General features: G+C 67.5%; 49 protein-coding genes and 1 tRNA gene (2 of these 50 only partly in view). 7 read left to right on the forward strand and 43 right to left on the reverse strand.

Going from position 1 to position 57,671, the window contains the following annotated elements:
• From E0E18_RS03735 to gatC, 4 genes are all read right to left on the reverse strand, one after another.
• A protein-coding gene (locus tag E0E18_RS03735; protein ID WP_130839374.1) for an MFS transporter crosses the window boundary here: on the reverse strand, positions 1–268 show its start. The gene continues 1,223 nt to the left of window position 1, outside the view; only the first 268 of its 1,491 coding nucleotides appear in the window; its start codon is at positions 266–268; its stop codon lies beyond the left edge, outside the window.
• A 114-nt stretch (positions 269–382) separates the two neighbouring features.
• Complete coding sequence (locus E0E18_RS03740) at positions 383–1,054, reverse strand: NUDIX domain-containing protein (RefSeq protein ID WP_066585730.1); 672 nt, start codon at positions 1,052–1,054, stop codon at positions 383–385.
• 64 nt (positions 1,055–1,118) lie between these two features.
• Positions 1,119–2,615 carry an Asp-tRNA(Asn)/Glu-tRNA(Gln) amidotransferase subunit GatA gene (gene gatA, locus E0E18_RS03745; protein WP_066585732.1) on the reverse strand — a complete coding sequence of 499 codons (1,497 nt, stop codon included), beginning with the start codon at positions 2,613–2,615 and terminating at the stop codon, positions 1,119–1,121.
• A gap of 52 nt (positions 2,616–2,667) precedes the next feature.
• Positions 2,668–2,973, reverse strand: a complete 306-nt coding sequence (gene gatC, locus E0E18_RS03750) for an Asp-tRNA(Asn)/Glu-tRNA(Gln) amidotransferase subunit GatC (RefSeq protein WP_066585735.1) — start codon at positions 2,971–2,973, stop codon at positions 2,668–2,670.
• 163 nt (positions 2,974–3,136) lie between these two features.
• On the opposite strand from gatC, the gene E0E18_RS03755 reads away from it, so the two are divergent.
• A complete protein-coding gene (locus tag E0E18_RS03755) occupies positions 3,137–3,814 on the forward strand; it encodes an ACT domain-containing protein (RefSeq protein WP_066583083.1) in 678 nt (225 codons plus the stop codon).
• Between the two features lie 42 nt (positions 3,815–3,856).
• On the opposite strand, the gene ilvA is transcribed toward E0E18_RS03755, so the two are convergent.
• From ilvA to E0E18_RS14315, 3 genes are all read right to left on the reverse strand, one after another.
• Positions 3,857–5,395: a threonine ammonia-lyase, biosynthetic gene (gene ilvA / locus E0E18_RS03760; RefSeq protein ID WP_130839375.1), complete on the reverse strand. Its 1,539-nt coding sequence runs from the start codon at positions 5,393–5,395 to the stop codon at positions 3,857–3,859.
• 67 nt (positions 5,396–5,462) lie between these two features.
• Positions 5,463–6,149 (reverse strand): 3'-5' exonuclease, encoded by a 687-nt coding sequence (locus E0E18_RS03765; protein WP_066583089.1) that lies wholly within the window; start codon positions 6,147–6,149, stop codon positions 5,463–5,465.
• Positions 6,150–6,209: 60 nt separating this feature from the next.
• On the reverse strand, positions 6,210–6,338 hold the full coding sequence (locus E0E18_RS14315; RefSeq protein WP_261796798.1) for a hypothetical protein: 129 nt from the start codon (positions 6,336–6,338) through the stop codon (positions 6,210–6,212).
• 278 nt (positions 6,339–6,616) lie between these two features.
• On the opposite strand from E0E18_RS14315, the gene ligA reads away from it, so the two are divergent.
• The gene (gene ligA, locus E0E18_RS03770) at positions 6,617–8,752 is read left to right on the forward strand and encodes an NAD-dependent DNA ligase LigA (protein ID WP_130839376.1); all 2,136 of its coding nucleotides are present in this window, start codon (positions 6,617–6,619) and stop codon (positions 8,750–8,752) included.
• 37 nt (positions 8,753–8,789) lie between these two features.
• Positions 8,790–9,116, forward strand: a complete 327-nt coding sequence (locus E0E18_RS03775; RefSeq protein WP_066583093.1) for an antibiotic biosynthesis monooxygenase family protein — start codon at positions 8,790–8,792, stop codon at positions 9,114–9,116.
• 69 nt (positions 9,117–9,185) lie between these two features.
• Here E0E18_RS03775 and E0E18_RS03780 read toward each other — a convergent pair whose 3' ends face one another.
• The 27 genes from E0E18_RS03780 to rho all read right to left on the reverse strand — a co-directional run bounded on the left by E0E18_RS03780 (position 9,186) and on the right by rho (position 36,988).
• On the reverse strand, positions 9,186–10,157 hold the full coding sequence (locus tag E0E18_RS03780) for a hypothetical protein (RefSeq protein ID WP_130839377.1): 972 nt from the start codon (positions 10,155–10,157) through the stop codon (positions 9,186–9,188).
• On the reverse strand, positions 10,154–11,296 hold the full coding sequence (gene mnmA / locus E0E18_RS03785) for a tRNA 2-thiouridine(34) synthase MnmA (RefSeq protein ID WP_066585742.1): 1,143 nt from the start codon (positions 11,294–11,296) through the stop codon (positions 10,154–10,156). Before mnmA ends, E0E18_RS03780 begins: the two co-directional genes overlap by 4 nt.
• A 133-nt stretch (positions 11,297–11,429) precedes the next feature.
• Positions 11,430–12,611, reverse strand: coding sequence for a cysteine desulfurase family protein (locus tag E0E18_RS03790; RefSeq protein WP_130839378.1), 1,182 nt, complete (start codon positions 12,609–12,611; stop codon positions 11,430–11,432).
• Entirely contained in the window at positions 12,608–14,212 is a 1,605-nt protein-coding gene (locus E0E18_RS03795) for a cation:proton antiporter (RefSeq protein WP_066583103.1), read from the reverse strand. Before E0E18_RS03795 ends, E0E18_RS03790 begins: the two co-directional genes overlap by 4 nt.
• A gap of 189 nt (positions 14,213–14,401) precedes the next feature.
• Positions 14,402–15,355: an electron transfer flavoprotein subunit alpha/FixB family protein gene (locus E0E18_RS03800; RefSeq protein WP_130839379.1), complete on the reverse strand. Its 954-nt coding sequence runs from the start codon at positions 15,353–15,355 to the stop codon at positions 14,402–14,404.
• A 45-nt stretch (positions 15,356–15,400) separates the two neighbouring features.
• Complete coding sequence (locus E0E18_RS03805) at positions 15,401–16,189, reverse strand: electron transfer flavoprotein subunit beta/FixA family protein (RefSeq protein ID WP_066583108.1); 789 nt, start codon at positions 16,187–16,189, stop codon at positions 15,401–15,403.
• A gap of 217 nt (positions 16,190–16,406) precedes the next feature.
• Positions 16,407–17,660: a class I SAM-dependent methyltransferase gene (locus tag E0E18_RS03810; RefSeq protein ID WP_066583110.1), complete on the reverse strand. Its 1,254-nt coding sequence runs from the start codon at positions 17,658–17,660 to the stop codon at positions 16,407–16,409.
• Entirely contained in the window at positions 17,657–18,601 is a 945-nt protein-coding gene (locus E0E18_RS03815; protein WP_419866034.1) for an NUDIX hydrolase, read from the reverse strand. Before E0E18_RS03815 ends, E0E18_RS03810 begins: the two co-directional genes overlap by 4 nt.
• A gap of 14 nt (positions 18,602–18,615) precedes the next feature.
• On the reverse strand, positions 18,616–19,497 hold the full coding sequence (locus E0E18_RS03820) for an ABC transporter ATP-binding protein (RefSeq protein WP_110481245.1): 882 nt from the start codon (positions 19,495–19,497) through the stop codon (positions 18,616–18,618).
• 29 nt (positions 19,498–19,526) lie between these two features.
• Complete coding sequence (locus tag E0E18_RS03825) at positions 19,527–20,450, reverse strand: tetratricopeptide repeat protein (protein ID WP_130839380.1); 924 nt, start codon at positions 20,448–20,450, stop codon at positions 19,527–19,529.
• An 84-nt stretch (positions 20,451–20,534) separates the two neighbouring features.
• Positions 20,535–20,825: a hypothetical protein gene (locus E0E18_RS03830; RefSeq protein WP_066583113.1), complete on the reverse strand. Its 291-nt coding sequence runs from the start codon at positions 20,823–20,825 to the stop codon at positions 20,535–20,537.
• Positions 20,826–20,840: 15 nt separating this feature from the next.
• Positions 20,841–21,533: an endonuclease NucS gene (nucS, locus tag E0E18_RS03835; RefSeq protein WP_130839381.1), complete on the reverse strand. Its 693-nt coding sequence runs from the start codon at positions 21,531–21,533 to the stop codon at positions 20,841–20,843.
• Between the two features lie 109 nt (positions 21,534–21,642).
• Positions 21,643–22,104, reverse strand: a complete 462-nt coding sequence (locus E0E18_RS03840) for a DUF2550 domain-containing protein (RefSeq protein WP_078057022.1) — start codon at positions 22,102–22,104, stop codon at positions 21,643–21,645.
• 303 nt (positions 22,105–22,407) lie between these two features.
• A complete protein-coding gene (locus E0E18_RS03845) occupies positions 22,408–22,785 on the reverse strand; it encodes a F0F1 ATP synthase subunit epsilon (RefSeq protein WP_066583118.1) in 378 nt (125 codons plus the stop codon).
• Between the two features lie 12 nt (positions 22,786–22,797).
• Entirely contained in the window at positions 22,798–24,246 is a 1,449-nt protein-coding gene (gene atpD, locus E0E18_RS03850; RefSeq protein WP_066583122.1) for a F0F1 ATP synthase subunit beta, read from the reverse strand.
• A gap of 3 nt (positions 24,247–24,249) precedes the next feature.
• Entirely contained in the window at positions 24,250–25,227 is a 978-nt protein-coding gene (locus tag E0E18_RS03855) for a F0F1 ATP synthase subunit gamma (RefSeq protein ID WP_066583124.1), read from the reverse strand.
• A 52-nt stretch (positions 25,228–25,279) separates the two neighbouring features.
• Entirely contained in the window at positions 25,280–26,914 is a 1,635-nt protein-coding gene (atpA, locus tag E0E18_RS03860; protein ID WP_066583127.1) for a F0F1 ATP synthase subunit alpha, read from the reverse strand.
• A gap of 63 nt (positions 26,915–26,977) precedes the next feature.
• Positions 26,978–27,796 carry a F0F1 ATP synthase subunit delta gene (locus tag E0E18_RS03865; protein ID WP_130839382.1) on the reverse strand — a complete coding sequence of 273 codons (819 nt, stop codon included), beginning with the start codon at positions 27,794–27,796 and terminating at the stop codon, positions 26,978–26,980.
• A gap of 5 nt (positions 27,797–27,801) precedes the next feature.
• Entirely contained in the window at positions 27,802–28,371 is a 570-nt protein-coding gene (locus E0E18_RS03870) for a F0F1 ATP synthase subunit B (RefSeq protein ID WP_066583134.1), read from the reverse strand.
• A gap of 90 nt (positions 28,372–28,461) precedes the next feature.
• A complete protein-coding gene (locus E0E18_RS03875) occupies positions 28,462–28,704 on the reverse strand; it encodes an ATP synthase F0 subunit C (protein WP_066583137.1) in 243 nt (80 codons plus the stop codon).
• A 102-nt stretch (positions 28,705–28,806) separates the two neighbouring features.
• Positions 28,807–29,631: a F0F1 ATP synthase subunit A gene (atpB, locus tag E0E18_RS03880; RefSeq protein WP_130841188.1), complete on the reverse strand. Its 825-nt coding sequence runs from the start codon at positions 29,629–29,631 to the stop codon at positions 28,807–28,809.
• Positions 29,632–30,090: 459 nt separating this feature from the next.
• Positions 30,091–30,513, reverse strand: coding sequence for a Cg1360 family ATP-synthase-associated protein (locus tag E0E18_RS03885; protein WP_066585758.1), 423 nt, complete (start codon positions 30,511–30,513; stop codon positions 30,091–30,093).
• Positions 30,514–30,647: 134 nt separating this feature from the next.
• Complete coding sequence (locus tag E0E18_RS03890; RefSeq protein WP_272914256.1) at positions 30,648–31,967, reverse strand: MraY family glycosyltransferase; 1,320 nt, start codon at positions 31,965–31,967, stop codon at positions 30,648–30,650.
• A 63-nt stretch (positions 31,968–32,030) separates the two neighbouring features.
• Positions 32,031–32,711, reverse strand: coding sequence for an L-threonylcarbamoyladenylate synthase (locus E0E18_RS03895; protein WP_130839383.1), 681 nt, complete (start codon positions 32,709–32,711; stop codon positions 32,031–32,033).
• A gap of 50 nt (positions 32,712–32,761) precedes the next feature.
• Positions 32,762–33,877 (reverse strand): N5-glutamine methyltransferase family protein, encoded by a 1,116-nt coding sequence (locus E0E18_RS03900; protein ID WP_161972240.1) that lies wholly within the window; start codon positions 33,875–33,877, stop codon positions 32,762–32,764.
• Positions 33,878–33,885: 8 nt separating this feature from the next.
• Positions 33,886–34,980 carry a peptide chain release factor 1 gene (gene prfA, locus E0E18_RS03905; protein ID WP_066583143.1) on the reverse strand — a complete coding sequence of 365 codons (1,095 nt, stop codon included), beginning with the start codon at positions 34,978–34,980 and terminating at the stop codon, positions 33,886–33,888.
• The gene (gene rho / locus E0E18_RS03910) at positions 34,973–36,988 is read right to left on the reverse strand and encodes a transcription termination factor Rho (RefSeq protein ID WP_419866035.1); all 2,016 of its coding nucleotides are present in this window, start codon (positions 36,986–36,988) and stop codon (positions 34,973–34,975) included. Before rho ends, prfA begins: the two co-directional genes overlap by 8 nt.
• 404 nt (positions 36,989–37,392) lie before the next feature.
• On the opposite strand from rho, the gene E0E18_RS03915 reads away from it, so the two are divergent.
• Positions 37,393–39,147 (forward strand): long-chain fatty-acid--CoA ligase, encoded by a 1,755-nt coding sequence (locus E0E18_RS03915; RefSeq protein WP_237559621.1) that lies wholly within the window; start codon positions 37,393–37,395, stop codon positions 39,145–39,147.
• 36 nt (positions 39,148–39,183) lie between these two features.
• Here the strand turns inward: E0E18_RS03915 and thrB are convergent, their stop codons facing one another.
• From thrB to argS, 4 genes are all read right to left on the reverse strand, one after another.
• The gene (gene thrB, locus E0E18_RS03920) at positions 39,184–40,137 is read right to left on the reverse strand and encodes a homoserine kinase (protein ID WP_404827194.1); all 954 of its coding nucleotides are present in this window, start codon (positions 40,135–40,137) and stop codon (positions 39,184–39,186) included.
• Positions 40,137–41,459 carry a homoserine dehydrogenase gene (locus E0E18_RS03925; protein ID WP_130839385.1) on the reverse strand — a complete coding sequence of 441 codons (1,323 nt, stop codon included), beginning with the start codon at positions 41,457–41,459 and terminating at the stop codon, positions 40,137–40,139. The genes thrB and E0E18_RS03925 overlap by 1 nt, the downstream gene beginning before the upstream one ends.
• 134 nt (positions 41,460–41,593) lie before the next feature.
• Positions 41,594–43,015: a diaminopimelate decarboxylase gene (gene lysA / locus E0E18_RS03930; RefSeq protein WP_419866036.1), complete on the reverse strand. Its 1,422-nt coding sequence runs from the start codon at positions 43,013–43,015 to the stop codon at positions 41,594–41,596.
• Positions 43,012–44,688 carry an arginine--tRNA ligase gene (gene argS / locus E0E18_RS03935; protein ID WP_130839387.1) on the reverse strand — a complete coding sequence of 559 codons (1,677 nt, stop codon included), beginning with the start codon at positions 44,686–44,688 and terminating at the stop codon, positions 43,012–43,014. The genes lysA and argS overlap by 4 nt, the downstream gene beginning before the upstream one ends.
• Before the next feature lie 157 nt (positions 44,689–44,845).
• Here argS and E0E18_RS03940 point away from each other — a divergent pair.
• Positions 44,846–44,918, forward strand: a tRNA-Arg gene (locus E0E18_RS03940).
• 149 nt (positions 44,919–45,067) lie between these two features.
• Here E0E18_RS03940 and E0E18_RS03945 read toward each other — a convergent pair.
• Genes E0E18_RS03945 through E0E18_RS03960 form a run of 4 tightly spaced genes read right to left on the reverse strand, consistent with a single transcriptional unit; the run spans position 45,068 to position 53,579 of the window.
• Positions 45,068–47,794 carry an AAA family ATPase gene (locus tag E0E18_RS03945; protein WP_130839388.1) on the reverse strand — a complete coding sequence of 909 codons (2,727 nt, stop codon included), beginning with the start codon at positions 47,792–47,794 and terminating at the stop codon, positions 45,068–45,070.
• Positions 47,788–49,125, reverse strand: coding sequence for a metallophosphoesterase family protein (locus E0E18_RS03950; protein WP_110481238.1), 1,338 nt, complete (start codon positions 49,123–49,125; stop codon positions 47,788–47,790). The genes E0E18_RS03945 and E0E18_RS03950 overlap by 7 nt, the downstream gene beginning before the upstream one ends.
• Before the next feature lies 1 nt (position 49,126).
• The gene (locus E0E18_RS03955; RefSeq protein ID WP_161972241.1) at positions 49,127–50,176 is read right to left on the reverse strand and encodes an SWIM zinc finger family protein; all 1,050 of its coding nucleotides are present in this window, start codon (positions 50,174–50,176) and stop codon (positions 49,127–49,129) included.
• Positions 50,160–53,579: a DEAD/DEAH box helicase gene (locus E0E18_RS03960; protein WP_110481236.1), complete on the reverse strand. Its 3,420-nt coding sequence runs from the start codon at positions 53,577–53,579 to the stop codon at positions 50,160–50,162. Before E0E18_RS03960 ends, E0E18_RS03955 begins: the two co-directional genes overlap by 17 nt.
• A gap of 485 nt (positions 53,580–54,064) precedes the next feature.
• Between E0E18_RS03960 and E0E18_RS03970 the strand changes: the two genes are divergently transcribed.
• Both E0E18_RS03970 and E0E18_RS03975 read left to right on the forward strand, forming a co-directional pair.
• The gene (locus tag E0E18_RS03970) at positions 54,065–55,513 is read left to right on the forward strand and encodes an amino acid permease (protein ID WP_130839390.1); all 1,449 of its coding nucleotides are present in this window, start codon (positions 54,065–54,067) and stop codon (positions 55,511–55,513) included.
• A 122-nt stretch (positions 55,514–55,635) separates the two neighbouring features.
• Positions 55,636–57,090: a glyceraldehyde-3-phosphate dehydrogenase gene (locus tag E0E18_RS03975; RefSeq protein ID WP_066583167.1), complete on the forward strand. Its 1,455-nt coding sequence runs from the start codon at positions 55,636–55,638 to the stop codon at positions 57,088–57,090.
• Positions 57,091–57,189: 99 nt separating this feature from the next.
• Here the strand turns inward: E0E18_RS03975 and E0E18_RS03980 are convergent, their stop codons facing one another.
• Positions 57,190–57,671 carry the 3' portion of a hypothetical protein gene (locus tag E0E18_RS03980; protein WP_066583169.1) on the reverse strand. The gene runs 325 nt beyond the window's last position, so the window shows 482 of its 807 coding nt (coding positions 326–807); its start codon lies beyond the right edge, outside the window; it ends in the stop codon at positions 57,190–57,192.

Genomic DNA, 57,671 nt, shown 5'->3' on the forward strand with positions numbered 1-57,671 from the left:
TCTTCGGGCCGAACCTGTCACCGAGACGGCCGGTGACCAGCAGGGGGACCGCGAAGGTCAGCAGGTAGACCGAGGTGACCCAGATGACCTGGTTGTAGTCGGCCTCCAGATGCTCCTGGAAGTCCGGTGTCGCCACCGCCACGATCGTCTGGTCGAGCAGGATCATGAAGAAACCCGTGCACAACGCCAGAAGCGCCTTCCACGCCGCAGGTTCCGGCAGGGGAAGTTGCGGATACCGGGTGTCGGTCACATGTTCGGCGTCAGTCACAGAGGGACAGTCTGCCACACTCCCCGCCCCCTGCGGCAGATCCCTGTCAGGATGATTCCGGTCCGGTACCGGGGTCCGTCACCGCGGGGTCCGTCACCGCGGGGACCGGAGGCGTCACTTCCCGATGCGGGCACGCAGACCGGGCAGCGCCTCCCTGAAAGGCGGAAGCAGCCGTAGTTCGGAGACCTCGTCGATCGGGCACCATGCCAGGTCCGTGCTCTCCGCCGTGGGGGTCAGGGTCAACGCCCGGCGGGCGGTCCCGGTGACCGTGGTGTAGGTCCACTCGGTCACAGAACTGTCCGGGACCTCCCAGCACAGTTCCCCGTCAATGGTGGCAACCAGCCGGTTCCCGGTGTCCGGGTGAGTCACGGGATGATCCCTCAGAGCGTCGTAGAGCCCCGCACCGCCGCTCACGGCAGTGGTGACCGGGGCAGCCAGTGCGAGCTCGTCGCCGGTCAGGGGAACACGCCGCAGCACATGGTCGAGCGCGACCCGGGCAGTCACGACCGACCCGGTGACCTGCACATCCGCAGGGTCCACCCCCGTCTCCTCCATGGTCTCCCGCAGCGCTGCCTCAGTGACCGTCTCACCTACGTCCACCGCACCACCGGGAATCCCCCAGGTCCCGCCGAAGTTCGTCCACATGGCCCGGTGCTGGACGAGCAGCAGGGTCACCCCGTCTTCGACGGTCGTGAGGAAGAGCCCGGCAGCACCGAGAGTTCCCCACCTGCGGATCCCGTCCACACCCACGGCCCAACCGTCACCGTGGATCACCTGTTCAGCCATGACTGCCAGGGTACCCGCGGAAGCCGGCACAGGAAGCCGGCACGCACACGGGTCCGGCAGACCTTCAGGCCCGGCCGGCCTCGTAGGCGGCACCGACCCGGTACAGCCGGTCATCCCCGTGTGCCGGGCCCATGATCTGCAGACCCACCGGCAGTCCGGTGTCGGAGGCCAGCGGTCCCGGCACGGACATCCCGCACACACCCGCCAGGTTCAGCGGCAGGGTGCACAGGTCGAACAGGTACATGGCCAGCGGATCGTCGGCCTTCTCACCGAGCGCGAACGCCGTGGTCGGGGTGACCGGGGAGACGAGCACGTCAACCCGGGAGAAAGCCTTCGCGAAGTCCTGCGCGATGAGGTTACGTACCCGCTGGGCCTTGATGTAGTAGGCGTCGTAGTAGCCCACCGACAGTGCGTAGGTTCCCAGGATGATACGGCGCTTCACCTCCGGGCCGAACCCCTCCGCGCGGGTGATCGCCATGACCTCGTCAGCGGAGTGGTGACCGTCGTCCCCGCGACGCTGCCCGTAGCGCATGCCGTCGAAACGGGCGAGGTTGGAGCTGACCTCACAGGGCAGGATGAGGTAGTAGGCGTTCAGTGCGTAGTCGAAGCTCGGGCAGTCCACCTCGACGACCGTGGCACCCTGGCGCTCCAGTTGCGCCAGCGAAGCACGGTAGCTCTCCTCCACGCCGGCCTGCAGCCCGCGGACCTCCTCCAGCTGCTTCACCACGCCCACGGTCACGCCGGTGAGGTCACCCGAGGCACCCTGTCGGGCCGCCTCGACGACCGGTGCGACCGGCCGCTGTGAACTCGTCGCATCGAAGCGGTCGTGTCCGGCGATGACCTCGTGCAGCAGTGCGGTGTCCAGTACGGTGCGCCCCGTCGGCCCTCCCTGGTCCAGGGAGGAGGCGCAGGCGACCAGACCGTACCTGGAGACCGTGCCGTAGGTCGGCTTCACACCGACCGTGGCCGTCAGAGCCGCCGGCTGACGGATGGAACCGCCGGTGTCGGTGCCGATGCCCAACGGTGCCATGCCTGAGGCCAGAGCGGCAGCGGAACCGCCGCCGGAGCCTCCCGCGGTGCGTGTCAGGTCCCACGGATTGTGGGTGGGACCGTACGCGGAGTTCTCGGTGGACGACCCCATCGCGAACTCGTCCATGTTGGTCTTGCCGAGGATCGGGATCCCCGCCGCACGGAGCTTCTTCGTCACCGTGGCGTCATAGGGGCTCATGTAACCCTCGAGAATCTTCGAGGCGCAGGTGGTCGGGGCGTCCGTGGTGACGAAGACGTCCTTGAGCGCCAGCGGCACACCTGCCAGGGGGGACGCCACGGTCCCCGAGGCGATGTCCCTGTCCACCTGTTCCGCCGCGGCGACCGCGGCGTCCTCCCCCACGTGGAGGAAGGCGTGCACGTCAGCGTCGACGGCCCGGATCCGGTCGAGGTGGGCACGGGTCACCTCCACCGAACTGACCTCCCTGTCCCGGATCTTCTCCGCCAGCTCGGCGGCGGTCCAGGTGGTGAGGTCGGAATCGTCGTGGGAGCCGACGAGTGCTGTATCGGTCATGTCTTCTGTCTCCTGTCGGTCCTCGGTGGTCACGTCTGGTCCCCGCCCGGCACTACTCACCGAGGATCCGGGGAACCTGGAACCTGCCCCGTGCCTGCTTCGGAGCCTGGTCGAGCGCCTGGGCCGCGGTGAGCAGGGTCTCCGGAACGTCCTCACGCATCACGGAGACGTCACCGTCGACGTTCTGGGTGGGGTGGCTCAACGGTGCGACCCCGTCGGTGTCCACCTCCTCGACGGCCGCGACAGTGGCGACGATCCCGTCGATCTGCTCTGCGAAATGGGTGAGCTCCTCCTCCGTCAGTGCGAGACGGGAGAGCCTGGCGAGGTGCGCGACCTCGTCACGGGAGATCTCTGACACGGGGGATCCCTTTCTGGTGAGTGTTCCTGTACCCGAGTCACTGTAGTCGGACAGCACCCGCGGCAGGACACGGGGCACCGGGGATTCACCGACCGGGGCGGGCAGAGGTTCGCTACAATCGGCCTGTTGAACCCGTCCCCTACTCTCCACCCCGAGGTCTGCCTTGTCCTACCTGATGCGCGTACGGCTGCCCGACGTCCCCGGAACCCTGGGCAGGATCGCCGCGACCCTCGGGAGCGTCGACGGTGACATCCGGACCGTCGATGTCGTCGAACACGACCCCGACGGCACGGTCGTCGACGACATCGTCGTCGACCTTCCCCCCGGACGCCTCGCCGATGCGCTCATCAGCGCCGCGCAGGAGGTCGACGGCGTCTACGTCGACTCGATCCGTCCCTTCTCCGGCACCGTCGACCGCAGGGGGCAGATCAGTCTGCTCGCCGGGGTCGCACGACGGCGGGCCCACCGGTCGGAGAGTCTGGCGTCCCTGCTCGACAAACTTCCGAAGACCATGTCGGTGCAGTGGGTCGTCGTCCTCGAATCGGTCACCGACGCCACGGGTCAGGTCGCGGTGCGCCGGGTCGCGGCGTCCTCCTCCGCCCCCGGGGACGACGGACGCACCCTGGAGGCGACGCCGGTGACCCAGGCCCGCGCGCTGACCGACCGGGACACCTGGGTCCCGGAATCCTGGACGGTCATGGACTCGGCACTCGCCGCCACCCCCCTCGACGGGACGGACCTGATCATGGTGATCGGACGGCCCGGGGGCCCCGACTTCCTGCTCTCGGAGATCGACCACCTCGGAGAGCTGGGCTTCATCCTCGGCGCACTGCTGGCGTAGGCACCCGCCCACCGCTCACGCCTCCCGGAACGGGAACCTGCATCACTGTCCCGAGCCGGGAGCGAGGAAGAGCCGGTAGGACGGATCGTCGGTGATCTCGGTGAAGGGGAAGGCCAGCTCAGCGAGATGCTCCCCGAACTCCGTGCCCCCGGCGTCCTCGAAGGCCGCCAGCACCCGGCCGTAGTCCATCCCCTGGCTACGGTAGTGGAACGCAGTGATGTTCCAGCGGGTGCCCAGCACCTCGAGGAACCGGGTCAGCGCGCCGGGGTGCTCCGGAAACTCGAAAGAGAACACCCGTTCGTCCACCGGTGACGGGGGGACGCCGCCGACCATGTAACGGACGTGCTCCTTGGCGGTCTCGTCGTCGGACAGGTCCACGACCCCGTATCCGGCCGCCCGGAGAGCGTCAGCGATGGATTTCCTCTCCTCACCACCGCCCTTGAGCTGGACGCCGACGAAGATCCGGGCACGGTGGTCCTCCGACTGCCCGCCGCTGCGCTCGTCGACCCGGTAGTTGAACTCCGTGACCATCCTGCCGTCGAGAACCTGGCAGAACCGAAGGAACGCGCCCTGTTCCTCGGGGATGGACACGGCGAAGATGCCCTCTCCCCCCTCACCGAGCTCAGCACGCTCGGAGATGTAACGCAGGGTGTGGAAATTGAGGTTCGCCCCCGAGAGGATGTTGACCAGGGTCTCCCCGCGGACGTCGTGGGCGGCGACATATTTCTTCAGTCCCGCCAGAGAGGTGGCCCCGGCAGGTTCCGCCACCGCCCGGTTGTCGTCGAAGAGGTCCTTGATCGCCGCACTGATTTCGTCGGAACTCACCGTGATCACGTCGTCGAGGTGGTCACGGCACAACCGGAAAGTCTCGGCGCCGACGGTCTTCACGGCCACACCTTCCGCGAAAAGGCTGACATGGTCCAGGGTGACCGGGCCACCGGCGGCGAGTGCCGCCGTCAGGCACGCGGACTCCTCCGGTTCAACCCCGATCACGGAGATCTCCGGGTCCAGCTCCTTGAGGAGGACGGCGACCCCGGCCGCCAGTCCTCCCCCACCCACCGGGACGAAGACCCGGTCCACCGGACCGGACTGGAAGATCTCCAGCCCGATGGTTCCCTGCCCGGCGATGACCGCCTCATCGTCGAACGGCGGCACATACTCGAGCCCCTCCGACCTGGACAGTTCCACGGCCCGGGACTGGGCAGCGTCGAAATTCTCCCCGTGGAGGATGACCTCTCCCCCGAAACCGCGCACCGCATCGACCTTGATCGAGGGGGTTGTCACCGGCATGACGATGACCGAACGCATCCCGAGTTCCCGCCCGGACAGGGCGACTCCCTGCGCATGGTTTCCTGCCGAGGCCGTGATGACGCCGGGGCACCCGACCAGCTGGGACATGCGGTTGAAAGCTCCCCGCAGTTTGAAGCTGTGGACGGGCTGGAGGTCCTCCCGTTTGACGAGGACACGGTTGCCGATCCGCTCCGACAGGCCGCCCATCGTCTCGACCGGAGTGTGTTTCGCGACCCGGTAGACGGGGGCGGCGACGATGTCGCGGAGGTATTCAGCGGAGTTCTTTGCCATGGTCAACCATGCTACTCAGCGGTGGTGGACCCTCCCCGGACCAGGTGCGGTCACATCTGCGGTGCGGTCACATCTGCAGGGGCCACGAGGTGTTCACCGTGGCTGCACGGTCAGACTGGCCACGGGACTCGAAATGCTCCCTCAGACGGGTCTTGTCCTCGTAGTTCCAGGTGGCCTGCTTCAGCATGAGTTCATCGCAGGTCATGTCCGCGAGTTCGGGGTAGGCGCGGGCGATCTTCCAGGCCACGCGGGCGGCGGCGACGGCGTCCGCGGTGGCTTCGTGGGCATTGTCGAGGGTGACCCCGTAGTGTTCGCACACCTGGTTGAGGCGGCGCCCGCCCCGCCGGTAACGGTCCATGGCCTTGTCGACGACCAGGGGGTCGAAGACCGGCCCGTCGACCGTGAACGTGGGGTCGAGTGTGCGCAGCACCGTGAGATCGTAGGTGGCGTTGTAGACGATGAGGGTCGCGCCCTCCTCCCACCCACGTCGGATACGCGCAATGGTCTCCGCGAGGACCTCGTCATGCGGCCGACCGTGCTCCCGGGCATATGCGGTGGTGATCCCGTGGACTGCCGTGGCACCCTCGGGGATCTCGACACCCGGGTCGGCGAGGATCTCCAGGTCATCGCGGTGTGACCCGTTGATGGTGATCAGTGCACTTGTCACGATCCGTGCGGTGAGCGGGTCAGGACCGGTGGTCTCCAGGTCGAAACTCAGCATATGGGAGGGATCGAAACGGGTGGCGGTCGTCATGGTGGACAACTCTAGCGGGACCACGGACGCCGATTCCGCGACGGTCGCCCGGGGGCGCGGTCAGTGGTCGGCGTCCGCTGCTCCGGTGGAGGCGGTGGTGACGACGAGGCCTTCATCGTCACCGAAGAGGTGATGGGTCGAACCGGCGGACTGGGCGAGGATCTCTTCACGGCTGATCAGGTTGAACATTGTTCTCTCCTGTGTGGTTGCGGGACGTGGGCGCCGCTCCCGTGGGATATGCTGCGCGACAGACTGACAGTAAGTTTCCCGACAGTAACTGGTCGAGCGGAGCAGGGACCCCTCCCCCCGGCGACAGTTGCACCAGTCCGATATCTGTCGACGTCACCGACATCTTCTCTGTCCCTGGATGTTGTTTCCACCGCAGAGAACACCACCCCCGCCCACTGTGACGGTGTCCACCCCAGCCCCGGCCCGTGTGATCTCAGACTCATATCCGTTCAGAAACAATGTGCCGCGGCGGGCCCGCCCGGACCGTCCGCCTCACCGCTAGACTGATCCGGGTGAGCGAGCACCGACAGCCAACCCCCGGGACATCCCCACGCGAATCCTCGGACCCCGCCGAACGGTGGTCCACCCTGGCCGCGGAGATCCGGCACCACCGTGACCTCTACTACTACCGGGAGCCGGTGATCACCGACGCCGAGTTCGACAACCTCATGCGCGAGCTCCAGGATCTCGAGGCACGCCACCCCGAGGCCGTCACCGGCCCCAGCCCGACCCAGGAGGTGGCCCAGCCACCGGTCAACTCACCGTTCCGCAATGTCGCGCACCGTGAGCGGATGCTCAGCCTCGACAACGTGTTCGACATCGCCGAGCTCCGCGAATGGCTGGAACGCACCCCGGCCGACACCTACCTCACAGAGCTGAAGATCGACGGCGCATCCATCGACCTGCTGTACATTGACGGCCGCCTGGACACCGCCCTCACCAGGGGTGACGGCGTCACAGGCGAGGACATCACCCATAACGCCCGCACCATCGGTGACATCCCGGACCAGCTCACCGGCACCGAGGATTTCCCGGTGCCCGCAGTGGTCGAGATCCGGGGGGAGGTCTTCATCACCGTCGAAGACTTCGCGACGATGAACGCCGACCGGCAGGCAGAGGGAAAGAAGATGTTCGCCAACCCCCGCAACGCCGCCGCCGGGGCGATGAGACAGAAGAACCCCGAAGAGACCGCCAGAAGACCCCTGCGCCTGATCTGCCACGGTATCGGTGCCAGGGAGGGATTCGACCCGGAGACCCAGCACGAGGCGTACCGGGCGATCGCCGCTTGGGGTCTTCCGGTCAGCCCCTACACCCGGCAGGTCCACTCCCCCGACGAGGTGGTCGACCGGGTCCGGTACTGGGGCGACCACCGGCATGACGCCGCCCATGAGATGGACGGGCTCGTGGTCAAGGTCGACTCCCTCCGGGAACAGGAACGGCTGGGTGCCACCAGCCGTGCACCCCGGTGGGCCATCGCCTACAAATATCCGCCCGAGGAGGCCATGACGACCGTGGAGTCCATCCGTGTCGGGATAGGACGTACCGGACGTGCCACCCCGTTCGCGGTGATGACACCGACCTACGTGGCCGGTTCCACGGTCTCGATGGCGACCCTCCACAACCCCACCGAAGCCCACCGTAAGGGTGTCAGGCTCGGCGACCGGGCGATGATCAGGAAGGCCGGGGAGGTGATCCCCGAGGTCCTGGGTCCTGTCGAGGAGGCACGGGACGGCTCCGAGCGCGAGTTCGTCTTCTCCTCACTGTGCCCCGAATGCGGCACCCCCCTCGCCCCCACCCGGGACGGGGACGCCGACTGGCGCTGCCCTGACACCCGGCACTGCCCGGGTCAGCTGCAGAACAGGGTGAACTACCTGGCCGGACGCGGTGCCTTCGACATCGACGCCCTCGGAGAGCGGGCCGCGCACGATCTCGTCGCCTCCGGCGTCCTCCCCGACGAAGGACGCCTGTTCTCCCTCACTCCGGAAGACCTGATGGGCACCGGCGCGTACACGACAAAGTCGGGGAAGCTCAACCGCGCAGGCGAACTGCTGCTGGAGAATCTCGAACAGGTCAGGCAGGTCGACCTGTGGAGGGTGATCACGGCGCTGTCGATCCGGCACGTCGGCCCGACCGCCGCGAAAGCCCTGGCTGCGACCCTCGGTTCCGTCCCCGCCATCGCTCAGGCCTCCGTCGGGGAGATGGCGGAGATCGACGGGGTCGGTCCGGTGATCGCCCAGTCAGTGAAGGACTGGTTCAGCGTCGACTGGCACCGGGAGATCGTGGACGCCTGGGCCGAGGCCGGGGTCCGCATGGAACAGCATGTCGACAAGTCCGACCTGCCCGAGCAGACCCTCGCCGGTGTCACCGTCGTCGTCACCGGATCGCTGACCGGGTACGACCGCACCTCGGCGAAGGAGGCGGTCGAGTCCCGGGGAGGGAAGGCTGCCGGATCAGTGTCGAAGAAGACCGACTTCCTCGTCGCCGGAGAGAAGGCCGGGTCCAAGCTGACGAAGGCGGAGGAGCTCGGAGTGCCGGTACTGGACGAGGCCGGCTTCGAGAAACTGCTGGAAGGGGGGCCTGAGGCGGTACGGTGACCGCACGGCACCAGGGTCCGGCGGTAGTATCGCGGCCATGTCCGTCGTGAAGATCAACGCCATCACCGTCCCCGCCGGAGCGGGCCCTGAACTCGAGAAGCGGTTCGCCCACCGTGCCCACACCGTCGAGAACTCTCCCGGATTCGAGGGCTTCCGGCTGCTCCGGCCCACCGCGGGCGAGGACCGCTACTTCGTCGTGACCACATGGGCCGACGAGGAGTCCTTCCAGGCCTGGTCGCAGGGACCTGCGAAGGCCGCGCACAGCGGGCCGCACTCGGGTGAGGGGAAGAAGCCGGTCGCCACCGGTGCCGAACTCCTGGAGTTCGAGGTCGTGGACCTCGACACGCTCGCCGCCGAGCGGTAGATACCACTCCGGACCACAGGTCCCGAATGTCGGTTCCGTTCGGTGCCGTTCGGTGCCGTTCGGTGCCGTTCAGTTCCGGTGGAGCAGAGCCGCAGCGCCCCGTACCGTGCGGGCCAGCTCTGCGGCTGCACCCGGGGTCATCACGTCCGTGCCCACAGCCACCAGGTCCACCTGCGGACGGGGTTGTGCCGTGTCGAAGGTCCACCTGCGCCAGGTCCCGATCACCTCGCGGGCGATGTCCGCGTCACTTCTTCCGGTCTGACCGGATCCCGGCGCGCAGATCCGCCATGCCACGGGAGTTCCCGCGTCAATGAGCCGGGCCACGTCGTCGTCCAGGTCGTCGACGACGACCGTCACCGCGCCGGTGGCCGCGAGCTCCGGGTAGGTGCACCCGGCGTCCAGCACCACCTGGCGGCCGGCGGACTCTGCGGAGCCCACGACCTGTCCGATGAACCGGTGTTCCACGTTCGCCGCGACGCCCCGGTCCACCGTCATGGTCTCGAATTCTGTGGCCCCCACCAGGGTTCCCGTGACCTCGGGGAACCGCCGTTCGTGGACGTGGACGACTGTCGCGCCCACGGCGTCGCAGAACTCGCGGATCCCCTCGCCGAGCGCCAGCGAGACGTCACGGAACGCGGGTCTGTCGAAACACAGCGGATGTCCGTGGTACTCCACGGTGGCCCCGAACGTCCAGGGACCGGTGACATGCACCATGATCCTGTCCACCCCTGCGAGCATCTCGGCGGCGACGTCGGCGAGCTCGTGGCGTCGTCCCAGGAATGACCGCATGTCCAGGGTGCGGCCGGGGGCGATCTCCCATCCCCTGGCGTGCGAGCGCAGGTACGGGCCGCCGACGGTGACTCCCATCGCGGCCGTCTCCATCACCAGACCTCTCTCCACCGTTGAGCGTGGCAGGCTCAGTGGAGGCAGGGTCCCCACATCCTCGTCGACATCCCTGGTGCGCCGTGACGCCGCGGCCACGGCCTCCCTCAGACCGTTGTCGGTGGTGCGCACATCCTCCCACCAGCCGAAAAGGCTCATGCCGCCCCGGCCCCGGTGTGCGCCACCTCGACCTCACCGGCCCACGGTGCAGTCGCCCGGATCGTCCCCGACCCGATGAGGATGTCACCTTCCGGATCGGGCAGGTACACCACCGCCGCCTGGCCCCGGGCCACTCCGCGCAGCGGTTCGTGCAGCTCCAGCTCCACCCGGGAGTCCGGACCGTCCGCTGCACCTCCGTGGAGCGTCGCCGTCGCGGGAACCACTCCCCCGTGGGCACGGACCTGGACGTCACACCTGAATGTCGTCCCGTGCCTGCGGGGGTCGAGCCTCTTGAGCCGGTCCGCGGTGATGTGCCCGACGCGGAGATCCTCACGACGCCCCACGGTGACGGTTCCGGTGGCGGCGTCAATGTCGGTGACGTACCGTGGCTGACCGTCCGTGGCGGGTCCGGGAAGACCGAGCCCCTTACGCTGGCCGATCGTGAACCCGTACACGCCGTCGTGCTCGGCGAGGGTCTCCCCTCCGACCGACTTCACCATGCCCGGGCGCATTCCGATCCGGCGTCCCAGGAAGGCCTGGGTGTTGCCGTCGGGGATGAAGCAGATGTCATGACTGTCCGGCTTCTTCGCCACTCCGAGGCCGAGCGCCGCCGCCTCTTCCCGGATCCGGGGCTTCCAGGTGTCCCCCACCGGAAACATGCAGTGCGCCAGCTGCTCGTCGTCGAGGACGCCGAGAACGTAGGACTGGTCCTTGTTGTCGTCGACCCCGCGGCGCATCACACCGTTGCTGAGCCTGGCGTAGTGTCCCGTGACCACCGCATCGAATCCGAGGGCGATGGAGCGGTCGAGCAGTGCCTCGAACTTGATCTTCTCGTTGCACCGCAGACAGGGGTTCGGGGTTTCGCCGATCTCGTAGGACTCCACGAAGTTGTCGATGACGTCGGCCTTGAACCGGTCGGAGAAGTCCCACACGTAGAAGGGGATGCCGAGGGCGTCGCAGACGCGGCGCGCATCGGCGGAGTCCTCCAGGGAACAGCAGCCCCTGGAACCTGCCCGCACCGCCTCGGGAGACTGCGACAACGCCAGATGGACGCCGATGACCTCATGACCCTCGGCCAGGGCGCGCGCCGCCGCCACCGACGAATCGACTCCCCCGCTCATCGCCGCAACAACCCGCATGGACGCCGTCATCCTCTCCCACGGGATTTCCCGTGCCATTTTTCCCGATCACCGGTCCCACCCTGCCCGGGGCCGGCCGTGCACAGCCCTTCAGCCTACACGCACGGCGTCAGGACGCCATCTCGCCTGCAGCTCAGTAGGCCATCCCCGCCGCCCGTGCCTGCTCCACCACAGCCGGCAGGAGTGCGCAGACTCTCTCGACGTCGGCGTCGGTCGTCGCCGGACCGGTGGTCAACCGCAGCGCACCCCGGGCCGTCCTGACCTCCACGCCCATCGCGGTGAGGACATGGGACGCCCGGTTGACCCCTGCCGAACAGGCTGACCCTGTGGACGCGTCAATGCCGGCGGAGTCCAGCAGCATGATCAGACTGTCGCCTTCGGCACCGGGGAAACTGACGTGCACATGGGAGGCCAGTGCACCCGGACCGTCCGCGGAGGGGTCGGTGTGGACCACCGCGCCGGGGATCCGGTGCACCACCTCCAGCAGTCGTCGCTGGTAGCCGGCCAGTCTGTTCTGCTCCGCCTCCATCTCCGCGACTGCGGCGGCCAGTGCCGCGGCCGCCGCCGCAGCACCCTGGGGGTTGACGGTCCCGGACCGGAGCTTGCGTTCCTGACCTCCCCCGCGCACGGGCGTGTCGATCACGGCGTCCCGGCGGGCGAGAAGCAGTCCCACCGACTTCGGACCGCCGAACTTGTGGGCACTCGCCGCAAGGGTGGAGACGCCCGTGCCGTGGAAGTCGACCGGCACGTGTCCGACGGCCTGCACGGCGTCCACGTGCACCGGAACCCCTGCGGCGACGGCAGGGCCGACGACCGCGGGAAGGTCGGTGACGTTGCCGGTCTCGTTGTTGACCCACATCGCCGTCACCAGTGCATCCCGGGACGGGTCCGGGTCGGTCACCGGCAGAGGCCGGCCCGTGGCGTCCACCGGTATGACTACATGCTCGAACAGGGCCCCGCCGGGCACCGGGAGACCGCCGGTCAACCACGCCACCGACTCCCCCACCGCCGGATGCTCCACCGGTGAGGAACGGATTCTCCTGGCTCCTCTGGTCCGCAGGGCGCCGAAGGCCAGTCCCTGCACCGCGATATTGTCCGCCTCGGTTCCTGACCCGGTGAAAAGCACCTCGGCGCGGTCCGCACCGAGGAGTGAGGCGACCTGCTCCCTGGCGTCCTCGACGACTCTGCCGGCCTCCCTTCCGGAGGTGTACTGTCCGGCCGGATTGAGCAGGGCGGACGTCGCGGCCAGTGCCTCGGAGGCCTCCGGGCGCAACGGGGCTGACGCCGCATGGTCAAGGTACACGCGGCGGTTCATCGGTTCTCCTGGTGCGGCAGCGCCAGCAGGCGTCGGTCAAGTTCATGCATCTTCTCGGCGACCACAGTCGGGTCGACCCCTTTCCTGTAACGGCTGGCTGCGAGACTCCGCTGTGCGGCATTGAGAGACTCGCGTCTGATCTCGAGAGCCCGGCGGGCAGCCGCCTGCCGTCTTTCCCTGCGGATCCTGGCATGTTCGTCGGCGTCCTCGACGCCGTCGTCCCCGTCGTCGAGGGCGGAGGTGGACCGGATCACCTGGAGCCGCTCGGTGATCCGGGCAGCGGCCTCCGGTGAGATGCCCCCGGCGACCAGTTCGCGCTTGACCACGGCGAGCGCCGCACGGTGCGCCTCGTCGAGCGCCTCCTCCGTGGCGATGTCCTCCAGATCCCGGAGCCCGTAGTGCCGCCGCAGGTGCGAGGTGAGCCACGGCAGGGTGAGCCCGGGAATGACCATCGTGCACAGAAGGACGACGAAGGCGACGATCGTGAACTCGTCACGCATCGGGAAATCCACGGGACTCAACGACAGGACGAGTGCGAACGTGACGAGCCCACGCATACCCGCCCATGTCATCAGCAGGACGTCGGTCCATCTCACCGGCGCACGGTAGGTGCCCTTCCGCTTCCGGTTCCGCAGGTACAGCGAACTCATCCATACCGCCCGGACAGCGACGAGGACCAGGGAGATCACCAGTCCCCAGATCACCGGGCGCAGGTGCTGGACCTCCTCGTCGAAGATCGACTCCCTCACATTCATCCCCATCAGGCCGAAAGCCAGGCCGGTGACGAGAAGTTCGGTGACCTCCCAGAAGGAGGACCCCGCCAGGCGGGCGTCGGCGGCCGTCGCATCCAGGCGGGAGCTGAACTCCACTGCGGCGACCACGACAGCGATGACACCGGAGACATGGATCTCCTCGCAGACCAGGTACACGATGAACGGCAGGACCCAGGTGAAGGCGTTGCCGGCCACAGGTGAGTCCAGCCATCCGACGAACCGGGCGGCGACCCTGCCCACCAGCCAGCCCAGGGCCACGGCGACGACCGCACTGTAGACGATGGTGCCGCCGGCCTCGAACCAGTGGATGTTGTCGTGGAACTCCGCCGCCGTCACCGCGGCGCTGAATATGACCAGGGACACGGCGTCGTTGAACAGTCCCTCGGACTGCAGCGTCCCGATGATCCGGCGGGGGATTCCCGCAGGCTCGGCCACGGCTTCGACCGCCACCGGGTCCGGCGGGGCGACGGCGGAGGCCAGGGCCAGGGCACCGACGATGGTCATGCCCGGGATCATCCACATCGCCACACCGGTCACCGCGGCCACGGTGACGATCACGAGCGTCACGGACAGGCTGAGGATCGAACGCCACTGGTCCCTGAACATGCCCCAGGAGGTCCGTCTGGCCAGTGCCCACAGCAGTGGCGGCAGGGCTAGCGGGAGGATCAGGTGGGGGTCGACGTCCACCGTGGGCATACCCGGGATGAACATCGCCGCCGTCGTGACCAGGAGAAGGAGCACCGGCCATGGCAGGCCCGCACGGTCACCGACACCCATGGTGATCACGGTGGCGAGCATGAGGGCGAGTACGACGATGAGTGTTGTCACAGGCCGGATCCTTGTTCAGCAGTCGGTGGGCGGGTCAGGGCAGGCGAGTCAGGGCAGGGAGAAACGGCGACAGGGCCCGTACCCTTCCGGGTACGGACCCTGTCGGTCCGGAGGTCTCGGACGGAATTCACCGTCCAGTCTAGTCCGCGCCACCTGTGCGGTTGTCACCGCACAGGCACCCGGACCGGTTCACTTCCGCTTGGCGAGCTCTTCGGTGGCCTGCGGGGCGACCTTGAACAGGTCACCCACGACGCCGAAGTCCGCGATCTCGAAGATCCCGGCCTCCTCGTCCTTGTTGACTGCGACGATGGTCTTGGAGGTCTGCATACCGGCCTTGTGCTGGATGGCACCGGAGATACCGAGCGCGATGTACAGGTTCGGTGAGACCGTCTTGCCGGTCTGCCCGACCTGGAACTTTCCGGGGTAGTAGTCGGCGTCGACGGCGGCGCGGGACGCACCCACCGCAGCTCCGAGAACGTCGGCCAGTGGCTCGACGACGTCGTGGAAGCCTTCGGCACCGGCGACACCGCGGCCACCGGAGACGACGATCTTCGCCTCGGTGAGTTCCGGACGGTCGGCCTTCTCTGCGGGGGCGAAGGAGGTGATCTTCACCGCGGTCGGACCGGGGGCCGGAAGTTCGACAGCCTGGACGGTGCCCGCGGCCGCCTGGTCGGCAGGGTCCACCGCGCCGGGGCGGAGGGTGAACACGGGTGAGGTCCCGCCTGCGGTGGATTCGACGATGTAGTCGCCGCCGAAGATAGAGCCGGTGGCGGTACGGTCCGCCCTGATGTCGATGACGTCGTAGAGGACGCCGGAGGCGACCCGGGCTCCGACGCGGCCGGCGACCTCGTTTCCGTTGGCACCGGCGGCGACGACGACGGGAACCTGCAGCGCTGCGGCGAGCCCGGCCAGGGCGTCCACCTGCGGGGTGACGACGTATTCCGCGGCGAAGTCCGCTTCTGCGGCGTACACGGTCTCCGCACCGGCCGCGGCCAGCGCCGGCTGCAGCTTCTCGGAGGTGCCCGGGGCACCGACGACGACGGCGCCGACGTCACCGAAGACGCGGGCGGCCGTGATGAGCTCCCGGGTGCTGTTCTTCAGCTCACCCTCGGAGTACTCGACGAGTACCAGGACATTGGTCATGGTTTCAGAATCCTTTCGGGATCAGTCTGTGTCAGAGGGTGAGGGTTAGACGAGCTTCCGGCTGACGAGGAACTCGACGAGCTTGATTCCGCCGTCCCCTTCGTCGGTGATGATCTCGCCGGCGGTCTTGGCGGGCTTGGGTGTCGAGGAGGTGACGCGGGTGGCGGCGGCGCCGAGTCCGACGTTCTCTGCGGCGACCCCGATGTCGGCGATGGAGACCTCACGGATGGTTTTCTTCTTGGCCGCCATGATGCCCTTGAAGTTCGGCACGCGCGGAGTGTTCGCCTTTTCGGTGACGGAGATGATGGCCGGGGTCGGTGCCTCGACGGTGAAGATGCCGTCCTCGGTGACTCTTTCGCCGGTGACCTTGCCGCCCTCGACGGTGAGGGAGCGCAGGTTGGTCACCGCGGGGATCTGCCGGTACTCGGACAGCAGTCCCGGTACGGCGCCTGCACCGCCGTCGGTGGAGGCGTTGCCGGCGATGACGAGCTCGATGTCGTCGACCAGGTTGAGAGCGTTCGACAGCGTCCAGGCGGTGCCCAGGGCGTCGGAGCCGGCGAGAGCGTCGTCAGTGACGAGGATGCCCTCGTCGGCGCCCAGGGAGAGTGCCTTACGCAGGGCCGAGGTGGCTCCTTCCGGGCCCATGCTCAGGACGACGATGTTGCGGGAGCCGTCGGCCTCCTTGAGCTTGAGAGCCGCTTCGACAGCGTTCTCGTTGATCTCGTCCAGGATCGCGTCCGCGTTCTCCCGGTCGAGGGTGAAGTCGTCATCGGTCAGCTTGCGCTCGGAGTAGGTGTCCGGCACCTGCTTGACCAGAACCACGATGTTCGACATTCGTTGGCCTTCCTGCTGTGGGTGCGATGTAATCGTCGGTCAGTCTACCCAGGTTCAACCGTGACACACCCCACATTGATCCAAAAATATCTCTATCTGGCGTGAGTTGTCCGCCCGACGCTTCCTGTGACCTGCACACTTGTTCGCCGTCACCGGGAAAATATGTGTTCAGTGCCACCCCCGGGGGTGATTTGTTTCCTGTGATGGATTCTGTGTTTCATGTGGTTACACGGCACAGGGCAGCCACCGGAGAGCGGCCTACCCGCGCGAGAACCACCGTGAACGCGGCGTCCCCACGCAAAGCCCCGGCAGACCGCAGCTTCCTGCGCAACCGGTCAGGATCAACCTCCACCCCCCGCACGAGGATCTCCAGGGAACCGCACCCTCGGGCCTTCAGCACCGGTCCCAGCTTCTTCACCGGCACCGTCTCCAGCACCTCGAAGACCCGCTGACCCGGCATCATCGACCGCCTCACCGACCCGTCGAGACGGTCACCGCTGAGATACGCGATATGCGGGTCGATCCTCCACCAGCCCAGCCTGGCCGCGTACCGGCGCACCAGTCCCGCGCGCACCACCGCACCGTCCGGATCGAGAATGTACCTTCCCACCGGCCCCACCTCGACGGACTCCGGATCCTCCGAGGTCAGCTCACCGGTCTCCGACGCACCGACGACCACGGCACGACGCGCACAGGTCGCCAGACCGGGTGTGTACAGACAGACTTCCTTCACCCCCGGAACTCCGTGGACGCCGTGCCCTCCACCTGCGATGCCCACCACATCGACCTGTCCCTCCCACTCCGAGTAATCGATGCCCGGAGCACATTTCACCGCCAGTTCACATCCCCGTGAACGCCAGGCCCGCACCAGGTCAGGCAGAGGAGGGACAAGATTCTCCGGAGACAGGACACGCCCCCGCCCGGTACGGCGCGCCGGGTCCGCCACCACGACGTCACAGTCCAAGGCCGGGTCCACCGCATCGGCACGCACCAGCGGAACCCCCGGGACATTCAGCTGCGCCATCGCCAGACGCGCAGGATCCAGGTCAGCGCCGACCACCGTACCGATGCCGTCCACCGTGGACAGTGACGCCAGTTCCGTGCCCACCGAACAGGTCACGTCCGCCACCACGGCACCCCTGGCGGTGCGTGCCAGATGTCGCGCACGCACCCGGGCCACCGCGACAGGCGTCGCCTGCTGCGCCGAATCGGTGCAGACCATCCAGTCCTCACGCGGTGAGCCGTCCGGCCCGTCCGGGATCTTCACCCCGCGCCGCGCCGCGCGCCGCGCCGTGACCAGTTCCACCACCGCCCGTGACAGTCCTGCAGGATCACCGCTGTCCGCCGTCAACCGACGCAGGAGCGTCAGGTCGGCCAGCCGGGAGGACGCCGAGAGCTCCAGTCCCGAGGCGACGGCCACCTCCTCCGGATGCGAGGACAGCCAGGCCACCTGCCCGCGGGTGAAGCTCACCGGAACGGGTTCGGAGGAAGATCCTCCGGGTCGACAGCGAACTTCATCCCCGGTGCGAAGACCCGCTCCGGATACCCGTACATCCTGGTCTCCATGAGGTAGTACTCCGCCATGTACGGCAGATCCACCGGCTCCCTCACCACCGGGTCCACGGTCAGCTGTGCGGCGAAGTCCATGATCTCGGCGACACTGCGGAACGTGTCCAGCATCTTCAGCTGTGACCAGGTCGGAGGCATGAGATTGATCTTCCGGTTGCGCCAGCCGTCGAGCAGCGTCCCCGGCCTGAACCATCCTGTCGAGGTGGCCTCGCGGGTGTCACCGTGGGCGGCCTGCCCCTCCGGCATGGAGGCGACGAAGAATGCCGTGTCATACCTGATGGGTTGTTCGGGCGGGGTCACCCAGTTGGCCCAGGGGCGAAGCAGGTCCCCCCGGAGCACCAGACCGCGCCGGTCCATGAACTCGGTGAAGGCGAGACGGTGGTTCTCCAGGTCGGCGCGGAAAGGCAGGTACTCCGAGGTATCGGCCACCACGGTGCCGTCCTCCCTGCCGGCGAGCAGGGTACCGGTCTCCTCGAAAGTCTCCCTCACCGCGGCGCAGACCAGGGCCTGGGCCATCTGGGGCGTCGTCCGCAGACGTTCCGCCCACCACCGGGTGGACGGCCCCTGCCAGCCGATCTCCGGAGACCTGACCCCGTCACCGTCGACGTCGCCGGGCATGTCACGGGAATCCACGCCCCCGCCGGGGAAGACCGTCATCTCGGCACAGAATCTCATGGTGCTGGCCCGCTCCTGGACGTACACCTCAGGCCCGCTGAGAGTGTCCCGCAGCAGCATCACGGTCGAGGCACGACGGGGTTCGACCGGCGCCGACCCGGCCGCTGCCCCGTGGTTCTCCGGAGTCTCCCCGCCGGGCGCGGTGCTGTGTGTGTGACTGTCGGACATACACCCCAGCCTAGTCAGATCCTTCTGCGCGAGCGTGAGGTCTTCGGCGCCCTCCGGGCGAAGTAGCGGCCGTCCTCGAGACGCAGCGCCATCGGCTGATGGTAGGCGCGGGTCAGGTTCTCCGCGGTCATCACATCCGTGATCAGCCCCTGTGCCACGACCTTGCCCTCGTCGAGGATCAGACCGTGGGTGAATCCCGGCGGGATCTCCTCGACATGGTGGGTGACCAGGACCATCGCCGGCGCATCCGGGTCCCCTGCCATCTCCGACAGCATCGCGACCAGATCCTCCCTGCCCCCCAGGTCGAGACCCGCACCCGGCTCATCGAGCAGCAGCAGTTCCGGATCCGTCATCAGGGCCCGGGCGATGAGGACGCGCTTGCGCTCGCCCTCACTCAGGGTCCCCCAGACCTCGTCGACCAGGTGCAGGGCACTGACGGACTCGAGAATCTCGACGGCCCGCTCGCGGTCAGCGTCACCGTACTCCTCCTTCCAGCGGCCGAGGACGTTGTAGCCTGCGGAGATCACCAGGTCGACGACCTTTTCCCGGTCGGGTACACGATGGGCCAGAGCAGCAGAGGACAGACCCACCGCCGTGCGGAGTTCCCGGACATCGGTGCGTCCCAGCGTCTCCCCCGCGATCCTCACCGTCCCCGAGGTAGGGAACAGCATCGCGGACGCCACGGACATGAGGGTCGTCTTGCCGGCACCGTTCGGCCCCAGCACGATCCACCGTTCGTCCTCCTCGACCTGCCACGAGACACTGTCCAGCAGGGCCCTGCCGCCACGCAGGACGCTGACCCCACGGAAGTCGAGTACGAGATCCTCGTCGCGGGCCTCTGCGGTGGCGGGTGTGGAGATGATCGTCGAATCGTTCACTCCACCATGGTGCCCCATCCGACGTCCGCTGTGGGAGGTCACCCCCGTCAGAACAGGGAGCTCGCCATCCGGGTGCGGGCGTCCATGACCTCCGGATCGGACTGGTCGTAGAGGGAGAACAGCTCGAGCAGCCGGTCACGGACGGCGTCCCTGCCCTCACCCGAGGTCTCTCGGAGGCGGGAGATGAGAACGTCGAAAGCTTCCCGACGACGGCCTTCCAGAAGCATACGGTCGATCTCGTCCGCCTCCCCGTCAGCGGACCTGCCCAGCAGGACGGCAGTCGCCCGGGCCGCCTTCGCCTCGGAGACCTCGTCCGGGCCGGTACCCGGATCAGCGATGATCTCGTCGTAGAGGCCCACCGCGGCGAGATGGTCGCCACGGTCCAGGGCGTCGGCGGCGGCGTCGAAGCGGGGGTCGGTGTCAGCGGCGTCACCGTCGGCGTCCCCGCCCGCGGCCGGGAGTCCCTCCAGCTTCCCCGCGGTCGCGCCCACGACGGCGTCGATGAACTGGGTCAGCTGCGCGACAGGCTGCACCCCCTCGAAACTGGTCAACGGCCGCCCTGCCGCCAGGGCCAGGACGGTCGGCACCGCCTGGACACCGAACGCCTGGGCGATCTCCGGGGTGGTGTCGACGTCGACGTAACGGAAGACCCATTCCACGGGCCCCGACGTGTTCTGCTGTTTCTGTGCTTCGGCGGCGAACTCCCCGGCCATGTCGTCCGACCCCGGCGCACGCGGACTGCCGAGCTGGACAACCACGGCGACCTGGGTGGAACGGACAACGACATCCTGTTCGAAGCTTTCGACGGTGACCGGTGCAGACAACGCGACGGGGCTACCGGACTCCGCCTCCTTCCTGGCCCTGGCCCGGGCCTCCGCCGCCTCTTTCACGGCGCCGAGGTCGACAGCCCTGGCTGCGAAACGGGCGGGCGCGGACTGCGCCGGGGATGCGGGATGCTGCGGTGTGCTCATGGCGTCCACTGTAGCCACTGCACGGCCGCAGCTCCGGCGTGCCGGCCACCGGGGCGGGACGGTTGCCCCCGACGGCTGCCCGTGTCAGCGCCGGGACCAGCAGCCGGTGTGCCAGTGCCTGCGGTCACCAGGGCCACGGTGGGTGTCCGGCCAGGCGACCACATGGGCCGTCCCCGGCGGAATGTTCTGGTTGCAGCCCGGGCAGACGTAGAACTTCACCGCTGACGCCGCACCCATGTGACGGACGAACCAGATCTCCCCCGGCGCCCAGGACGGGCCCGGTTCCCTCCTGGTACCCCAGTAGGTCGCCCCGTCACGGGGCAGCTCCGCCCGGCCCCGCGGCTGCGGGCTGAGACGACGGTTGTGACGGGGCACAGGCCACCTCCCCTGTCAGAACAACCGCAGTTCGGTGGAGTCAGCTCCACGCATCTGCCCGTAGTCGAGGGTCACACACCGGAAACCACGGTCCTCGGCGAGAACCCTGGCCTGAGGTCTGATCTCCTGGGCCGCGAAGACGCCACGCACCGGGGCGAGCAGCTCGTCGCGGTTGAGCAGCTCGACGTAGCGGGTCAGCTGCTCGACACCGTCTATACCCCCACGACGCTTGATCTCCACCGCGACAGTCGTCCCCGCCGCGTCCCGGGAGAGGATGTCCACCGGACCGATCGCGGTCGGATACTCCCTGCGGACCAGTGTGTACCCCTCACCGAGAATCTCGATCTGCTCGGCGAGCAGCTCCTGGAGGTGTGCCTCCACCCCGTCCTTCACCAGACCCGGGTCCTCACCCAGGTCATGGGAGGTGTCCGAGTAGATCCGGAACAGCCGGACGGTGAGCTTCTCCCCCTTGGGGTTGGACACCGTCCACACCGCCCGGACCCCGGCGTCCTTCTCCTCCGCCACAGGCTCTTCCTCATGCAGGGTGCACGGCGGCGTCATCCAGTTCAGCGGCTTGTAGGCGCGGTCGTCGGCGTGGATGCTCACCGAGCCGTCGGCCTTGACCATCACGAGACGGTCAGCCTCGGGCAGGTGCGCATCCAACCGGCCCTCGTAGTCCACGGCGCAACGACAGATCACCAGACGCATGGGTGACAGGCTAGCAGGTGCGCCGCGGCCCGGGCGCAGACCTCCCCGGCCCCGTGACAGGCCCCGGACCCTGCCCCGTGTTCCTCCGTACCCGCTCCCAGGGCCTCTCTCAGTACTCTTCGATACCGCGCCGGGGATCGATCCTGGTCAGCGGCCGGACGCTGCGGGTGGACGGGGCGGATTCCAGCCAGGCGACGAGTGCGGTGTCCCCGGCGTCGTCGATCGCCACCTCCCACCGGACCCCTCCGTCGTCGAGCGCCAGAACGTGCAGCTCCGGCTCCAGGAAATTCGACTCTTTGTCCGTGATGGGACGCCGGCACTCGATAGATGTGCGTTGCCGGGAAATGCTGATGTCGGACTCAGGGCGCAGTGACCGCAGTTTGAACACCCGGGCGTGCATGGCCCCGTAGACGAGAACCCCGTGGCGCCAGTGCCTGCCGTCCGGATTCGGCAGGCTCCTGACCACCACGGGGATTCCACGACTGCGCAGTGTGAGGAACCTTCCGCACGCCATGACGACCGCGAACGCGGCCAAGCATACGAGCACGATGATGAGGATGGTTCCGAGCACCAGCCACGTCCCTTCGTCACTGTCGTCACACCCTGCCGGCGGTCGTCAGTCCGTCGGCTCTCCGCAGGGCTTTTCACTGAGCCTACCGGCCCGGGTACGACAGCAGCAAAAGGAGTCACCGGGGGTGTGCCGGTGCGCCCGGACACCGGCACACCCCACAGATCCACCTCCGGCCCTCCCATGCCGCGGACCGCCGGAGATCACGTCGGGGGCGGCCCTGCGACGCAATGAGACCGGGGGCGACCCCTGCACTGGTGCAGGGACCGCCCCCGGTCATGTCGGGCGCTACTACGGCGTCAGGACCTACTTCTCCTGCAGCCGCCTCACGGCGCGCAGCTCGGAGACCGCGGTGTCGCGCTCGAGCGCGGACGCCGAAGCGTCCTTCGCCCGGGACTCGGCGTCGGAGGCGTCGACCTCCCCCGCCCAGACAGCGGAATCGGCGAGGACGGTCACCTTGGTCGAGGACACGGACAGGAAACCTCCCTGTACCGCAGCGACCAGCTTCTCACCCTCAGCCGTCCGGATGACGACCACACCGTTGTCGACCAGCTGGCCGAGCAGCGGTTCGTGGCCGGGGAGCACGCCGATCTCGCCCTCGGTGGTCTGTGCGGTGACGGAGGTGGCGTTTCCCGACCACAGCATCCGCTCGACAGACACGAGTTCAGTGGCAATCTCAGCCATGTGCGTGACCCCTTACTTTCCGGTGAGCTTCTGGTAGGCGGCCTCGACGTCATCAAGTCCACCCAGGCCGTCGAAGCACTTCTCCGGGTAGGCGTCGAACTCGCCGTCGCAGATGCGCTCGAAAGCGTCGATCGTGTCAGTGAGCGGCACGAAGGACCCGGGGATGTCGGTGAACTTCTGGGCGACGAAGAAGTTCTGGCCGAGGAAACGCTCGATACGGCGTGCACGCTGCACGACGATCTTGTCCTCCTCGGACAGCTCGTCCATACCCAGGATGGCGATGATGTCCTGCAGCTCCTTGTTCTTCTGCAGGATACCGATGACCCGCTGAGCGACGTCGTAGTGACGCTGGCCGACGATACCCGGCTCAAGGATGCGCGAGGTCGAGGTCAGGGGGTTCACCGCAGGGTAGATACCCTTCGAGGCGATGGACCGGTCGAGCTCGGTGGTGGCGTCCAGGTGGGCGAAGGTCGTCGCCGGGGCCGGGTCGGTGTAGTCGTCGGCAGGCACGTAGACGGCCTGCAGAGAGGTGATCGAGTGGCCCTTGGTGGAGGTGATCCGCTCCTGGAGAACACCCATCTCGTCGGCCAGTGTCGGCTGGTAACCCACCGCGGAGGGCATACGGCCCAGCAGGGTGGAGACCTCGGAACCGGCCTGGGTGAAACGGAAGATGTTGTCGATGAACAGCAGCACGTCCTGGTTCTGGACATCGCGGAAGTACTCCGCCATGGTCAGACCGGACAGGGCCACGCGCATACGGACTCCCGGGGGCTCGTCCATCTGGCCGAAGACGAGGGCGGTGTCCTGGAGAACTCCCATCTCCTCCATCTCGAGACGCAGGTCGGTACCCTCACGGGTACGCTCCCCGACGCCTGCGAAGACCGAGGTGCCCGAGAACTCACGGGCGATACGGGTGATCATCTCCTGGATGAGCACGGTCTTGCCCACACCGGCGCCGCCGAACAGGCCGATCTTGCCGCCCTTGACGTACGGGGTGAGCAGGTCGATGACCTTGATGCCGGTCTCCATGAGCTCGGTCTTGCCCTCGAGCTGGTCGAATGCGGGGGCCTCGCGGTGGATTCCCCACTGCTCGCCGTCGCGTCCGAGCCCGGGCTCGTCGAGGCAGTCGCCGAGGGCGTTGAAGACGTGGCCCTTCACGACGTCACCGACGGGCACCGAGATGGGGCGACCGGTGTCCCGCACGTCCTGACCGCGGACCAGGCCGTCGGTCGGGGCCATGGCGATGGTCCGCACGATGTTGTCGCCGAGGTGCTGGGCCGTCTCGAGGGTGATGGTCTTGGCGACAGCTTCGAGCGTCACATCGACCTGCAGGGCGTTGTACAGTGCCGGCAGCTCGCCGCGCGGGAATTCCACGTCGACGACCGGGCCGATGACACGGACAACGCGTCCGGCAGCAGTCGATGCGGCGTCCTCACGCTGCACCTGAGTAGCTGTAGTCATTAGTTAGTCACTTTCTCCACTGTCCGACAGCGCGTCAACGCCGCCGACAATCTCTGTGATTTCCTGGGTGATCTTCGCCTGGCGCAGCTGGTTGGCGACCCGGGAAAGGTCGTTGACCAGTGCAGTTGCGTTGTCGGTCGCGGCGGACATCGCGGTCCGTCGAGCGGCGGACTCACTGGCGGCAGACTCGAGCATGAGCGCGAAGATGCTGCGCGACACATACTGCGGAAGCAGTGCGGCGAGCAACGTGTCCGGGTCAGGCTCGAAATCGAAGTCGGCGGAGACCGAGTCAGGCCCGTTCGACAGCAGGTCGGATCCCTGGGCGACCTCACCCTCGACCCTGGTCTCGATCGGGAGCATCCGGAACGCCTGGGGCGTCTGGGTCAGCATCGACTGGAAGCGCGTGTAGACCACGTGCAGCTCGTCGAAGCCGGGGACGCCCTGACCCGCGGGAGCGTTGACGCCCTCGCGCGGAGCAGTGGTGCCGTCCGGGCCGACGTTGAAGCCGTCGATGAGGTGACGCCTCAGGTCGTGGCTGAGCTTGTAGTCCGGATCCTGGGAGAATCCGGTCCACGCCCCGGCCAGCGGTTCGTCACGGAAGCTGAAGTAGTCCACGCCTTTGGAACCTGCGACGTAGAGTGCGACTTCCTTGCCCTCATTCTGGAGCCTCTTCCTCAGCTCGACCGTGGTCTTCAGCACGTTGTGGTTGTAACCGCCGCACATGCCGCGGTCACTGGTGATCACCAGGATCGCCGCACGCCGTGCCTTCGCCTCGGTGTCGAGCATCGGGTGGTCCAGAGAAGAGGCTGAGGCCAGACGCTGGATGACTCTGGTGATCTCGTCCGCGTAGGGCTGGGATGCGGTCACCCTGGCCTGGGCTTTCGTGATCTTGGAGGTCGCGATCAGTTCCTGGGCCTTGGTGATCTTCTTCGTCGAGTTGACCGACTTGATGCGGTCACGCAGCTCACGAAGTGTAGCCATCTTCCTGCCTCCCTTCTTCGGTGTACTTGGACTGGTCAGTCATCGGATCCGCCTACTTCTTGGCGGAGACGGTGATCTGGTGCTTGTCCAGTTCGGCGTCAGGAAGGGCCTCAGGCTCGGGCTCGTTGACGACCGGGGTTCCGTCGGTGGTCTGGAACTCCTTCGCGAACGCGGCGTTGGCGGCCTTGAGGGCCTCCTTCGACTCGTCGGAGAAGGGCTTGCCGCCGGCGATCTGAGCGTAGATGTCCGCATGCGAGGCATGCAGGAACTCCCACAGCTCCGCCTCGTAGCGACGGACGTCCTGCACGGGAACATTGTCGAACTCGCCCTCGCCGGCGAGGTAGATCGAGACCATCTGGTCCTCGACCGCCTGCGGCTCGGTCTCGTTCTGCTTCAGCAGCTCGACGAGACGCTCACCGCGCTCCAGCTGTGCCTTGGAGTAGTCGTCCAGGTCAGAGGCGAAAGTGGCGAATGCCTCGAGGTCGCGGTACGCGGCCAAGTCGAGACGCAGGTTACCGGCGACCTTCTTCATGCCCTTGGTCTGGGCGTCGCCACCCACACGGGACACGGACACACCGACATTGATGGCCGGGCGCACACCCTGGTTGAAAAGGTCAGACTCGAGGAAGACCTGGCCGTCGGTGATCGAGATGACGTTGGTGGGAATGAAGGCTCCGACGTCGTTGGCCTTGGTCTCGATAATCGGAAGCGCGGTCATGGAACCGGCCCCGAGTTCGTCGGACAGTTTCGCCGCACGCTCCAGAAGACGGGAGTGCAGGTAGAACACATCGCCCGGGTAAGCCTCGCGTCCCGGCGGACGGCGCAGCAGCAGGGAGATCGCGCGGTAGGCCTCGGCCTGCTTGGTCAGGTCATCGAAGATGATCAGGACGTGGTAGCCCTGGTACATCCAGTGCTGACCCAGCGCGGCACCGGCGAACGGTGCGAGCCACTTGAAACCGGCCGAATCCGAGGCCGGGGCCGCCACGATCGTGGTGTACTCCAGCGCGCCCTGGTCCTCCAGGGTCTTACGCACGGAGGCGATCGTGGACCCCTTCTGGCCGATGGCCACGTAGATGCAGCGCACCTGACGGGTCTTGTCGCCGGACTCCCAGTTCTCGCGCTGGTTGAGGATGGTGTCGATGCAGACGGAGGTCTTGCCCGTCTTACGGTCGCCGATGATCAGCTGTCGCTGACCACGGCCGATGGGGGTCATCGCGTCGATGGCCTTGATCCCGGTCTGCATGGGCTCGTGGACCGGCTGACGCATCAGCACGGAGGGCGCCTGGAGTTCCAGGACACGGTCCTCCTCGGCCTCGATCGAGCCCAGGCCGTCGATGGGACGGCCGAGGGGGTTGATGACACGGCCGAGGAACTTCTCCCCGACCGGGATGGACAGGACCTCGCCGGTCCGCTTGACTTCGTCGCCCTCCTTGAGGGTCTCGAAGCTACCCAGGACCACGACGCCGACGGAGTCGGTGTCGAGGTTCTGTGCGACGCCGATGACGCCGCCCGGGAACTCAAGCAGCTCATTGGTCATCACGGAAGGCATGCCCGAAACCTGGGCAATGCCGTCCGCAGCCATGGTGACCACGCCGACCTCCTCACGGGAGGCCTCCGCGGAAGTGCTCGAGGTGTAGTTCGCAATCGCACTACGGATCTCATCGGAGGAGATCGTCAGCTCCGCCATGTTCTTCCTGCTCTCGGTTTTGTCTTCCAGCTTCTTACGTTGAATATTCTGTCGATCCAGGCTCTACGCGAGGGTACGACGCAGCTTCTCCAGCTTTCCAGCTGTGCTTCCGTCGATGATCTCGTCGCGGACCCGGATGACCGCACCACCGAGGAGGCTGGCGTCAACCTCGGAATGGACGGACATCGCGGAACCGTAGATCTTCTCCAGTTTCTGCCCGAGGGCCTGCGACTGGGCTTCGGACAGGGGTGCGACGGCGCGCACGCGGGCGACAGTCTTCCCGTCCAGCGCGGCGGCGAAATCGCACACCGCGTCAAGGCCCTCGACCGGACGGTCCGACGGTCTGCCCACCACCTGCAGCGCGAGCGCCTCGGTGATGGAGCTGACCTTGCCGTACAGGACCTTCGCGAACAGACCACGTCGGTCTTCGGAGGAGGCCAGCCGGTCTGCGAGAAGCATCTCCAGCTCCGGCTCCTTCTCCAGGAGGCGGGCCAGCTGGTAGAGCTCACTTCCGACCCGGTCCTTCTGTCCCTGGGCGGCGGCCGCACGCAGCAGGGCGCGACGTCCCAGCTCGATCAGACCGTTGCGCAGGTCACGGGTGTCCGACCAGGTGGAGCGCACCGCGGCGGACACTGTCGCCAGGGCGGTCGCGGAGACCTGGCCCGACAGCAGGGTCTCGACCAGCCCGACCCGACGGTCGGACGGGTAGCCCTGGTCTACGAGGGTCTTGCGCAGGTCGCGGTTGTCGTCGAGGAGTTCCACGATCTCGAAAAGGTCGGCACCGGTCTGCGCGCCGACGGCGGCTGCCTCGTCCGACCCGGTCAGAACGCTGTCCAGGCTCGCGGACAGCTGGTCCAGGGTTGCTCGGCTCGCTGCGTGCACGGGCGTCACTTCCCCGAACCGACGCTGTCGAGATCAGCGAGGAAGGAGTCGATGGTTCCGGACTTCCTGACGTCGTCCGACAGGTCTTCGCCGATCAGCTTCTCGGCGAGGTTGATGGACGCCGCTCCCAGGTCCTTGCGCAGGTCGGCGACGACTGCGTCGCGCTGGGCGAGAAGAGCCTTCTCGCCGTCAGCGTTCTTGCGCTTGACCTCTGCCTCCGCCTTGGCGCTGGCCTCGGCGATGATCTTCTGGCCCTGGGCACGTGCGTCGTCCCGGATCTGGGCTGCCTCGGTGCGGGCCTCGGCGAGCTGGGAGTTGTACTTCTCCAGCGCCGCCTTGGCTTCCTCCTGGGCCGCCTCGGCCCGCTGGATGCCACCTTCGATCTGCTCCTCACGCTCGGTGAGGACGCGCCTGAAGGTCGGAAGGACGAACTTCCAGAACAGCACGAAGATGATGATGAAGCAGATCAGGGACCAGACGAGGTCGTAGCCCGCAGGCAGCAGCGGATTGGGGCTGTCGGTCCACTGCTGTGGATCGTCGGCCCCCTCCGCGGCGAGAATGAAGTAGTTCGTCATAGTCTCAGCTTTCGCTCTTGTGCGTGGTGATGTGTCTTACGTGCCTGTCAGTGCCTGCGGCTCCCCGCCGGTACCGGCAGGCGCCACACACTAGAACAGGAAGCCGGCGACCAGGCCGATGAGGGCGAGGGCCTCGGTGAAGGCGATACCCAGGAACATGGTGGTGCGCAGCTGGCCGGCCATCTCGGGCTGACGTGCCATGGCCTCGGCGGTCTTGCCGGCGACGATGCCGATACCGATACCGGGGCCGATGGCTGCGAGACCGTAACCGACGGTACCCAGGCCCTCGAAGTTGGTGGTGGCGTCCTGAGCCAGGATGAGCAGCTCGTTCATTGTGTTTCCGTTCCTTTTCGTGATTCCGTACCGGTGCTGTTGAGTTGTCGCCCGGTACCGGGGTCAGGTTGGGTTGTGCGCGGGGCCCGTGAAGGCACCACGTCAGTGTTCGTCCGCGTGCAGCGAGAGCTCGATGTAGACCGCGGCCAGCAGGCTGAAGATGTACGCCTGCAGGAAGATGATCAGCATCTCGAAGAGCATGAACGCCAGGCCGAAGGCCAGCGTGCCCGCAGAGAGGACGGTCCAGCCGTTCATCTGCCAGAAGAAGAAGTTCGTGGCGGAGAACAGCAGGACGAGGATGATGTGGCCCGCCAGCATGTTGGCCATCAGACGGATGGTCAGCGTGACCGGGCGGAGGACGAAGGTGGAGAAGAATTCGATCGGCACCACGAGGACGTGGAGAATCGGAGGCAGGTTCGGGATGACCAGCGAGGACTTCATGAACTTGCCGAATCCGTAGCGTTTGATACCCGCGTAGAGCATCGCGATGTACGCCACAGCAGCCAGAACGATCGGCATACCGATCCTGGCGTTGGGCGAGACATTGAGGAACGGGACCACGGACGGAATGTTACCGACCAGGACCACGAAGAAGATGGTGGCGATGACCGGAAGGAACCGGCGCCCCTCCTTCTTGCCCAGAATGTCCTCGGCGATGTAGATCCGGACGAAATCGAGGAGGTACTCCCCGACATTCTGGATACCGCTGGGGATCAGCTTCGGCTTGCGCATCGCGATGATGAAGAACACTGCCAGGACTGCGATCATCAGCAGACGGATGATCATCAACCGGTCGAGCGCGAACAAGCCGCCAGCGAAATCGTAGAACCAGAGACCTTCCCGTCCGGGAACGTCTGCGGTAGGTGCCATGTCTCCACCCGGGAAGAATTCGTGCCCCAGTGAGGGTGTGTGGAATTCACCCTCCAGGGCCAAGGTTGTAACGCTCAGCGTTCTCTCCCGAGGTTGAGCCGCGTGACCTGTGCGTCAGGCGGTGCGATGGAGGTCGTCAGGTGGTACCCGGTCACCGTGGACTCCGTCGCACATCCGCACGATGCCGGGGGCGTAGATCCAGGACTGTCCCTGACCGCGTAGCAGCGCCAGGCCAGTCGCCTGATTACCCGCAATGAACAATAGCAGCCCCGTCTGCCACACGCTAACAGGCACCCCCCTGGCCACCGACCTGCGATTTCGGGGGCGGGAGAGACACCACTCACCCACCCCGTGGCAGCGGAAGGCCCGGCCCCCTCCCCCACGACCCTGCCTGCCACGGGCAGGTCCGGACACAGGTCTCCCCGTCCGTGTCTGTTTCGCCCGGCCTGTTTACACCGGCCTGTTTACACCGGCCTGCTTCTACCGGCCTGCTTCTCCCCTGCTCCGGGTCGCTTCTCACCCGACGTAGGTCGTCCTGGTGCGCAGGACCCCCAGAGTCTCCGTCGCCAGGCCGACGACGAGGGCGAGAATCGTGGTCACGCCCAGCGCCGTGGAATCGTAGAAGTCGAACCTCCGCAGCACCGCGAGCACCACCAGCACGACAAGAATCTTGATCAGCCAGGTCCCGAACACGACCACGAGGGTGTTCGTCGGGGTACTGTCCGCTGTCAGCAGGACCACCCCGACGGTGGCCAGCACGAACCCTCCACCGATCGCGGCACCGATGAGGACGCCCCACAGCCCTTCCGCCCCTCGGGTCCCGCCCCAGACCATCAGAGACACCACTGTCAGCACAGCGATGCCGGCCCCGCCCAGCTTCGCGGCACGGAGCAGCGGACGCCGGTGGTCGGTGATGTCACCGTCCACGGAGACATTCAGGTCCGGAAGATCTGCGGGATCCGGGGCAGAGGACGCTCCCGGCTGGGCGTCGGGGTTGGCGTCGGGTTGGGCGTCGGGGTTGAAGTCCGGGTCGGCTTGCGTACCGTGTTCCGGCCTGTCGTTGCTGCTCTCGTTCACCCGCCCAGACTATCCCGGGGTGCGGCCAGGCCCGCAATCGGTCCGGGACTGTCCGTCCCCCCTGCGGACGGGGCCTCCACGGCGCCACCTGCCGCACCGCCCCCGGGGCCGGCGTCTCCTGCCCCGTGTCCTCCCTGTCCGCTACGGTGCCGTCCCCCGTGCGGTGGCCGGTTACGGACCAACGGCACCCAGGTGACCACTCCCACCACCACGAAAGCCACGACGAACAGCACCGCCGCGACCACCGGCGGGAAAACTGTGGCCCCCACCGCGCCGAGGGCCACGACACCCACCCACGAATACAGGACGAGGACGACCTGCCGTTGACTGTGTCCCAGACGCAGCAGACGGTGGTGCAGGTGTTTCTTGTCCGGGGCGAAGGGACTCTTGCCCGCCGCCAGTCGACGAACGACAGCAAGAACCAGGTCCAGCAGCGGAATGGACAGTGCCGCAGCCACGACGAACAGCGGTGACAGCAACGCGACGACGTCGGCAGTGCCGTAGAGGGCCATGTTGATCCTCCCGGACGCCGAGACACACGCCGCAGCGAGCAGCAGACCGATCAGCATGGAACCGGAGTCCCCCATGAAGATCCTCGCCGGAGCGAAATTGTGGGGCAGGAAGCCGGCACACACCCCCACCAGGACAGCGGAGATGATGGCCGGCGGATATGCGCTGACGGTCCCTCCCTGGTCGTGAAGGATGGTCAGCGAGTAGACCAGCAGGGTGCCTCCGCCGATCATCCCCAGACCGGCGGCCAGACCGTCGAGACCGTCGACGAAGTTCATGGCGTTGATGATCGCCACAGTCAGCAGCGCGGTCAACATCGTGGACTGGACCTGGTCGAGAATGAGGGTGGTACCGCCGTCGCCGAGGGGCACCCAGATCAGGTACCAGGACAGTCCTGACAGACTCATCACCACGGAACCGACGATCTGGCCCCCCAGTTTGACCACCCAGGAAATGTCGTAGAGATCGTCGATGACACCGACGACCACGATGACCACCGCCGCGGAGAGCACTGCCACCATGTCGGGGGTCACCGGCGGAAAACCCCTGTTCAGCGCGGGCAGTTGCCCGGCCGCGGCCACGGCGACGACCAGTCCGGTGAACATCGCCACCCCACCGAGCCGTGGGGTGGGCACGGTGTGCACGTCACGGGCCCGGGGCGCACTCATCTGCCCGAAACGGACCATGAGCATCCGCGCCACCCCGGTGGTCAGATATGTGGTGACACAGGCGATCAGCAGTACCAGGACAAGCTCCCGGAAGGGGATGCCGACCCCGGCGTTGCCGGCAGCCGTGAGCCACTGCACCCCGCCGATGCCCCCGGCGCCACCTGCACCGACGCCGACGCCGGCCACCTCGGTCACGGTGATCTACCCCCGGGCCCCGGGCTCGGCAGGTTCCCCGGTCAGTGACTCCTCGGAAAGCTCGAGAACCTCCGCGATCCTCGCCGGGTCGACGGCACCCCGGCGCAGAATCCTGGGGTGGCTTCCGGAAAGATCGATGATCGTCGACGCCGTACCGACGGTCGCCCGACCACCGTCGAGGTAGACGGAGACGGAATCGCCCAACTGCTCCCGTGCCTGGGCCGCGGTCAGCGCCGGCGGCCGGCCGTGGACGTTGGCACTCGACAGAGCCATCGGACCGGTCTGACGCAGGAGGGCGACAGCCAGGGGGTGCAACGGCATCCGCAGGGCCACGGTGCCCCTGGTGTCCCCGAGATTCCACGGCAGGCTCGGAGCCTGGTGGGTCACCACCGTGAGCCCGCCCGGCCAGAAGGCCTCGACCAGGGTCCGGAGGCGGGAGTCGGCGTCCCGGACCAGGCCGGTCACCGTGTCCCAGGACCCGACGACCACGGGGGTCGGGTAATCGGGGCCACGGTGCTTGGCCTTGAGCAGCGAGGCGACGGCGTCATTGTCGAAGGCGTCGGCGCCGATGCCGTACACCGTGTCAGTCGGTATGACGACCAGCCGGCCACCTTTCACCGCGCTCAGCGCTGCGGCGAGGCCGGCCTCGTCACCACCCGGTCGTGTGCAGTCGTAGGTCTGCGACACCGATGAACTCCTTTGGACATGCTCTGGTCACGAAGATATGTACAGGTGACTCACTGTAGCCGTTGTGCGGCCTGCTCCGTGAGCCGGAACCCCGGATCGCGGTCCACCGCTCCGGAGACGAAGCGGTCCCGGCCTGCGAAATCACGGTGCTGGACCGTGTCCCGGATCCCGGCGTCCTCCAGCAGGCGCCGTACTTCCGCACCGGTGGAGTCGTCGTGCTCGACCGCCACGCGGGAATGCGGTGCACAGGTCAGGGAGATGACCCCCGCCAGGGGACGCATCACCCCGAGCCCGTCGGCACCCGAGTAGACGGCGTCCGGAGGATCCGCGGCAACCTCCGGGTCCGCCGCCGCGACATTCTGCCCGTGGTCACCCTCCGGGACATACGGAGGATTCGCCAGGATCAGGTCAGCACCGGCCACCAGTCCCAGGGCCGTCACCAGCTGCGGGTCCGTGGCGTCCCCACGGACGAACTCCACGTCGACGCGGACGTCGATGTCGCCGCGCCGACGCCACCGGGTGAGGTTCAGCCGGGCGTACTCCAGTGCGGTCGGGTTCCGTTCGATCCCCACGATCCTCACCGCGGCACGGTCCGGCAGACCCGCCCGGGAGAGCAGATGAGCCAACCCCAGGCTGACTGTCCCCGGTCCCGAGCAGAAGTCCACTACCGTGTATCTGGCGGGAACCAGGGACCGGCGCAGGGCGTCCGTCCTCCGCCAGGTGTCACGGCGCAGCAGGGTCCGTGCGCCCCAGTCGATCAGGAGGTCGGTCTCGGGCCGCGGGATGAACACCCCCGGCCCGACCCGGAGGTCCACTCCGACCACCGGTGCCGAGCCGGTGATGAACTGGAGCGGTTCACGGGCTGCACGCCGCGCGACCATGGAGGGGAAGGACGCCGGGACCGGATCGTCCGCATGCAGGATCAGATCAGTCGCGGTGACTCTGCGGGGCAGATCGTCAGGACCGTCGGGGGCGTCGGGGGCGTGAGAAGATGTCACGGCGTCCAGAGCCGTGGCCATGAGCTCCCGGGCATCGTGGGCGGCCGAGGGCACCCCTGCACGGGTCAGCACCGCCACGGCGTCGCGCAGGGCCGCCGAAACTGTCGTCGCCGCCCCCGCAGTGTTGCCTGTACCGCCGTCGGTACCGCCGCGTTCACCGGTGTCCATCTGGCCTGTCAGTCCTCTGCGCCGAGACGGGCCGCCCGGTCGGCGTCGTGGAGGGCCGCGAGGAGCGCGTCCAGGTCACCGTCGAGGACAGCGTCAAGGTTGTTGGCCTTGTAGCCGATCCGGTGGTCGGAGACCCTGGACTCAGGGAAGTTGTAGGTACGGATACGTTCCGACCGGTCCATGGTGCGGATCTGCGCGTGGCGTCCCTCCGCCGCGGCAGCGTCCGCCTCCTCCTCCTTCATCTGCTGGAGGCGGGCCGCCAGCACCTGCATGGCCCGTGCCTTGTTCTGGATCTGGGAACGTTCCTTCTGACAGGTCACCACAATTCCGGTGGGCAGGTGGGTGATACGCACCGCCGAATCGGTGGTGTTGACACCCTGACCGCCCTTTCCGGAGGACCGGTAGACGTCGACCCGCAGATCCTTGTCGTCGATCTCGACGTCCTCGACCTCGTCCGGCTCCGGGTACACCAGGACACCGGCGGCCGAGGTCTGGATCCTGCCCTGCGACTCGGTGACCGGGATACGCTGCACCCGGTGCACACCACCCTCGAACTTGAAGACGCTCCACGCCCCGTCCCGGGACGGGTGCTTCGACCGGATCGACATCGTCAGGTCCTTCACCCCGCCCAGATCAGTCTCGTTGACATCCAGGACCTCGCAGGTGAAGCCGTGCTTCTCCGCGTAACGCTGGTACATGCGCACCAGTTCGCCGGCGAACAGGGCCGCCTCCTCGCCACCCGCCCCGGACTTGATCTCCATGACGACGTCATCGCTGTCATGGGGGTCCCGGGGGGCGAGCAGGTCCGTGAGCTTCTCCTCGAGGACCGGGATCTCCACGGCGAGACGGTCCGCCTCCGCCGCGAAATCGGCGTCCTCCCCCGCCATCTCCGCAGCAGCGTCGTGGTCCTCACGCGCCTGGGTCAGCTTCCGGTAGGTCTGGATGACCGGCTGGAGCTCACTGAACCTCTTGGCGACCCGGCGGGCCGCCGCAGCGTCATTGTGCAGCTCCGGATCGGACAGCTGCATCTCCAGGCCCTGGTACTCCGCGAGAATGTCGTCGACCTTCGACGGCGACGCGGCGGTACCGGTCCGGTCACTCATCGTCCTCACCTGCCAGGGGGGCGGAGGATGCGATCTGCATCATGAACTCGCCGTTGGTCTTCGTCTTACGCAGCTGCTTGATCATCAGGTCGATCGCAGCCTGAGGATCGAGGGCGGAGAGGATCCGGCGCAGCTTGTGCATCAGGCGCGCCTCCTCAGGCCCCAGCAGCAGCTCATCCTTGCGCGTGCCGGACGGGTTGACGTCGACGGCGGGGAACAGCCTGCGTTCCGCGATCTTCCGGTCGAGTTTCAGTTCTGCGTTGCCGGTGCCCTTGACCTCCTCGAAGATGCCCGTGTCCCCGGCCGACCCGGTCTCGACCGGGGGGGGGGCGATGAGGGGCAGGGAACCGCCGTTCTCGATGTTGCGGGCCGCACCGAGGAAACGCTTGGGCGGGTAGAGGGCGTTGGAGTCCACACCACCGGACAGGATGCGCCCGGACGCCGGGGAGGAGTTGTTGTACGCACGCCCCAGCCGGGTGATGGAGTCCAGCAGGATCACCACGTCCTGCCCCTGCTCGACAAGCCGCTTCGCACGCTCGACCGCGAGTTCCGCGACAGCCGTGTGCTCGTTCGGCGGACGGTCGAAGGTCGAGGCGATGACCTCGCCCTTCACCGAACGCTGCATGTCGGTGACCTCCTCGGGCCGCTCGTCGACAAGTACGACCATGAGATGGCACTCGGGGTTGTTCGTCGCGATTGCGTTGGCGATGTCCTGCAGGATCGTCGTCTTACCTGCCTTGGGAGGAGAGACGATCAGCGCGCGCTGCCCCTTGCCGATGGGCATGATCAGGTCGATCACACGGGTGGTGAGGATCTTCGGCGTGGTCTCCAACCGGAGCCGCTGGTTGGGGTAGAGCGGTGTCAGCCGGTGGAAGTGGGGCCGCTGAGCGGCCGCCTCCGGCGTCAGACCGTTCACGGTCTCGACGCTCTGAAGCTGGTTGTACCTGCCACGGTTGCGGTTGCGGCCCTGACTGTTGTTGGCCGTCTGCTGCTTCCCCGGGCGGATGGTTCCGGTCACCGCGTCACCGTGCCGCATCCCGAACTTCCGGACCATCTGGATCGGCACGTAGATGTCGGTGGGACCCGCATGGTAGCCGGTCGTACGAATGAACGCGGTGTTCGGATCGACGAAGTCGAGGATCCCGGCGACGGGGGTCGGCGGCTCGCCCTGGTTCCCGGACTGGCTACCTGACTGGCCGCTGTTCTGCCCGTTGTTGCGGTCTTCCCGGTTACGGTTGCGTTCCCGACGGCTGCTGCGGTCGGAGCGGCTGCCGGAGTTGTCGTTCCCCCCGCGTGAGCGGTCTCCGTTTCGGTCCCGGTCGGACCGCCCACCCCCGTTCTGGGCATTGTCCCCCTGCTGACTCTGGTGGTCGTCGCGACCACGGTTGCGCCTGTTACGCCGGTTACGGCGACTGCGGCGTCCTCCACCCTCCCCGTCACCTGAACTGTCGCGGTCGTCACGACTGTCGCGGTCGTCGCGGTCCTGCTCGTCCCTGCCCCCGCGACGGTCCCGGTCGTCACGGTTCTCCCGGTCGTCACGGTTCTCCCGGTTCTCCCGCTCACGACGTCCGCTGTTCTTATCAGCCCGGTCCCCGTCCAGGGACTCCTGACGGTCTCTGCCGCTGTCCGCGTCCTGTCCCGCAGTGACGTCCCTGCCCTCGTGACTGCCCGTAGGGCTGCCCTCCAGACCTTCCGCCTGCCCGTGCGCCGGACCGTCCGCCTGACTGTCCGTATGCCTGTCCACCTGACCGTCCGTCGAGATGCCCGCCGGGCGGTCGGCCAGGGTGGACTGCGGATCCTCCGACGTCTTCTGCCTCCTCTTCTCTGAGGAGGCGTTCCCCCTCCCGTCCCCGAGACCGGCGGTGGTGATCGCGTCGATGAGTTCCCCCTTGCGCAGTCCCGAAGTGCCACGGAGGCCCCGGGAGGCTGCGATCTGCTTCAGCTCCGTCAGCTTGAGGCTGGCGAGGCCGTCGTTCTGTGCCCTGGAGACGATGTCAGTCAAAGTCACAGGTGTCCTTTCGGTCCACCCCCCGGGATGGAATAACTTCGGTGGCCGTACACCGTGTGCAGCGGGTGACCGGGAGCGTCCTACCGGACCGGGACTGCGGATTACGCAGAACCGTGTCCCGGTGGTGGACCGGGGGGCGACGTGCTCTCGTTGAGTCGTCGGAATGTGAGGATCGGACGCCGGGGTCTGCAGGTACGGGTGTGCAGTGACGCTCACCCGGCCGGCCCGGGAGTCCGGATGACCGGACACTGCGCGGCAGACCGTGGACGACGGCGACGGCAGTGAACGATTCTCAGCGATCACACTACCACCCTCACCCGTGTCCACCACCAATCCCGCCCCCTCCCCGCGTCCGCGGGCATGCCTGCCCTCGGAGTGTACGGGCAGGCCTATCCTCGAAGCCTATGGAGGACATGTCACAGAATCAGCCGGTGCGTCCGGAACCTGCCCCCGTCACCTCGACCATGCAGGTCATCCCCTACTCCCTGGCCACCGTCCTGGAGTACGGACGCCGCGTCCACGCCGCCTCGACCGTGACCACCTACCGCGGCATGAGTTCCGAGCAGTACACTTTCGCGGCGCTGGGTTCCCGTGCCGCCGCACTGGCCCATGCCCTTGCAGGCCTCGGGGTGAAGACCGGGCACCGGGTCGCGACCATGATGCCCAACACCGCCGAGCACCTGGAGGTCCTGTTCGGGGCGGGATCGATGGGGGCGGTGTTCCAGCCGCTCAACCCCTACCTCATGGGTGACCAGATCGTGCACGTGGTCAACCACGCCGACGACCGGGTCATCGTCCTCGACCCCGAGTACGCCGATGTCCTGCTTCCCCTCCTCCCCCAGTGCCCCGGGGTCGGCGCCCTGCTCGTCACCGGGGACGACGACGACGTCCGGGCCGTGGCGTCCGCCGTCCCGGACGGGACAGAGGTGCTGGGCTACGAAGCCTGCCTCGACGGTCGACCGACCCGCTACCCCTGGCCTGAACTTCCCGAGACCGCCCCGGTGGCCCTGTGCTATTCGACGGGCACCAGCGGTGCGCCCAAAGGGGTCGTCTATTCCCACCGGTCGGTGTGGACCCATGCGATGGCGATCCGTTCGGTCGATTCTCTCGCGGTCCGCAACGGTGAGAGGTTCCTCTGCGTCGTCCCGGTTTTCCACGTGCTCAGCTGGGGTGTCCCGGTTGCCGCGATGATGGCGGGGACCCGGCTCGTGCTGCCGGGAGGTGACTCCTCCCCCGGGCATCTCGCCTATGTCATCGAGGACGCCCTGCCGCTGCGCGCCCACGGTGCGCCCACCGTGTGGAACCAGCTGCTGGCCCACTTCGAACACAATCCGCCGGCGAAGATGAGCCTGCGCGAGATCATCTCCGGCGGGTCCACTGTCCCCCCTGCACTGATCAACGCCTGGGAGGAGCGCTTCGGCGTCGACATCACCCACGTCTGGGGGATGACCGAGACCGGGCCGATCGGCACCGTCGCCCGTCCGCCGGCCGGAGTCGGGGGTGCGGCACGGCAGACCTACCGCGAGAGCCAGGGACGCTTCCCCGTCGGCATGCAGTTCCGGGTCGTCGACGAGGACGGCGTGCCGTTGACAGCCAACGACCGCTCCAGCGGCGAAATCCAGGTCCGCGGGAACTCGGTGACCGGTGCGTACTTCCATTCCCCGTCAGAGGACGGCGACGGGGCGACCACCCGATTCCGTGGTGAACCCGTGGAGGACGCCACCGACCGTTTCACCTCCGACGGGTGGCTGAGGACCGGCGACGTCGGCACGATCACCCGCGACGGCTTCCTCACCGTCCACGACCGTCAGACGGACATCATCCGTTCCGGTGGTGAGTGGATCTACTCGGCCATGCTCGAGAACCTCGTGATGGCCTCCCCTGTCGTGGCGGAGGCGGCGGTCATAGGGATGCCCGACCCTGACTGGGGTGAGCGGCCGTTGGCAGTCGTCGTGGTGGTCCCGGGGACACCCCGTGACCGCACCACCGCCGGTGAGATCGCCGCCGAGGTCGCCACCCGGGCACCGCGGTGGATGGTGCCCGAATACTGGACCTTCGTCGACTCCCTCGACCACACCTCGGTGGGAAAGTTCGACAAGAAGGACATGCGGGTACGACTCCACCTCGGGGAGTACCACGTCATCCGGCTGCCACGCTGACCCTCTTCAGGACGGCCCTCTTCAGGCCTGCCATCTTCAGGCCGGACGGACCACTTCTGCCGTCACCCGGCCACCCGCGACAGTCTCCAGGACCCTCAGTCCACGGGCACGTGCCTCATCGAGCAGGGCAGGCTCGACCGGGCGGGTCGACAGCACCATCACCGTGGGACCGGCCCCGGACAGGAACGCCGGGTAGCCCAGGTTGCGGAGCCTGTTGACCCATTCAGAGGACACCGGCAGCACCTCCGCACGGTAGGGCTGGTGCAGCCGGTCCCTGGTCGCCTCCCACAGCAGTTCAGGGTGCCTTGACAACGCCACCGGCAGCAGGGCCGCACGCGACACGTTGAACCTGGCGTCGACATGGGAGACATCACTGGGCAGCACGCGACGCACCGCCTCAGTCGAGGCGTGGAAATCGGGGATCAGCGCGGTCGCCCGCACCGATGCGTGCACCGGCACGCCGACGGCACGGTACTCCGGGGCACTGCGACCGTCGACGGGAATGTTGGTCCACGAGACGACCCCGCCACCGAGCACGCTCGCCGCCGCATTGTCCGGATGCCCTTCAAAGGACGCCGCGAGCTGGATGACCGTGGCGTCGTCGAGGGCCCCTGTCGGCCTGTCCGGCGTCGGGTCGCCGGCCAGCGCCGACGCCGCCACCACCCCCGCGACCGCAGCTGCAGCCGAGGAACCGAGCCCCCGCGAATGGGGGATCACATTGTGGCAGGTGACCTTCAGGCCGCGGACCTCGGCGTCCGCCTCCCTCAGACCGGCTCGGACGGCACGGACCACAAGATGACGTTCGTCCAGGGGAACCTCCCCCCTGCCCTCGCCCTCGACGAGGACCTCGAGCCCGGAGTCCGTGGCCTCGACCTCGACGACGTCGGTGAAGTCCACGGCCAGACCGAGGGTGTCGAACCCCGGCCCCAGGTTGGCGGTGGACGCCGGAACCCTCACCCTCACGGTACGACCCACGGGGACCCCGGACATCAGTTCCCTTCCATCCTGAGCACACTGCGGACGTTCTTCACCGCATCGAGTTTCTTCAACGCCTCGACCGTGTCCTCGAGATCCTTCTCAACGGCATGGTGGGTGATGACGACGAGCCGCGCCCCGTCGGAGTCCTCCTCCTGACGGACCGTCTTGATCGACACGCCGTGGGCGGAGAAGGTCGAGGCCACCTCCGCGAGCACCCCGGGACGGTCCTGCACCTTCATGTCGACGTGGTAACGGGTACGCACCTCACCGAAGTCGGCGACCGGCAGGTTCGCGTACGTGGACATCCCCGGTGCCCGGCCACCGTGCACCACATTGCGGGCCGCGGCCACGACATCGCCGAGCACCGCCGAGGCCGTCGGAGCCCCGCCTGCACCGTTGCCGTAGAACATCAGCCGGCCCGCGTACTCGGCCACGACGAAGATGGCGTTGAAGGAGTCGGAGACCGTCGCCAACGGGTGGGTCAGCGGCACCAGAGCCGGGTAGACCCTGGCAGAGACCGACTCCCCGCCCTGACCGTCGACGAGCCTCTCGCAGATGGCGAGCAGCTTGATGGTGCACCCGGCCGCCTTCGCCGCCCGGATGTCCTCGGCGGTGATGTTCCGGATGCCCTCACAGTGGACGTCGTCGAAAGACACCGGGGAATGGAAGGCCAGGGAGGCGAGGATGGCCGCCTTGCTCGCCGCGTCAAATCCGTCGACGTCCGCCGACGGGTCCGCCTCGGCGTACCCCAGCGCCGTGGCTTCGGCGAGCATCTCGTCGTAGGACGCCCCCCTCTTGTCCATCGCGTCGAGGATGAAGTTGGTGGTGCCGTTGACGATCCCCATCACGGTGTTGACCTTGTCACCCGCCAACGAGCGGCGCAGCGGACCGACCACCGGGATGGCGGCGGCGACCGCAGCCTCGAAGAACAGGTCCGCCCCGGAGGAGTCCGCGGCGTCCGAGAGCTCGATGGCGTGCGCGGCGACCAGCGCCTTGTTCGCCGTCACCACGGACTTCCCCGCCCTGAGCGCGTTGAGGACCACAGTGCGCGGGTAGTCGATACCCCCGATGACCTCGATCACCAGATCGATGTCATCGCGCCGGACCAGGCTGAGTGCGTCATCGGTGAGCAGGGACGCGTCCACGCCCTCGCGGGGCTTGGACAGGTCGGAGACGGCGATCCCCCGGACCTCGAGCCGTCCTCCGATACGTGCGGTGAAGTCCGACTCCGCCTGGCCGAGGATGCGGAGCACCTCCCTGCCTACCGTGCCCATTCCGAGCAGGGCGACACCGACGGTGGGGACCCCGGTGGAATCCGTGTTCTGTTCAGCCATATCTCTTCCCGTGATCTGTGGTTGCGGGTGGTTTCCTGACGATGATAGGCGACACCTCGTCGGCGGAGGTCTCCGGGACCGGTCACAGCGACCGGTCACAGCGACCGGTGACCGGCGCCGGTGACGGCGGCCCGTCAGGCGTGGTCCCCGGTGTTCTCCAGCGACAGGATGTCCGCCACGGTCTCCCTGCGGATCATCACCCGGGAGCTCCCCCCGCCGACGACCACCACCGGCGGTCTCGGCATCATGTTGTAGTGCGAGGACATCATGTAGCAGTAGGCGCCGGTCGCCGGCACCGCCAGGATGTCCCCGTCCGCGATGTCGTCGGGCATCAGCGCGTCATTGACCAGGATGTCCCCGGACTCGCAGTGACTGCCGACGACCCGGGTGGGCACGGGCACGCCCGACGCCCGGCGGTTCGCCAGCCGACAGTCGTACTCCGCCTGGTACAACGCAGGACGGATGTTGTCGCTCATACCGCCGTCCACCGAGATGTACCGGCGCACCGTGTCGTCCGAGGTGTGCACGTCCTTGACGGTGCCCACCGTGTACAGGGTCACCATGGACGGACCGGCGATGGCACGGCCCGGCTCCACGTTGAGCACCGGGGCGTCCAACCCCCGCTCCGCCGCCGCCTGACGCACGCGGCGCAGCAGATCGGCGGCAACGGTCTCCACGTCTAGCTCCTCCTGGTCGGGAGTGTAGGCGATACCGTAACCGCCGCCCAGGTCGAGGATGTCGAGGGCAGCCGCCTCGACGGTGCCCTCCCCCATCTCGTCGAGCAGTCGGGCCCACAGTCCGAGAAGCCGGTCGGCGGCCAGTCCGAAACCGTCCGCGTCGAAGACCTGCGACCCCACATGGCAGTGCAGGCCACGCAGCCTCATACCCGGAGTGTCGACGACCGTCAGTGCCGCACGGCCGGCAGATCCGGAGGCGAGAGAGAAGCCGAACTTCTGGTCCTCGTGACTGGTGGCGATGAACTCGTGGGTGTCGACATGCACGCCCGGCTTGACGCGCACCAGCACATCCTGGGTGACGCCCAGCTCCCCGGCCACGCGGGACAGGCGCACGATCTCCTCGGCCGAGTCGATGACGATCAGTTCCACCCCGGCCCGCACCGCAAGTTCCAGGAAAGGAACCGACTTGTTGTTGCCGTGGACTGTGATCCGGTCCGGCGGGAAGTCTGCAGCCAGGGCGACCTCCAGCTCACCCTGACTGGCGACGTCGAGGGCGAGGCCCTCCTCCGCCACCCACCGGGCCACCGTCACAGACAGGAACGCCTTGGACGCGTAGTGGACGTGACCACCCCCGCCGAAGGCCGCGGCCATACGCCGGCACCGGGAGCGGAAGTCCCCCTCGTCCATGACGAAGACCGGTGTGCCGTACCTGGAGACCAGACCGGACACGGGTATCCCGCCCAGTTCCAGTTCACCGTCCGCGTTGACCCGCGCGAACGCCGGGAAGACGTGGGACGGCAGGGTGTTGAAGTCCTCGAGGGTCTCGGTGCGGCGTCGCAGAGGGACCGGGGGAAGGTGCACTTCAGGGTCCACGGTCACATCCTCTCAGGGGCCGAGACGCCCAGCAGTCCCAGGGCATTGGACAGCACGACCCGGGTGGCGGCGGCCAGGGCGAGACGAGCACGGAAGACGGGGGCGGCGTCCTCCCCCGAAGGCTCCCCGCTCCGGGGCAGGACCTGGCAGGAATCGTAGAAACGGTGGAACGTACCCGCGAGGTGCTCGGCGTACCGGGCGACACGGTGGGGTTCCCGCAGTTCCGCAGCGGTGGCCAGCACCGAGGGGAACTCGCCGAGGGTACGGATGAGGTCCCCTTCGCGCTCGTGTGTCAGAGTGCCGAGGTCCAGGTCCGACAGATTCTCCGGAAGCTCCACCCCGTTCTCCGACGCCCTGCGTGCCAGGGAGCACAGGCGGGCGTGCGCGTACTGGACGTAGAAGACCGGATTGTCGTTGCTCCGGCTGGTCCACAGGTCCATGTCGATGTCGAGGGAGGAGTCGACGGAAGAGCGGATGAGTGCGTACCTCGCCGCGTCCACCCCGATCGCCTCGACGAGGTCGTCGAGGGTGATGACGGTCCCGGCGCGCTTGGACATACGCACCGCGTGGCCGTCACGCACCAGGTTGACCATCTGGCCGATGAGGACCTCGATCCGGTCAGGGTCATAGCCCAGTGCAGCGGCAGCCGCCTTCAGACGGGCGATGTACCCGTGGTGGTCGGCCCCGAGCATGTAGATGCACAGGTCGTGGCCGCGAGCGATCTTGTCGGCGATGTAGGCGATGTCGCCGGCGATGTAGGCGGCGTTCCCGTCGGACTTGATGACCACCCGGTCCTTGTCGTCCCCGAAGTCCGTGCTCCTCAGCCACCAGGCACCGTCAGCCTCGTAGAGGTTGCCGTTGTCCTTCAGGGTGGCGATCGCCCGGTCGACCGCCCCGGACTCGAACAGGGAGTTCTCGTGGAAGTAGACGTCGAACTCGGTGCCGAACTCCGACAGGGTGCGCTTGATGTGCGCGAACATCAGCTCGACGCCCTGCGCACGGAACAGTTCCTGGATCTCCTCTGCAGAGTGCGACGACCAGTCCGGGTGAGCTTCGGCGACCTGTGCGGCGATGTCGGCGATGTAGTCTCCGCCGTACCCGTCCTCCGGGGCCGGGCGGCCCTCGGCAGCGGCGACGAGGGACCGCGCGAACCGGTCGATCTGCGTTCCGTGGTCGTTGAAGTAGTACTCACGGGTGACCTGGGCACCGCGTGCCGTCAGCACCCTGCCAAGGGAGTCCCCGACAGCAGCCCACCGGGTCCCGCCCAGGTGGATCGGCCCTGTCGGATTGGCGGACACGAACTCCAGGTTGATCCGCTGCCCGGAGTACTCCTCCCCCCTGCCATACCCCGTACCCGCGGCGAGGATGTCGGTGACCAGTCTGCCCTGCGCATCGGCGGCGAGCCTGATGTTGATGAAACCGGGCCCCGCCACCTCTGCCGCGGCCACACCGTCGGTCCTCTCCAACGCTTCCGCGAGCCAGGTCGCGAGCTCCCGGGGAGCTGCACCGGACTTCTTCGCGGTCTGCAGGGCGATGTTGGTCGAGTAGTCGCCGTGCTCCGGGTTACGGGGACGTTCGACGACAGCCCGGTCCGGGACGACGGTCGCGTCACGCCCGTGGTCGGTGAGCACCGTGCGCGCGGCGGCGGCGATGAGGACGGAAAGGTCTGCTGGAGTCACAGTGGACGAGAATACCAACGCAGCTCGACCGGACCGTACGCGACCGGTGTGAACCGGGCAGTGAACAGGAGGACGGACCGGAGCCGGGATAATGACAGACGTGTCGTACAGGCGGTTTGCGGGACGCGTACCCGGCGGTGCTATAGTCATCGTCATTGCCTCCGTAGCTCAGGGGATAGAGCACTGGTTTCCGGTACCAGCGGTCGGACGTTCGAATCGTCTCGGGGGCACATGCTGAAAACCCCGGCGCATCTGCGCCGGGGTTTTTCCGTGTCCGCTGCATCCACAGTGACCACAGTGACCATCGGTGACCACCGTAACCACCGAGCGTGTCGCAGGGACCGTCCACCTCAGAAACGGTCCACGGTCAGGCGGGCGGTCAGTGGATCCCCTTCCCCTGCAGGACCTGCTCCATCGGCACGAAACTGGCCCCGGGCACACTGTCGAACCTGTTGACGTCACAGGTCAGGACAACGATCTGATGGTTTTTGCCGAGCTTGTCGAGCACCACGTTCATCCTGCCTGCTCTTCCCCTGTCGGAGAATCCGAGGGCGTCGTCGATGATCACCGGCACCCCGTCACCTCCACCGACCAGATCGGCCACCGCCAGTCGGGTGAGGACAGCAAGCTGTTCCCGGGCGCCACCGGACAGCCGCCCGGTGTCGAGAGTGGTCCCGTCCAGGGTGCGGGCCGTGACACCGAGGTCATCGCCGAAGTCGATGCCCGCCGGTGCACCGTACAGGGTCCTGGCCAGCCGTTCCACAGCCTCCCTCAGGGGAGCCTGGTAACGCTGTCTGGCCGCCACCAGTTCCTTCCTGACCTCCTGGTACAGCAGGGCCGCTGCCTCTGCACGACGTTCGACCTGACGGAGGCGGCGTCGCGCACGCTCCAGTTCGGCGCGTGTCGTCTCCACCGCCTCGGCCGCCCCGGCATGCTGGCCCAGCGCGCCTGTGACCCGCGACACCGCGTGACCGATCTCCCCGGCTCTTTCACGCAGCCTGCGTACACGTGCAGCTGCTCCGTCCGCGAGTGCCGCGAGAGTGTCCGTGTCCACGTCCCCCACCCGCTTCTTCGCCAGAGCCAGTGCCTCCTCCGCGGAGGTGAGGTCACGTCCGGCGTCCTCCGCCTCCTTGTACAGGACCGTGTCCCCGATCTGCTCCCGCTCCACCTCCAGGGTCTCGGAGAGGCGCCGGAGGTTCTCACGTGCGCGCCCCAGTTCCGCCCTCGCCGCCTCCAGACGTACCCCCGCCCCGGAGCGGGTGACCCGGTCGAGTTCCTCCCGGAGGTCCTCGACCTCCTTCGCCGACGATTCCGCCACGGTCTCCAGCCCGGCGACGGTCGCGGTCACCTGCGGTGCGGCAGTCTCCGGGTCACCGTCGGGTACCCCGGGCAGTGTCACCGTCCCGTCGGGGTCCTCGTCACGGACCCTGGCGAGCAGACTGTCGATCCCGCCTGTCGACTCCGACTCCCTGAGCTCCTCCCGGGCAAGCGCCTCCCGCAGGTCCGTGACGGACATGCCTCCGGTGACCTGGGCGAGTCGCAGCGACGCCTCACGGTGCTCTTCGGTGGCACGCCGCCGCCGACCGGCCATGTCCTCGGCCTCCGCGACGTCGGACACTCCAGCCTCTGCGAGCAGCCGGGAGAGTTCCTCCTCCGCCCGGTCGACATCCTCACCGACCTCGTGGACATCCCGCGCGGGAATCACGCTCACGGTGTAGTCACCGACCCCGATGTCTCGGCGTCCTGTGGCGTGCAGTGTGACGGCGCCGTCCGGGAGAGACCGCGAAGTCCCGTCGACGGTCACGGTCCCCTCCTTCGGGCCGTTGACGACAACGGTGGTGGCCACCGCGTCACGGACGGTGACGGCCTGACGCAACTCGGCGTCCGCGGTCCGCAGGTTCTCCAGCACCGTGTCAGTGACCGGATTGTCCTTCACCGTCTCACCGATCTCCCGGATCCTACGGGCCACCTCCTCCGCCCGGGTCGTACGGTCGGCGAGCTCTCCGATCCGGGTGCGGATCTCCTCTCTGACTCCGACCGCCTTCAGCCACGCCGCCCATGCTGCGGCGACCCTGGAGCGCACCCGCGCGGCCGTCAGCGCAGCTCCGAGAGAATCGGCGGCGGTCTTCTCCTCCTCGGCGTAGCCTGCAAGCTCGTCCACCCGCCCGGCCAGGGCGTTCACCGTCTCCTCCGCCTCCCTGACGTCCCTGACCCTGGCCTCCCTCGCGGCGAGGCGTTGTGCCGCCAGGTCACGTGCTCCCCGGGCAACGGTCACCGCGGCGGAGTACCGGTCCAGTTCGGACATCGCCGCCTTCCCCTCGGCCAGCGCCTGCGCTGCGGCGGTGGCCTCCTCGACCGCAGTGGGTTCCTCGGTGAGCACCGCGGCTTTCTCCGCGTTGAGCCGTTCCAGCTCCACGGTGAGATTCCGGGCCCGGTTGCAACGTTCCTCTGCTGCGGTGTGGGCTGCCCCGGCATCTTCGAAAGCTGTCACGGCAGCGGACAGTTCCCTGGCAGGGCGTCCTCCCGGAGTCCGGTACCGTGCGTACTCCGCGCCGATCCGGTCGATGAGCTCACCTGCCCTGCCACCGTCACCTGCCGGGATGCCGTCATCAGAGGTTACTTCGGCCCCCAGTGCCTGTTCCAGGCTGCGGATTCCCGCCGCCGCAAGAATGTCCAGGCCTTTCCCCTGTTCGATCACCAGGGCGTCGGTGAGGCCGGTGTCGACTCCCTGTGCGAGCAGCTCTGCGAACCTCTCCTCCGCACGGCGGCCGGTGAGGCTCTCGGGCCGGGGGGACCGGACGGTGAGTTCACAGCGCCCTCCTCCCCTGTTGAAACTCTTCAGGACGGTCAACCGGTGTCCTGCGACGGTGAGGTCCGCGGACACGGTGGTCGGTTCGTCGACGGTCACGCTCTTCAACGCCCTGACCCGTGCGGCACGGGAGCTGACCCCGACATCGTCGAGCAGCAGCCGGAATGCCGTGAGCAGTGTCGACTTCCCCGACTCGTTGGGGCCGTGGATGACCACGACACCGGTGTCCGGCAGCTCGACGTGGGCGTGGTCCACCCCCGCCACATGGTCGAGAGTCAGTGAGTGCACTGTCAGCATGTCACGCCTCCTGTTCCCGGGGTATCTGCACTGTCTGTTCCCCCCTGTTCCCCCCGCACCTCTGACGTCCGGTCGGCAGACAACCGGTAGAGCAGTCGCAGGGCGTCGCGGGCGGTGGAGTCTCCGGAGGTGGTCATCTCCGCCAGGGTCCGCGCGGCCGCACCCACCGCCCCGGGCAGGTCGATGTCTGACAGCTCTCCCTCACCGGGGACGGTGTGGAGGTCCATCAGCCGCTCACGTGGGTAGAGGGCGGCGAATGTGGGGGCGACCCGTGCGGTCTCCCGGTCCAGCAGTGCACCGGTCTCGAGATCCACCGTCCCGGTCAGCGCGTACTTCACCACCGTCGTCCTCTTGTCCGGCAGACTCTCCAACCGCGAGATCCACTCACCCACCTCCTCACGGGAGTCGACCCCGGCAGACAGTGCCAGAAAGTGCCAGGTTCCCACCGGCACCTCGCATACCGCGACCTCGGCCGGGGCACCGGGGTCGTCCGGATCGACCGTGACATCGACGACCAGTACGAACCCTGAGCGACTCTCCCCTCCTCCGTCTTCCTCCCGGAAGTCGGTGGGTTCGGGGCTTCCCGAATACCAGACGGTGTTGTCCGGGCTGAGCTGCACCGCAGAGTGCGTGTCACCGAGGGCGACGTAGTCCACGGTACGACGCCTGCAGGCCTCGGCCGCCCCATCGACGTCGATGACGGCCGGGTCCTCCCCCGAGGTGCGCGACCGGGTCGCCCCGTGGCCGACGAGGACGCGGACCCGCGCGCGGTCGCCGGGGACGGTGGCGTCCGACGGGGCGTCACGGTCCCGGATCTCCCGCAGGGCGGCCGCGACCGTGTCCGATTCCATGTACCTCGACAGCAGGGGTGCCCCGATGACCTCCAGTACCGGGGCGTCGTCCGGGACCGTGGCGACGACGTGGGATGCGCTGTCCGTGAGGACCTGCACCGTGGGACGCAGACTGTCGAACACCGGGTCCCGGTAGATGCTCGCCGGATCGTAGGGGTCGTGGTTGCCCGGCAGCAGGAACACCGGTACCGGGGAGCGGCGCAGAACATCGACGGCGCGTCGCCAGGTGCGGTCGTCGACGAGGTTGTCGTCGAAGACGTCCCCGGCGACGACTACGGCGGTGCAGGAGTTCTCCACCGCCAGGTCGAGGATCCTCTCGATGACGGCGAGCCGTGCCTCCTGGTACCGGGGGCCGGCCTCGTCACCGAGGAACCAGCGTTTCATTCCCAGCTGCCAGTCCGAGGTGTGGAGGATCCGTACCGTGTGGGCGGGGACCGGGGGGATGGTGGTCCCGGTCCGGGTTTCTGGTCCTGTGTGCATGTCAGTCACGGTCAGCGATTCTGTCAGGTGCGCCGGACAGCCAGGGTTCTGATCCGAACACCCGGTCCCCGTCACCGGTGAGGAGTTCATAGCAGGTCTCGAGTTCGTCGAGGACGTGGAGCTGGTCGACGGTGTTCCAGCTGACTTTCCGGATCACGGCGTCCCTGGCACCGAGGTCCCCGAGCCCGAGCCCGAACTCGGTGTCCAACGGTGACCACTGTGGCACATTCCCCGGCCTTCCCCAGAACTCCTCTGCGGTGTATCGCGTTCCGGCGTCCTCCTCGTCGCCGCCTCTGTCGTTCTGCGGGTCGTCCCGTCCGGTTGCCCTGCGGTCCCGGTGACCGTCCTCCCGTCGGTCGGCCACGTCACCGAGGAGGCGGTCGACGTCGATCCCTCTCCAGGACAGGAAGCTGAGGGGATCGGAGCCGAACTGATCCGCCACGGCCAGTGACACCGCGACACGGTGCTTGCAGATCCCGCCACGGTCCGGGCAGGTGCAGCGGGAGTCCAGGAGATCGTCCTCCCTGAACAGCAGTGTCGCGACATCCCGGCGCGGTTCTCTGCCGGCCAGCAGTCGGGACAGGTCGTCCGGGTGTTCCCGGCACTCCGCACTGATGTACCTGACCTGGTTGCCGCTCAGCGTGCGCCACCGTAGGGACACCTCGAACGGTTCCAGCTGCGAACCTGAGACCAGGGCATTCACTTCGCCCGGGGTCAGGTCGAAGCTCAGGACCCTGCCCTCGCGGTAGTATTCGCGGCCCCGGGACCTCCTCGCCGTGTCCGCGCCCCGGGCCACCGCATCCGTCAGCGTCCGCCCGGCCCAGCTCCGCGCCTGGCCCGCGGCGTCCTTCTGCGGACCGGAACGTACCGGTGCAGTACCCCGGACCCCGGAGGACGCCGTGACCCGGGAGTCCCGGGTCCCGGTGCCCCGGGGCACGCCACGGCGCCTCCCCCGGGCCCCGAAGTCAGCCTGGATGACATTGTCCCCCCATTCCGGCCGCGGGGTACCCAGGCGGCGTCCGGACCGGGGGGTGTCACTGCTGTCCGTCATCACTGTCACCTTCATTGTCGCTGACGTTTTTCACCGGGTACCTGCGGGCGAGATCCTCCCGGAACTCCGCCTTCTGCAGTTCCGCCAGTTCCGCCGCTTTCTGCAGCTCCTCCTCACCGTCCGGGCCGCCTGTGCCGAATCTGCGGTCCGAGGTGGAGTTCTCCAGACGCCAGAGGTCCTGGAGAGCATCATTGTCCATCCTGGTCAGCCAGCTCTCGCCCGCGCTGACGACATCTCCGGCGAGGTCCCTTTTCGCTCCGAGGATGTCGTTGATCCTCTCGTCGAGGGTACCTGTGGCGATGAGTTTGTGGACGCTGACCTCCTGACCCTGGCCGATACGGTACGCCCGGTCGGTCGCCTGGTCCTCGACGGCGGGGTTCCACCACCGGTCGATGTGCACCACCACGCTCGCTCTGGTGAGGGTGATACCGGTTCCTCCCGCACGGGTGGACAGGATCATGACCTCCGGGCCGTCAGACTCCTGGAAACGGTCGACCAGTGTGGTCCTGGCCTTCCTGCTGAGACCTCCGTGGAGCACGGGAACCTCGATGCCGAAATCTTTCTCCATCTCAGGGGCGAGCATGCGGCCGAACGACGGGAACTGAGTGAACACCAGCACACGACGGTGGCCGGCCAGGGCGTCACCGACGATCTGCCAGAGCCTCTCCACCTTGCCGGAGCGGTGCACACCGTCCCTCTTCACACCGGATCCGTCCCCGCTGAAGTGTGCAGGGTGGTTGCAGATCTCCTTGAAGTGGGTGAGCGCTGCCAGCACCAGTCCGCTGCGCCTCTCCGTGGAACTGGACTGCAGTCTCTCCCGGATGTCCTGTGTATAGGCCTGGTAGAGAGCTGCCTGCTCTGCGGTGAGGGGTACCAGGTCGGTGTACTCGTGTTTGCCGGGGAGGCCCAGGCCGAGGCTCTCGTCAGTCTTCTCTCGGCGAAGGATGAATGGGTCGACAAGACGGTGGAGCCTTTCGACGTCGCGGGGATTCCTGTCCCTTTCGATCTGGGACCCGATCGCATTGTGGAAGGCCTTCGCCGAGCCGAGCAGACCGGGGTTGCAGAAATCCATCAGGGTGTGCAACTCCGACAGCCGGTTCTCCACCGGGGTTCCGCTGAGCGCGAGCCGGTGGTCGGCCTCCAGGGAACGCACCGCCCGTGACTGGGCGGTGCCGGGATTCTTGATGTTCTGTGCCTCATCGGCGACGACCCTTCCCCAGTGGACCCCGGCGTACCGACCGGCATTCCGGGCAACTGTGCCGTAGCTGGTCAGAACGATGTCCGCAGATCCCGCCGCCTCCGGGAAATCCTTCTCCGCCACCTTGGCGGAACCGTGGTCGACAAGCACCTTCAGGGACGGGACATGGCGTTCCACCTCTCCCCGCCAGGTGTCCAGGACCGAGGTCGGGGCGACGACGAGGGTGGGGCCCGTCTTCTCACCGTTCACAGACTCCCAGGCCAGAAGGCTGAGAACCTGCAGTGTCTTGCCCAGGCCCATGTCGTCGGCGAGAACGGCTCCGAGCCGGTGCCGGTACATCCACACCAGCCAGTTCAGTCCCCGCTGCTGGTGGTCCCGCAGGGGGACCGTCACCGTGGACGGTACGGTCACCCGCTCCGGGGGAGAAAACGCTGTCCCGGCCAACCCGGTGGACTCCTTCCCCTCTTTCCCCTCCCCGTGGGTGCTGCCGCCGAAGATTCTGCCGATCCAGTCCTGCGCCTCAAGGGTGAAGTCGGGGTCGTCATCCCACGGCTGGTCCCCGGCCCTCATCTGAGCTGCGACAAGTTCTCGGACTGTGAGGGTCGTACGGGAGTTCTCCCACTGCTCCTGCTCCGACCTGTCTGCTCCCGGCCCACTCTTCTCCGCGGTGGTGGTCCGGGTACCCGTGGAGTCTTCGGCGTCGGTCATCGAACGGAAGTAGTTCCTGGCCCGGGACAACGCGGCCCTGTCCAGTCGCACGAACCGTCCCCGTATCCGCACAGTCGACCCTGCAGTCGTGAGCAGCTCATTCTTCTGCGCCTGACTGAGTTCCTCTCCGTCGACCGAAATACTCCAGTCGAAGGAGAGAACCTGGTCCATTCCCATCCTGCCCTCCGACGGGCCCGTACCGACCGGTGTCACACGCACTCTGACTGCGGGTCTGACGGTGGACCATCCCCTGGGCACCAGAACCTCCGTGCCGGACGCGGCAAGTGCCGGCACACCCTCGGTCAGCAGTTCCTCGACATCCGCGGTCGTGAGAGCGAAAGCCAGCGCCCGGTCCTCGTCACGGTCACCGGTGAGAACATCGGGGTCGGGAAACCAGACCCCGGTCCGCATCCACCCTTCGACGGCGGTCCCGGCGTCCCTCAGACCGGGCCAGGCACGGTACGCCGCATCCAGGGCCCTCCGCAGTGCCCGCCTGGTGGGTTCGTCCACGGAGGTGGCCGGCAGCCGCTCGGCGGGCGCGTCGTCGACAGAGAGTCTGACCTCCAGACGCCAGCAGCGTGAGTCCGGGTCCGGCAGCCCGGCCCTGCGGTCTGCCGTTGCACGTTCCGCGGGGACCGTCTCCCCGACTGACGGTTCAGCGGTGTCCGCTCCCGTGGTGCCGCCGTCGGTCTCCCCGGTCAGCGGTTCCTGGAGAACCAGGACGGTGCGGGTGGTGGCTTCCCTGGCCGAGCGGCGCCACTCCGCCAGGCCGTCGGCGACGACCGGGGTGAGGCGGGAGTCCGCCTGCCCCGACACCAGGGCGGAGACGAAGTGGTTCCCGGGCTCGACGCCGGCCCGCGGCAGCCGGTCCTGCAGAAGGGAGACACACATCCAGTGCACCAGTTCGTCGGCCATACGTGTCACCACGTCGTCACCACCGTTCACCGTCAGCACAGCAGGGGCCGTGTCACGGAACTCCCGGAGGATCCGGTTGTGCCGCCCGCTGGTGGAGATGCACCACACAGGAAACCACTGACTGTCGGAGAACTGCAGACGCACCATCACCCTGCCTGCTGCCACGATCTCGCAGAGAAAACGGTAAAGGTGCACCGCCCACACGACCTCGGGGCTCAGTCCCGGAGTGACACCGGAATCCGCAGAGCCCGTAGTGCCGGCCGGGCCTTTCCCCCGGGGCCCGACGACACCGGCATCGTCGACGTAGTGTGACAACCGCGCCAGCACACCGAGTGACTGCTCCGGTATCCACGACTGCGTGTACAACGGCAGGGTCTTCAGCTTTCCTTTCGGGGTGACGACCTTCAGCCCTTCTCTGCGCCGCAGCACCCTGCTCCCCACCAGGTCCAGCAAGGGTTCCGGGAGATCCCCCTCCCCCAGCGCCGACGGGTCGACGACCACGGCGTGACCGGGGACCTGCTCCACCCAGAGCTGCAGTCCCCGGTCGGTCAGCCACAACAGATGCACCCGGTGTTCAGTCACTCCCCTTGTGTACCACGGGCACCGGACAGCACCGCCCCGGCAGTCCACAACCCGCGGCGTCCCCGCACCCCTGTGGACACCCCGGCGCACGCAACCACCACCCCTGCCAGCCACCCCGCCCGCCACCCCTCCCGGAACCCCTCCCGGAACCCCGGGACTCCGGGCGGAGTCTGACAGGTCCATGACAGCAGCCACCGTCCCCGCGACAGTTCTCACCGTTGTTCTCGTGACAGCCCTCGCCGCCTGCGGAGCCGGCCCCGGGCAGGACGCCACGGACCGCCGGACCGTGGAAACCCTGCTCAGCAGGGTCCTGACTGTCCCCCGACGCACCCACGTCCTCGGCTACAGCCGGGACGAGTTCGGGGGATGGTCCACGCGTGTGTCCTCCGCCGGTCGACTGTGCACGACCCGCNGTAGAGGGGCCCTCCCCTCCCCCTCCCGCGACCTGCCGGCCACTGCAGGCGGCGGGAGCGCCGGAAGATAGGATGACCGGCGTGACTGAGACCGTCCAGGAGACCGCGTACACCCGTCAGCTGCAGAGAACACTGCGCCACCGGCACATCCACTTCATCGCCCTGGGTTCCGCCATCGGCACCGGACTGTTCTACGGCTCGTCGGACGCAATCGGCACCGCCGGCCCCGGTGTCGTCTTCGTCTACCTCCTCGGCGGCGCGGTCGTCTACTTCATGCTCCGCGCCCTGGGTGAGATGGCGGTCGCCAACCCCGTCGCCGGTTCCTTCGCCGAATACTGCCGCAGGTATCTCGGCCCCTGGGCCGGGTACATCACCGGGTGGATGTACGCCTTCGAGATGATCATCGTCTGCCTCGCCGACCTGACTGCGGTGGCCCTGTACATGCGCTTCTGGTACCCGGACACCCCGGGCTGGGTCTGGGTCGCCGTCGCTCTCGTCATCGTCGCGGCGGCCAACCTCGCCAGCACACGCTGGTACGGCGAACTGGAGTTCTGGTTCACCCTGGTCAAGGTGGTCGCCGTCGTCGCGATGATCGCAGGTGGTGCGGCTATCCTGGTCTTCAACGTCGACACCGGCGGACAGGCGGGGATCGACAACCTGTGGAATGACGGCGGACTGTTCCCCAACGGTGTCACCGGCGTCCTCGGCTCACTCATCCTCGTCCTGTTCGCTTTCGGCGGGACCGAGACCATCGGCGTCGCCGCAGGCGAGGCCAGGGACCACGAGACCACCATCCCCAGGGCCGTGAACACTGTCCCGATGAGGATCCTGTTGTTCTACGTCCTGGCGATCCTGGTCATCGTGTCCGTGATCCCGTGGCGCCGGATCACCGGTGAGGAGTCCCCCTTCGTCCAGATCTTCAGCAGTCTCGGAGTGGGCTGGGCCGCCACCGCCCTCAACGTCGTCGTCATCACCGCCGCCCTCTCCGCCGTGAACTCCGACCTCTACGGTGCCGGCCGTGTCGTGTTCGGCATGGCCCGCGAACATCTCGCTCCGGCCGCATTCGCCCGGCTCAGCTCCGGCGGTGTGCCGGTCACGACGGTGGCTGCGATGCTGGTGGTCCTCGTCACCGGTGTCGCACTCCAGCTGTGGAGCGACACCGCCGCCGACCTCTTCTCCTCGATCGCCGCCCTCGCCACATTCGCCACCGTGTTCGTCTGGCTCATGATCCTGCTGGCCCACCTGGCCGGAAGGCAGGGGTGGTTCGGGCAGGAACCGGTGGACGCCGCGTCCCTCCGGTTCCGCGTCCCGTTGTGGCCCTTCGGCCAGTACTTCGCCGTCGCCGTGATCCTGCTGACGTTCGGGACGATGTTCTGGCTGGAGGAGTTCCGGTCAGCGCTCGTCGCCGGGGTGGTCTTCACGGTACTGATGAGTGCCCTCTATCCGCTGACGCGGCGGCGGCGCGGGCCGGCAGGGGTGGAGTCAGAGGGGGCCCGGGGCATCAAACGGACAGCCGACTAGGAGACGGTGTGGGGTCTGAACTACCGTAGGGGCAACCGGCACCCCACCCGGGACTCAGCCGGGTCCCCAGCCGCGTCCGGCATCTGCCCGTCTCAGAACACCCACGGAGGAACAGGACCCACATGACCGCACAGGCCCCCGCAAACCAGAGCGACTGGAGTTCGCGAATCGCACTGGCGCAGCAGATCCTGCCGCTGATCACCCGTCTGCACAACGAGCACAACGTCGTCACGTCCGTATTCGGACGGCTGCTCGTCAATGTCACGGACATCGACATCATCAAGAGCCACCGCTACGCCCGCCTGGTCACCGACCGGGAACTCCCCCTCAGCGCCACCCTGCCGATACTGCAGGAGCTCGTGGAGATGAACCTGGGCACCGCCTCGATCGACCTGGGTCGCCTGGCCACCGGTTACGAGGCGGAGGGAGGTGACCTCCGCGCCTACCTGGAACGTGAACTCTCCGAGGTCATCGGACGTCACACCAGGACCGAGCCGGTGGATGTCGTGCTCTACGGTTTCGGCCGGATCGGCCGTCTCCTCGCCCGCATCCTCATCGCCCGGGAGGCGACCTACGGGGGTGTCCGCCTGCGTGCAGTGGTGCTGCGCAAGAAGAGCGACGACGACATCGACAAGCGTGCCAGCCTCCTGCGCCGGGACTCGATCCACGGGGCCTTCGACGGGACGATCACCGTGGACGAGGAGAACGAGGTCATCTGGGCGAACGGGACAGCCATCCAGGTGATCTACGCCTCTGACCCCGCCGAGATCGACTACACCGCCTACGGGATCGACAACGCTGTCGTCGTCGACAACACCGGAGTCTGGCGTGACCGTGAGGGACTGTCCCGGCACCTCCGGTCGAAGGGGGTGTCCAAAGTCCTGCTCACCGCCCCGGGCAAGGGTGACGTGAAGAACATCGTCTACGGCATCAACCACGGCGACATCGAGGATTCCGACCGGATTCTCTCGGCCGCGTCCTGTACCACCAACGGCATCACCCCGGTTCTGAAGGTCATCAACGACCGCTACGGCATCGTGCACGGCCACGTCGAGACGGTCCACTCGTTCACGAACGACCAGAACCTCACCGACAATTTCCACAAGGGGCCCCGCCGTGGCCGTGCCGCCGGACTCAACATGGTCCTCACCGAGACCGGTGCGGCCCGCGCAGTGGCCAAGGCACTCCCCGAACTGGCCGGAAAGCTGACCGGCAACGCGATCCGGGTCCCCACCCCGGACGTCTCAATGGCGGTGCTCAACCTGAACCTCGTCGAGGAGACGACCCGGGACGAGGTCAACGAGTTTCTCCACAAGGTCGCGCTGCACTCCAGCCTCAGGCAGCAGATCGACTACATCAAGTCCCCTGACGTGGTCTCCTCCGACTTCGTCGGTTCCACTCACGCCGGAATCGTCGACGGGCTCGCCACCATCTCCGACGGGAAGAACCTCGTCCTCTACGTCTGGTACGACAACGAGTTCGGATACTCCAACCAGGTCATCCGCATCGTCGAGGACATTGCCGGTGCACGGCCCAAGGTCTACCCCGCCCGAGTCGAGCCCGCCGACCTGCACTGAAAGTGACCGCCGGGGGCGACCTTGGCCGGGTGAAGGGGTCAGGGGGCTGACGCCGGGACCCTGGCCGCCCCGGAAGGACGCCGACGCCCCGGTGCCGGGTCAGTCGACGGAGGCGGCGTCCCCGTCGTAGTCGTCCTCCCCGTCATCATCGGCGTCATCCTCGTCCTCCCAGAAGTTCTCCAGGGGAACCAGCAGCTCCTCCCACGCCTCCGCCTGCTCACCGGCGACCTGGAGGACATCGAAGAGCCGGTCGAAGTCGGTGTAGCTCCCCAACTCCAGAACCTCTTCGGTCATGTCGGCGATGTCGTGTGCGATCCCCTCGAGAATGCGCCGCCGGTCCGAGTCCGAGGCCCCGGTCGGGTCGTCCTCCGGCTCCGGGTCCTCGTCGTCGGCGTCCTCCCCCCAGAACTCTGCGACGGCCTGACCCATGAGGTCCTCGAAGTCCTCGCCGAGCGTCACGAACTGGACCCTGGCAGCCGGGGTCTCGGACTCCCCGTCAAAGGTCACCACGATCTCGGAGTTCTCACCGACCTCGGCACTCACGGTCAGCGCGTCGACCGGGTCCTGGACGAACTCCAGGT

The sequence above is a fragment of the Corynebacterium neomassiliense genome (assembly GCF_900626215.1).
Classification (GTDB): Bacteria; Actinomycetota; Actinomycetes; order Mycobacteriales; family Mycobacteriaceae; genus Corynebacterium; species Corynebacterium neomassiliense.

Excerpts from the sequence above, each read along its gene's own strand:
- E0E18_RS03740 (WP_066585730.1), bottom strand. The coding sequence starts at position 1,054 with ATGGCTGAACAGGTGATCCACGGTGACGGTTGGGCCGTGGGTGTGGAC.
- gatA (WP_066585732.1), bottom strand. The coding sequence starts at position 2,615 with ATGACCGATACAGCACTCGTCGGCTCCCACGACGATTCCGACCTCACC.
- ilvA (WP_130839375.1), bottom strand. The coding sequence starts at position 5,395 with ATGGCAAAGAACTCCGCTGAATACCTCCGCGACATCGTCGCCGCCCCC.
- E0E18_RS03765 (WP_066583089.1), bottom strand. The coding sequence starts at position 6,149 with ATGACGACCGCCACCCGTTTCGATCCCTCCCATATGCTGAGTTTCGAC.
- E0E18_RS14315 (WP_261796798.1), bottom strand. The coding sequence starts at position 6,338 with ATGTTCAACCTGATCAGCCGTGAAGAGATCCTCGCCCAGTCCGCCGGT.
- ligA (WP_130839376.1), top strand. The coding sequence starts at position 6,617 with ATGTGCCGCGGCGGGCCCGCCCGGACCGTCCGCCTCACCGCTAGACTG.
- E0E18_RS03775 (WP_066583093.1), top strand. The coding sequence starts at position 8,790 with ATGTCCGTCGTGAAGATCAACGCCATCACCGTCCCCGCCGGAGCGGGC.
- E0E18_RS03780 (WP_130839377.1), bottom strand. The coding sequence starts at position 10,157 with ATGAGCCTTTTCGGCTGGTGGGAGGATGTGCGCACCACCGACAACGGT.
- mnmA (WP_066585742.1), bottom strand. The coding sequence starts at position 11,296 with ATGCGGGTTGTTGCGGCGATGAGCGGGGGAGTCGATTCGTCGGTGGCG.
- E0E18_RS03790 (WP_130839378.1), bottom strand. The coding sequence starts at position 12,611 with ATGAACCGCCGCGTGTACCTTGACCATGCGGCGTCAGCCCCGTTGCGC.
- E0E18_RS03800 (WP_130839379.1), bottom strand. The coding sequence starts at position 15,355 with ATGACCAATGTCCTGGTACTCGTCGAGTACTCCGAGGGTGAGCTGAAG.
- E0E18_RS03805 (WP_066583108.1), bottom strand. The coding sequence starts at position 16,189 with ATGTCGAACATCGTGGTTCTGGTCAAGCAGGTGCCGGACACCTACTCC.
- E0E18_RS03815 (WP_419866034.1), bottom strand. The coding sequence starts at position 18,601 with ATGTCCGACAGTCACACACACAGCACCGCGCCCGGCGGGGAGACTCCG.
- E0E18_RS03820 (WP_110481245.1), bottom strand. The coding sequence starts at position 19,497 with ATGGGGCACCATGGTGGAGTGAACGATTCGACGATCATCTCCACACCC.
- E0E18_RS03825 (WP_130839380.1), bottom strand. The coding sequence starts at position 20,450 with ATGAGCACACCGCAGCATCCCGCATCCCCGGCGCAGTCCGCGCCCGCC.
- nucS (WP_130839381.1), bottom strand. The coding sequence starts at position 21,533 with ATGCGTCTGGTGATCTGTCGTTGCGCCGTGGACTACGAGGGCCGGTTG.
- E0E18_RS03845 (WP_066583118.1), bottom strand. The coding sequence starts at position 22,785 with ATGGCTGAGATTGCCACTGAACTCGTGTCTGTCGAGCGGATGCTGTGG.
- atpD (WP_066583122.1), bottom strand. The coding sequence starts at position 24,246 with ATGACTACAGCTACTCAGGTGCAGCGTGAGGACGCCGCATCGACTGCT.
- E0E18_RS03855 (WP_066583124.1), bottom strand. The coding sequence starts at position 25,227 with ATGGCTACACTTCGTGAGCTGCGTGACCGCATCAAGTCGGTCAACTCG.
- atpA (WP_066583127.1), bottom strand. The coding sequence starts at position 26,914 with ATGGCGGAGCTGACGATCTCCTCCGATGAGATCCGTAGTGCGATTGCG.
- E0E18_RS03870 (WP_066583134.1), bottom strand. The coding sequence starts at position 28,371 with ATGACGAACTACTTCATTCTCGCCGCGGAGGGGGCCGACGATCCACAG.
- E0E18_RS03875 (WP_066583137.1), bottom strand. The coding sequence starts at position 28,704 with ATGAACGAGCTGCTCATCCTGGCTCAGGACGCCACCACCAACTTCGAG.
- E0E18_RS03900 (WP_161972240.1), bottom strand. The coding sequence starts at position 33,877 with ATGGACACCGGTGAACGCGGCGGTACCGACGGCGGTACAGGCAACACT.
- prfA (WP_066583143.1), bottom strand. The coding sequence starts at position 34,980 with ATGAGTGACCGGACCGGTACCGCCGCGTCGCCGTCGAAGGTCGACGAC.
- E0E18_RS03915 (WP_237559621.1), top strand. The coding sequence starts at position 37,393 with ATGGAGGACATGTCACAGAATCAGCCGGTGCGTCCGGAACCTGCCCCC.
- thrB (WP_404827194.1), bottom strand. The coding sequence starts at position 40,137 with ATGTCCGGGGTCCCCGTGGGTCGTACCGTGAGGGTGAGGGTTCCGGCG.
- E0E18_RS03925 (WP_130839385.1), bottom strand. The coding sequence starts at position 41,459 with ATGGCTGAACAGAACACGGATTCCACCGGGGTCCCCACCGTCGGTGTC.
- E0E18_RS03945 (WP_130839388.1), bottom strand. The coding sequence starts at position 47,794 with ATGCTGACAGTGCACTCACTGACTCTCGACCATGTGGCGGGGGTGGAC.
- E0E18_RS03950 (WP_110481238.1), bottom strand. The coding sequence starts at position 49,125 with ATGCACACAGGACCAGAAACCCGGACCGGGACCACCATCCCCCCGGTC.
- E0E18_RS03955 (WP_161972241.1), bottom strand. The coding sequence starts at position 50,176 with ATGACGGACAGCAGTGACACCCCCCGGTCCGGACGCCGCCTGGGTACC.
- E0E18_RS03970 (WP_130839390.1), top strand. The coding sequence starts at position 54,065 with ATGACCGGCGTGACTGAGACCGTCCAGGAGACCGCGTACACCCGTCAG.
- E0E18_RS03975 (WP_066583167.1), top strand. The coding sequence starts at position 55,636 with ATGACCGCACAGGCCCCCGCAAACCAGAGCGACTGGAGTTCGCGAATC.